At 65.7% G+C, this 53,894-nt stretch carries 57 protein-coding genes and 1 pseudogene (1 of these 58 running past the window's edge); 39 read left to right on the top strand and 19 right to left on the bottom strand.

The genetic code is table 11. From position 1 onward, the window contains the following. Both AC1DVR_RS19285 and AC1DVR_RS19280 read left to right on the top strand, forming a co-directional pair. Window positions 1–27, top strand: the 3' end of a protein-coding gene (locus tag AC1DVR_RS19285) for a ribonuclease HII (protein WP_478002236.1). It extends 606 nt beyond the left edge of the window; only the last 27 of its 633 coding nucleotides appear in the window; the start codon falls outside the window, past its left edge; it ends in the stop codon at window positions 25–27. Between the two features lie 86 nt (window positions 28–113). After that, entirely contained in the window at window positions 114–1,250 is a 1,137-nt protein-coding gene (locus AC1DVR_RS19280) for a DNA methyltransferase (RefSeq protein WP_478002235.1), read from the top strand. 192 nt (window positions 1,251–1,442) lie between these two features. Here AC1DVR_RS19280 and AC1DVR_RS19275 read toward each other — a convergent pair whose 3' ends face one another. Both AC1DVR_RS19275 and AC1DVR_RS19270 read right to left on the bottom strand, forming a co-directional pair. Then, window positions 1,443–2,591, bottom strand: coding sequence for an alkane 1-monooxygenase (locus AC1DVR_RS19275; RefSeq protein ID WP_478002234.1), 1,149 nt, complete (start codon window positions 2,589–2,591; stop codon window positions 1,443–1,445). Between the two features lie 43 nt (window positions 2,592–2,634). Further along, window positions 2,635–3,675, bottom strand: a complete 1,041-nt coding sequence (locus tag AC1DVR_RS19270) for an A/G-specific adenine glycosylase (protein ID WP_478002233.1) — start codon at window positions 3,673–3,675, stop codon at window positions 2,635–2,637. Window positions 3,676–3,785: 110 nt separating this feature from the next. On the opposite strand from AC1DVR_RS19270, the gene AC1DVR_RS19265 reads away from it, so the two are divergent. The 3 genes from AC1DVR_RS19265 to AC1DVR_RS19255 are packed head-to-tail and all read left to right on the top strand — an operon-like array spanning window position 3,786 to window position 6,145. Beyond that, complete coding sequence (locus AC1DVR_RS19265) at window positions 3,786–4,331, top strand: DUF721 domain-containing protein (protein ID WP_478002232.1); 546 nt, start codon at window positions 3,786–3,788, stop codon at window positions 4,329–4,331. Continuing rightward, a complete protein-coding gene (locus tag AC1DVR_RS19260; RefSeq protein ID WP_478002231.1) occupies window positions 4,328–5,035 on the top strand; it encodes a DsbA family protein in 708 nt (235 codons plus the stop codon). Before AC1DVR_RS19265 ends, AC1DVR_RS19260 begins: the two co-directional genes overlap by 4 nt. Next, entirely contained in the window at window positions 5,036–6,145 is a 1,110-nt protein-coding gene (locus AC1DVR_RS19255; protein WP_478002230.1) for a CaiB/BaiF CoA transferase family protein, read from the top strand. Window positions 6,146–6,239: 94 nt separating this feature from the next. On the opposite strand, the gene AC1DVR_RS19250 is transcribed toward AC1DVR_RS19255, so the two are convergent. The 3 genes from AC1DVR_RS19250 to ubiA all read right to left on the bottom strand — a co-directional run bounded on the left by AC1DVR_RS19250 (window position 6,240) and on the right by ubiA (window position 9,761). Next, a complete protein-coding gene (locus AC1DVR_RS19250; protein WP_478002229.1) occupies window positions 6,240–6,569 on the bottom strand; it encodes a hypothetical protein in 330 nt (109 codons plus the stop codon). Window positions 6,570–6,670: 101 nt separating this feature from the next. Then, window positions 6,671–8,743, bottom strand: coding sequence for an OmpA family protein (locus AC1DVR_RS19245; protein ID WP_478002228.1), 2,073 nt, complete (start codon window positions 8,741–8,743; stop codon window positions 6,671–6,673). A gap of 55 nt (window positions 8,744–8,798) precedes the next feature. Further along, on the bottom strand, window positions 8,799–9,761 hold the full coding sequence (gene ubiA / locus AC1DVR_RS19240) for a 4-hydroxybenzoate octaprenyltransferase (RefSeq protein ID WP_478002227.1): 963 nt from the start codon (window positions 9,759–9,761) through the stop codon (window positions 8,799–8,801). 12 nt (window positions 9,762–9,773) lie between these two features. On the opposite strand from ubiA, the gene AC1DVR_RS19235 reads away from it, so the two are divergent. From AC1DVR_RS19235 to AC1DVR_RS19220, 4 genes are all read left to right on the top strand, one after another. Beyond that, window positions 9,774–10,493, top strand: a complete 720-nt coding sequence (locus AC1DVR_RS19235; RefSeq protein WP_478002226.1) for a 16S rRNA (uracil(1498)-N(3))-methyltransferase — start codon at window positions 9,774–9,776, stop codon at window positions 10,491–10,493. Beyond that, window positions 10,490–11,329, top strand: coding sequence for a GNAT family N-acetyltransferase (locus tag AC1DVR_RS19230; protein WP_478002225.1), 840 nt, complete (start codon window positions 10,490–10,492; stop codon window positions 11,327–11,329). Before AC1DVR_RS19235 ends, AC1DVR_RS19230 begins: the two co-directional genes overlap by 4 nt. Next, a complete protein-coding gene (locus AC1DVR_RS19225) occupies window positions 11,322–11,882 on the top strand; it encodes a hypothetical protein (RefSeq protein ID WP_478002224.1) in 561 nt (186 codons plus the stop codon). Before AC1DVR_RS19230 ends, AC1DVR_RS19225 begins: the two co-directional genes overlap by 8 nt. 149 nt (window positions 11,883–12,031) lie before the next feature. Continuing rightward, entirely contained in the window at window positions 12,032–13,378 is a 1,347-nt protein-coding gene (locus tag AC1DVR_RS19220; RefSeq protein WP_478002223.1) for a glutamate--cysteine ligase, read from the top strand. 84 nt (window positions 13,379–13,462) lie between these two features. Here AC1DVR_RS19220 and plsY read toward each other — a convergent pair whose 3' ends face one another. From plsY to AC1DVR_RS19205, 3 genes are all read right to left on the bottom strand, one after another. Next, entirely contained in the window at window positions 13,463–14,071 is a 609-nt protein-coding gene (gene plsY / locus AC1DVR_RS19215; protein ID WP_478002222.1) for a glycerol-3-phosphate 1-O-acyltransferase PlsY, read from the bottom strand. Between the two features lie 2 nt (window positions 14,072–14,073). Continuing rightward, complete coding sequence (gene pyrC, locus AC1DVR_RS19210; RefSeq protein ID WP_478002221.1) at window positions 14,074–15,339, bottom strand: dihydroorotase; 1,266 nt, start codon at window positions 15,337–15,339, stop codon at window positions 14,074–14,076. Between the two features lie 612 nt (window positions 15,340–15,951). Next, on the bottom strand, window positions 15,952–16,914 hold the full coding sequence (locus AC1DVR_RS19205) for an aspartate carbamoyltransferase catalytic subunit (protein ID WP_478002220.1): 963 nt from the start codon (window positions 16,912–16,914) through the stop codon (window positions 15,952–15,954). 109 nt (window positions 16,915–17,023) lie between these two features. On the opposite strand from AC1DVR_RS19205, the gene AC1DVR_RS19200 reads away from it, so the two are divergent. The 3 genes from AC1DVR_RS19200 to moaB all read left to right on the top strand — a co-directional run bounded on the left by AC1DVR_RS19200 (window position 17,024) and on the right by moaB (window position 19,158). Then, the gene (locus AC1DVR_RS19200; protein WP_478002219.1) at window positions 17,024–17,818 is read left to right on the top strand and encodes a uracil-DNA glycosylase; all 795 of its coding nucleotides are present in this window, start codon (window positions 17,024–17,026) and stop codon (window positions 17,816–17,818) included. Continuing rightward, the gene (locus AC1DVR_RS19195) at window positions 17,815–18,402 is read left to right on the top strand and encodes a hypothetical protein (protein WP_478002218.1); all 588 of its coding nucleotides are present in this window, start codon (window positions 17,815–17,817) and stop codon (window positions 18,400–18,402) included. Before AC1DVR_RS19200 ends, AC1DVR_RS19195 begins: the two co-directional genes overlap by 4 nt. Window positions 18,403–18,615: 213 nt before the next feature. Continuing rightward, entirely contained in the window at window positions 18,616–19,158 is a 543-nt protein-coding gene (gene moaB, locus AC1DVR_RS19190) for a molybdenum cofactor biosynthesis protein B (RefSeq protein ID WP_478002217.1), read from the top strand. Between the two features lie 15 nt (window positions 19,159–19,173). Here moaB and AC1DVR_RS19185 read toward each other — a convergent pair whose 3' ends face one another. The 5 genes from AC1DVR_RS19185 to def (AC1DVR_RS19165) are packed head-to-tail and all read right to left on the bottom strand — an operon-like array spanning window position 19,174 to window position 22,114. After that, complete coding sequence (locus AC1DVR_RS19185) at window positions 19,174–19,608, bottom strand: EVE domain-containing protein (protein ID WP_478002216.1); 435 nt, start codon at window positions 19,606–19,608, stop codon at window positions 19,174–19,176. Window positions 19,609–19,663: 55 nt separating this feature from the next. Then, window positions 19,664–20,557, bottom strand: coding sequence for a methionyl-tRNA formyltransferase (gene fmt, locus AC1DVR_RS19180; RefSeq protein ID WP_478002215.1), 894 nt, complete (start codon window positions 20,555–20,557; stop codon window positions 19,664–19,666). Beyond that, window positions 20,554–21,054: a peptide deformylase gene (gene def / locus AC1DVR_RS19175; protein WP_478002214.1), complete on the bottom strand. Its 501-nt coding sequence runs from the start codon at window positions 21,052–21,054 to the stop codon at window positions 20,554–20,556. Before def (AC1DVR_RS19175) ends, fmt begins: the two co-directional genes overlap by 4 nt. After that, window positions 21,051–21,536 carry a peptide deformylase gene (gene def / locus AC1DVR_RS19170; RefSeq protein WP_478002213.1) on the bottom strand — a complete coding sequence of 162 codons (486 nt, stop codon included), beginning with the start codon at window positions 21,534–21,536 and terminating at the stop codon, window positions 21,051–21,053. The genes def (AC1DVR_RS19175) and def (AC1DVR_RS19170) overlap by 4 nt, the downstream gene beginning before the upstream one ends. Beyond that, window positions 21,533–22,114: a peptide deformylase gene (gene def / locus AC1DVR_RS19165; protein WP_478002212.1), complete on the bottom strand. Its 582-nt coding sequence runs from the start codon at window positions 22,112–22,114 to the stop codon at window positions 21,533–21,535. The genes def (AC1DVR_RS19170) and def (AC1DVR_RS19165) overlap by 4 nt, the downstream gene beginning before the upstream one ends. Before the next feature lie 173 nt (window positions 22,115–22,287). Here def (AC1DVR_RS19165) and AC1DVR_RS19160 point away from each other — a divergent pair, with 173 nt between their 5' ends. Next, window positions 22,288–23,469: a MalY/PatB family protein gene (locus AC1DVR_RS19160; RefSeq protein WP_478002211.1), complete on the top strand. Its 1,182-nt coding sequence runs from the start codon at window positions 22,288–22,290 to the stop codon at window positions 23,467–23,469. Between the two features lie 6 nt (window positions 23,470–23,475). Here AC1DVR_RS19160 and AC1DVR_RS19155 read toward each other — a convergent pair whose 3' ends face one another. Next, the gene (locus AC1DVR_RS19155) at window positions 23,476–23,826 is read right to left on the bottom strand and encodes a hypothetical protein (protein WP_478002210.1); all 351 of its coding nucleotides are present in this window, start codon (window positions 23,824–23,826) and stop codon (window positions 23,476–23,478) included. Between the two features lie 185 nt (window positions 23,827–24,011). Between AC1DVR_RS19155 and AC1DVR_RS19150 the strand changes: the two genes are divergently transcribed. Together AC1DVR_RS19150 and AC1DVR_RS19145 are read left to right on the top strand one after the other, a co-directional pair. Beyond that, window positions 24,012–25,184, top strand: coding sequence for a lytic murein transglycosylase (locus AC1DVR_RS19150; protein ID WP_478002209.1), 1,173 nt, complete (start codon window positions 24,012–24,014; stop codon window positions 25,182–25,184). Continuing rightward, window positions 25,184–25,747 (top strand): hypothetical protein, encoded by a 564-nt coding sequence (locus tag AC1DVR_RS19145; protein WP_478002208.1) that lies wholly within the window; start codon window positions 25,184–25,186, stop codon window positions 25,745–25,747. Before AC1DVR_RS19150 ends, AC1DVR_RS19145 begins: the two co-directional genes overlap by 1 nt. Here AC1DVR_RS19145 and AC1DVR_RS19140 read toward each other — a convergent pair. Together AC1DVR_RS19140 and AC1DVR_RS19135 are read right to left on the bottom strand one after the other, a co-directional pair. Beyond that, window positions 25,737–26,702: a M10 family metallopeptidase C-terminal domain-containing protein gene (locus AC1DVR_RS19140; RefSeq protein ID WP_478002207.1), complete on the bottom strand. Its 966-nt coding sequence runs from the start codon at window positions 26,700–26,702 to the stop codon at window positions 25,737–25,739. The genes AC1DVR_RS19145 and AC1DVR_RS19140 overlap by 11 nt on opposite strands. A 90-nt stretch (window positions 26,703–26,792) precedes the next feature. After that, the gene (locus AC1DVR_RS19135) at window positions 26,793–27,668 is read right to left on the bottom strand and encodes a 3-hydroxybutyryl-CoA dehydrogenase (RefSeq protein ID WP_478002206.1); all 876 of its coding nucleotides are present in this window, start codon (window positions 27,666–27,668) and stop codon (window positions 26,793–26,795) included. A gap of 170 nt (window positions 27,669–27,838) precedes the next feature. Here AC1DVR_RS19135 and AC1DVR_RS19130 point away from each other — a divergent pair, with 170 nt between their 5' ends. From AC1DVR_RS19130 to folD, 23 genes are all read left to right on the top strand, one after another. After that, on the top strand, window positions 27,839–28,675 hold the full coding sequence (locus AC1DVR_RS19130) for a DUF6473 family protein (protein WP_478002205.1): 837 nt from the start codon (window positions 27,839–27,841) through the stop codon (window positions 28,673–28,675). 213 nt (window positions 28,676–28,888) lie between these two features. Beyond that, window positions 28,889–29,815, top strand: coding sequence for an ornithine carbamoyltransferase (gene argF, locus AC1DVR_RS19125; RefSeq protein ID WP_478002204.1), 927 nt, complete (start codon window positions 28,889–28,891; stop codon window positions 29,813–29,815). A 15-nt stretch (window positions 29,816–29,830) separates the two neighbouring features. Continuing rightward, window positions 29,831–30,640, top strand: a complete 810-nt coding sequence (locus tag AC1DVR_RS19120) for a dienelactone hydrolase family protein (protein WP_478002203.1) — start codon at window positions 29,831–29,833, stop codon at window positions 30,638–30,640. A 106-nt stretch (window positions 30,641–30,746) separates the two neighbouring features. Next, entirely contained in the window at window positions 30,747–31,235 is a 489-nt protein-coding gene (locus tag AC1DVR_RS19115) for a DUF1993 domain-containing protein (protein ID WP_478002202.1), read from the top strand. Window positions 31,236–31,301: 66 nt separating this feature from the next. Continuing rightward, on the top strand, window positions 31,302–31,862 hold the full coding sequence (locus AC1DVR_RS19110; protein WP_478002201.1) for an isochorismatase family protein: 561 nt from the start codon (window positions 31,302–31,304) through the stop codon (window positions 31,860–31,862). A gap of 11 nt (window positions 31,863–31,873) precedes the next feature. Next, on the top strand, window positions 31,874–32,506 hold the full coding sequence (locus tag AC1DVR_RS19105; RefSeq protein ID WP_478002200.1) for a hypothetical protein: 633 nt from the start codon (window positions 31,874–31,876) through the stop codon (window positions 32,504–32,506). A 53-nt stretch (window positions 32,507–32,559) separates the two neighbouring features. Continuing rightward, the gene (locus AC1DVR_RS19100; RefSeq protein WP_478002199.1) at window positions 32,560–33,219 is read left to right on the top strand and encodes a PAS domain-containing protein; all 660 of its coding nucleotides are present in this window, start codon (window positions 32,560–32,562) and stop codon (window positions 33,217–33,219) included. Between the two features lie 18 nt (window positions 33,220–33,237). Continuing rightward, window positions 33,238–33,633 (top strand): tol-pal system-associated acyl-CoA thioesterase, encoded by a 396-nt coding sequence (gene ybgC / locus AC1DVR_RS19095; protein WP_478002198.1) that lies wholly within the window; start codon window positions 33,238–33,240, stop codon window positions 33,631–33,633. Window positions 33,634–33,804: 171 nt separating this feature from the next. After that, on the top strand, window positions 33,805–34,509 hold the full coding sequence (tolQ, locus tag AC1DVR_RS19090) for a protein TolQ (protein WP_478002197.1): 705 nt from the start codon (window positions 33,805–33,807) through the stop codon (window positions 34,507–34,509). 3 nt (window positions 34,510–34,512) lie between these two features. Beyond that, window positions 34,513–34,986, top strand: a complete 474-nt coding sequence (tolR, locus tag AC1DVR_RS19085; RefSeq protein WP_478002196.1) for a protein TolR — start codon at window positions 34,513–34,515, stop codon at window positions 34,984–34,986. A gap of 9 nt (window positions 34,987–34,995) precedes the next feature. After that, a complete protein-coding gene (gene tolA / locus AC1DVR_RS19080; protein WP_478002195.1) occupies window positions 34,996–36,474 on the top strand; it encodes a cell envelope integrity protein TolA in 1,479 nt (492 codons plus the stop codon). Window positions 36,475–36,532: 58 nt separating this feature from the next. Next, window positions 36,533–37,867: a Tol-Pal system beta propeller repeat protein TolB gene (gene tolB, locus AC1DVR_RS19075; RefSeq protein ID WP_478002194.1), complete on the top strand. Its 1,335-nt coding sequence runs from the start codon at window positions 36,533–36,535 to the stop codon at window positions 37,865–37,867. Between the two features lie 98 nt (window positions 37,868–37,965). After that, window positions 37,966–38,523, top strand: coding sequence for a peptidoglycan-associated lipoprotein Pal (gene pal / locus AC1DVR_RS19070; RefSeq protein ID WP_478002193.1), 558 nt, complete (start codon window positions 37,966–37,968; stop codon window positions 38,521–38,523). Window positions 38,524–38,527: 4 nt separating this feature from the next. Beyond that, a complete protein-coding gene (gene ybgF / locus AC1DVR_RS19065; RefSeq protein ID WP_478002192.1) occupies window positions 38,528–39,424 on the top strand; it encodes a tol-pal system protein YbgF in 897 nt (298 codons plus the stop codon). After that, window positions 39,421–40,653, top strand: coding sequence for a tRNA lysidine(34) synthetase TilS (gene tilS / locus AC1DVR_RS19060; protein WP_478002191.1), 1,233 nt, complete (start codon window positions 39,421–39,423; stop codon window positions 40,651–40,653). The genes ybgF and tilS overlap by 4 nt, the downstream gene beginning before the upstream one ends. A gap of 78 nt (window positions 40,654–40,731) precedes the next feature. Next, a complete protein-coding gene (ftsH, locus tag AC1DVR_RS19055) occupies window positions 40,732–42,633 on the top strand; it encodes an ATP-dependent zinc metalloprotease FtsH (protein WP_478002190.1) in 1,902 nt (633 codons plus the stop codon). Beyond that, entirely contained in the window at window positions 42,630–43,406 is a 777-nt protein-coding gene (locus AC1DVR_RS19050) for a methyltransferase domain-containing protein (RefSeq protein ID WP_478002189.1), read from the top strand. The genes ftsH and AC1DVR_RS19050 overlap by 4 nt, the downstream gene beginning before the upstream one ends. A gap of 3 nt (window positions 43,407–43,409) precedes the next feature. Next, entirely contained in the window at window positions 43,410–44,009 is a 600-nt protein-coding gene (locus AC1DVR_RS19045; protein ID WP_478002188.1) for an MOSC domain-containing protein, read from the top strand. A gap of 104 nt (window positions 44,010–44,113) precedes the next feature. Beyond that, on the top strand, window positions 44,114–45,913 hold the full coding sequence (locus AC1DVR_RS19040; RefSeq protein WP_478002187.1) for a chloride channel protein: 1,800 nt from the start codon (window positions 44,114–44,116) through the stop codon (window positions 45,911–45,913). Window positions 45,914–46,055: 142 nt separating this feature from the next. After that, window positions 46,056–47,732 carry a formate--tetrahydrofolate ligase gene (locus AC1DVR_RS19035; protein WP_478002186.1) on the top strand — a complete coding sequence of 559 codons (1,677 nt, stop codon included), beginning with the start codon at window positions 46,056–46,058 and terminating at the stop codon, window positions 47,730–47,732. A gap of 77 nt (window positions 47,733–47,809) precedes the next feature. Continuing rightward, window positions 47,810–48,142, top strand: a complete 333-nt coding sequence (locus AC1DVR_RS19030) for a chorismate mutase (RefSeq protein WP_478002185.1) — start codon at window positions 47,810–47,812, stop codon at window positions 48,140–48,142. A 1-nt stretch (window position 48,143) separates the two neighbouring features. Then, window positions 48,144–49,019, top strand: coding sequence for a bifunctional 5,10-methylenetetrahydrofolate dehydrogenase/5,10-methenyltetrahydrofolate cyclohydrolase (locus tag AC1DVR_RS19025; protein WP_478002184.1), 876 nt, complete (start codon window positions 48,144–48,146; stop codon window positions 49,017–49,019). Between the two features lie 10 nt (window positions 49,020–49,029). Further along, a complete protein-coding gene (folD, locus tag AC1DVR_RS19020; RefSeq protein ID WP_478002183.1) occupies window positions 49,030–49,920 on the top strand; it encodes a bifunctional methylenetetrahydrofolate dehydrogenase/methenyltetrahydrofolate cyclohydrolase FolD in 891 nt (296 codons plus the stop codon). Between the two features lie 51 nt (window positions 49,921–49,971). Here the strand turns inward: folD and pdeM are convergent, their stop codons facing one another. Both pdeM and AC1DVR_RS19010 read right to left on the bottom strand, forming a co-directional pair. After that, window positions 49,972–50,613: a ligase-associated DNA damage response endonuclease PdeM gene (gene pdeM, locus AC1DVR_RS19015; RefSeq protein ID WP_478002182.1), complete on the bottom strand. Its 642-nt coding sequence runs from the start codon at window positions 50,611–50,613 to the stop codon at window positions 49,972–49,974. Between the two features lie 71 nt (window positions 50,614–50,684). Beyond that, window positions 50,685–53,063 carry a ligase-associated DNA damage response DEXH box helicase gene (locus tag AC1DVR_RS19010; protein WP_478002181.1) on the bottom strand — a complete coding sequence of 793 codons (2,379 nt, stop codon included), beginning with the start codon at window positions 53,061–53,063 and terminating at the stop codon, window positions 50,685–50,687. Window positions 53,064–53,300: 237 nt separating this feature from the next. On the opposite strand from AC1DVR_RS19010, the gene AC1DVR_RS19005 reads away from it, so the two are divergent. Beyond that, window positions 53,301–53,645 carry an ADP-ribosylation/crystallin J1 gene (locus tag AC1DVR_RS19005; RefSeq protein ID WP_478002180.1) on the top strand — a complete coding sequence of 115 codons (345 nt, stop codon included), beginning with the start codon at window positions 53,301–53,303 and terminating at the stop codon, window positions 53,643–53,645. Window positions 53,646–53,655: 10 nt separating this feature from the next. Here the strand turns inward: AC1DVR_RS19005 and AC1DVR_RS19000 are convergent. Continuing rightward, window positions 53,656–53,894: pseudogene (locus tag AC1DVR_RS19000) on the bottom strand (hypothetical protein); the annotation flags it as partial.

Raw genomic sequence — 53,894 nt, 5'->3', positions numbered from 1 at the left:
TATCAAGATAAATCTCTAAGTGCTTGATTCAAAAAGGGTTTGACGGCGAATCGCCGATGACTCACACTGCCATCAACTAGCGGTGATCAACGCCGCAGGAATTGAGGGCAGACATGGCGACCAAGACGAAACCACCGGAAACGGCGGTGCTTCCGCGCAACCAGATTTTGGCGGGCGACTGCATCGAGCTGATGCGCGCACTTCCGGCCGGGTCGATTGACCTGATTTTTGCCGATCCGCCCTATAACCTGCAGTTGAAGGGCGATCTGCATCGCCCGGACAACTCGCTGGTCGATGCGGTGGACGACCACTGGGACCAGTTTTCCAGCTTTGCGAGCTATGACAGCTTCACCCGCGACTGGCTGGCCGCCGCGCGCCGGTTGCTCAAGCCGAATGGCGCGATCTGGGTGATCGGGTCCTATCACAACATCTTCCGCGTCGGCGCCGAGTTGCAGAACCAGGGCTTCTGGATGCTGAACGATGTGGTCTGGCGCAAGTCGAACCCGATGCCGAACTTCCGTGGCAAGCGCCTGACCAATGCGCATGAGACGCTGATCTGGGCCGGCCGCGACGAGGCCAGCAAATACACCTTCAACTACGAGGCGCTGAAGGCCTTGAATGACGGCGTGCAGATGCGCTCGGACTGGGTGCTGCCGATCTGCACCGGGCATGAGCGGCTGAAGGACGAAAACGGCGACAAGGCGCATCCGACGCAGAAGCCGGAAAGCCTGTTGCACCGGATCATCGTGGCGACCACCAATCCGGGCGATGTGATCCTTGACCCGTTCTTCGGCACCGGCACCACGGGTGCTGTGGCCAAGATGCTCGGCCGCGATTTCATCGGGCTGGAGCGGGAGGAAGCCTACCGCAAGGCCGCGCAAGACCGGATCGACCGCGTGCGCCGTCTGGACGCTTCCTCGCTTGAAACCACAGGATCGAAACGCGCCGAGCCGCGCGTGCCCTTCGGCCAGGTCGTCGAACGCGGCATGCTGCGCCCGGGGGAAGAGCTGTTCTCGGTAGGCTCGCGCCATATCGCCAAGGTGCGCCCGGATGGCACGCTGGTCGGCAATGACGTGAAAGGTTCGATCCACCAGGTCGGCGCCCATCTGGAAGGCGCGCCCTCCTGCAACGGCTGGACCTATTGGCACTTCAAGCGCGACGGCAAGATGATCCCGATCGACATCCTGCGCCAGCAGATCCGCGCCGAGATGGAAGCCGACGCCCAGCCCGAAGGTGCCCGCAAGCACTGACGCTTCCGGTTAGATGGGCAAATTGCCCATCCTACACTCCCCATCAGCATTCAAACGCCTGCTCTGCGGACCGCCCGCGGAGCCACTTCCCCGCCATGCCCTGCGCGTGGCGGGGCTTTTCCTTGGCCATTCATTCAGATCCAAATATCCCCGCCGGAGGCTTCGACCTTTCGGCCTGCGCGCCTTCTGGCCTCAGGGTGCGCCCTTCGGCATCGGGGTTGTGCCGGATGTATAGGGCGTCCAATCCTCGATATCGGGGTAGAACTGCTTGCGCCAGGCGCGGACGCGGCGGTTCATCACCCGGCGCCAGTATTTCGGGGCGAGGGCCAGCCCGGCCATGACCGGATAACCAAAGGGCAGCTGCGGCGCCTCGGCCTCGGCATGGGTTTGCAAGAGGGGGAAGCGGCGGTCGGGTTTATAGTGGTGGTCGGAATGGCGCTGCAGGTTGATCAGCAGCCAGTTCGAGGCCTTGTGGCTGGCGTTCCACGAATGGCGCGGCAGGACGTGTTCGTATTTCCCCTCGCCCAGATAGCGCCGGGTCAGGCCATAGTGTTCGACGTAATTGGTCAGCTCCAGCTGCCAGACCGCGATGAAGGCCTGAAAGAGGAACAGGATCAGCCCCTGCCAGCCGCCAAGGCCAAGGGCCAGCGCCAGCATCAGCGACTGCAGCAGGGCATAGCGCAGGAAGGGGTTGCTGGCGGAGAGCGGTGGCTTGCCGCGCCGTTTCAGCATCGCGGCCTCGGCCTTCCAGGCGGAGAGGGGGCATTCGCGCAGGACGCGGAAGAAATAGTGATGAAACCCCTCGCCATAGCGCGCCGTCACCGGGTCGCGCGGTGTGCCGACGTAGAGGTGGTGCACCTTCAGATGCTCGGACCGGAAATGGCTGTAGAGCACCGAGGCGAGGAGGAGGTCGGCCAGCCAGCGCTCCAGCCGGTCGGATTGGTGCATCAGTTCATGGGCATAGACGATGCCGATGGTGCCCGACATCACCCCTTGGCCGAAGAAGATCGCCAGCTTCTCGGCCCAGTTCAGGTTGCCCGCCTGCGGCACATACCAGAGGAGGAGCAGCAGCATCAGGAATTGCACCGGGAACCAGATGAGGGTGATCAGGCGATACCAGAAGAGATCCTCCTCCGGCGTTTCGGGGTCGGCGTTGGCTTCGTTGCGGCCGAGGATCGCGTCGAGCAGGGTGTAAAGGCCCCAAGTGTAAAGCGGCATCAGGAAGACCGTCCAGCCGCCATGGGCCACGGCGATCAGCGCCAGGGGCACGGTGCCCAGCGACAGGAAGAAGGGCAGGGCGCTTTCCAGTTTGCGGAACTTGTCGGCGGCGATCAGGGCCATGGCAACCTCGGTTTTCCTCAATCTAGCCTTCGGGGCGGCAGGCTCAACCGCCGTCTTTCCCCGGCAGGGCGGCGTCATGCGCCTTGCGCATCAGACTGGGCAGGTCTTGCGGCGAAAATGCGTTGGCACCAAGGAATTCGCCGCGTGAGGCTTCGGTTTCCTGCGGCAGATCGGCGCGCAGGACGGTGAGTTCCAGATGGAAATGGGTGAAAGTGTGCTGAACCACACCCGCCGGAAGCCAATCGCCGGGGGCGGGAGCGCCGGCTTCTGACCCATCCCAGCCGGTGCCGGGAAAGCCGAGCGTGCCGCCGAGCAGGCCACGCCCTTCGCGCCGCTCCAGGAGGATGGCGCCATCGGCGCGGCGGCCGACCCAGACGGTGCCCTGCCGCGTGGGCTTGGCGGCCTTGGGCATCTTGCGCGGCAGGTCGGCGGCGATGCCAAGGGCGCGCGCCTGACAGCCCGCCATCCAGGGGCAGATGCCGCAGGCGGGCGAGCGCGGGGTGCAGATCGTCGCGCCAAGGTCCATCACGGCCTGGGCATAGTCCCCGGCACGCAGGGCGGGGGTCATCTTCGCCGCGGCCGCGACCAGAAGGGGCTTGGCGGCGGGGAGCGGCGTTTCAATCGCAAAGACCCGGGCCATGACGCGTTCGACATTGCCGTCCACCACCACCTCGGGCTGGCCATGGGCAATCGCCGCCACCGCCGCCGCCGTATAGGGCCCGACCCCGGGCAAGGCGCGCAAGGCGGCGAGGTCGGAGGGGAAGACCCCGCCGTGCCGTTCGACCACGGCCCGCGCACAGGCGAGCAGGTTGCGGGCGCGGGCGTAGTAGCCAAGCCCGGCCCATTCGGCCATGACCGCGCCATCCTCGGCGGCGGCGAGGGCCTTCACATCGGGCCAGAGCGTGGTGAAGCGGGCGTAATAGGCTTTGACGGCCGCAACGGTGGTTTGCTGCAACATGACTTCCGACAGCCAGACCCGGTAGGGATCGGCCACCACCCCCGCCGCCTGCGCCGCGGGCCGCACCCGCCAGGGCAGATCGCGGCCATGGGCATCGTACCAGGCCAGCAGATCCGCCGCGCTCACCTTTCCGCTCACCTCCTCGTCACGCAATCTTTATCCCCGCGTTTAACGCAATATGCTGGCAGCCACCCCGCCCCAAGGCTTAGATGGATGCAAGAGCAAAGCAGGACCAGATGGCCCGAAAGACGACCCAGACGCCGGATGCGACCCCGACCCGCCGGATGCGCGGGTTCGAGCCGGCTGCGCAGCTCTTGACGCAGCGCATCCGGGCGGCGGGCGAATCGCGGGGTTTTGCCGTCGCCCGTCTGCTGACCCATTGGGACGAGATCGCCGGGCCCGAGATGGCCAGGGCGACCCGCCCGGTCAAGGTGCAATATGGCCGCGAGGGGATCGGGGCGACGCTGACGCTCCTCGTCTCCTCCGCCCAGGCGCCGATGGTGCAGATGAGCCTGCCGCGCCTGATCGAGCGGGTGAATGCGGCTTATGGCTATGCCGCCATCTCGCGCATCACGCTGACCCAGACCGCCGCCACCGGCTTTGCCGAAGGGCAGACGCCGTTCAGCGCCGCCCCCGCCGTCAAGGCCGCCGATCCGGCCCTGACCGAAAAGGCCGCCACCCTGGCCAAACCGATTCACGACGAAACCCTGCGCAGCGCGCTTGAAACGCTGGGGCAGAATATTTTAACTCGCCGCACATCCACGGAAGGCCAAAAACGATGATCCTGACCCGCCGCAGCCTGCTGACCCTGACCTCCTGCGTGGCGGCCCTTGCCGCGACCGGCGCCTGGGCCGATACGACCGCGCCCGCCACGACCACGCCCGCCACGCCCGAACCGGCCACTCCTGCGCCGGCAACCCCGGCACCGGCCGCCGATGCCGCAGCGCCCGCCATTCAGGACTATGGCATTGGCGATGTGAACGCCAAGGTGAAGATCGCGGAATACCTCTCCTTCACCTGCCCGCATTGCGAGCATTTCCATGCCGAGGTCTATCCCAAGCTGAAGGCCGACTATATCGACACCGGCAAGGTCCGGCTCGACTATCACGAGGTCTATTTCGACCAGTATGGCCTGCTGGGCGCCATGGTCGCGCGCTGCGGCGGCGAGATGCGCTATATCGGCATCGTCGACATGCTGTATGACAAGCAGCGCGACTGGGCTGCGACCTCGGACGTGACCGAGGCGGTGACGGCGCTGAAGACGATCGCCCGCACCGCCGGGATGGATGACGCGACGGTCGATGCCTGCCTGCATGACCAGAAGATGGCCGAGGCTTTGGTGGCGCATTACCAGTCCAGCGTGGCGACAGCTTTCCCGAACGACAGCTTCCAGGGCACGCCGTCTTTCATCATCAACGGCACGACCCATGCCAACATGTCCTACGAGGATCTCAAGAAGATCATCGACGCCGAGCTTGCGAAGTAAATGACTCCGCTTGATGGTGTGAAGGTCGTCGAACTGGCGCGGATTCTGGCTGGCCCCTGGGCGGGCCAGACCCTGGCCGATCTGGGGGCCGAGGTGATCAAGGTCGAGGCGCCGGAGGGGGATGACACCCGCCGCTGGGGCCCGCCCTTCATCACGCAGGGCGAGGATGTCTCGGCGGCCTATTTCTACGCCACCAACCGGGGCAAATCCTCGGTCACCTGCGATTTTCGCACGGCGGAAGGCCAAGCCATGGTTCGCGCGATGGTGGCAGATGCCGATGTGCTGATCGAGAATTTCAAGGTGGGCGGGCTCGCGAAATACGGGCTCGACTATGAAAGCCTGCGAAAGGTCAACCCGAAGCTGATCTATTGCTCGATCACCGGCTTCGGCCAGACCGGGCCCTATGCCCATCGCGCCGGCTATGATTTCATCATCCAGGGCATGGCGGGGCTGATGTCGGTGACCGGCGAGCCGGAGGGCCAGCCGCAAAAGGTCGGCGTCGCGGTGACCGATGTCTTCACCGGGGTCTATGCCGCCACGGCGATCCTCGCGGCGCTGGTGCAGCGCGGCCGCACGGGTGAGGGCCAGCATATCGACATGGCGCTGATGGATGTGGCGACCTCGATCATGGCCAATCAGGCGATGAACTACCTGGCCACCGGCACGGCGCCGCAGAAGATGGGCAATGCCCACCCCAACCTCGCGCCCTATGCGGTTTTCGACTGCGCCGATGGCTGGATCATCCTCGCCACCGGCAACGACGGCCAGTACCGCAGGCTCTGCACCCTCCTCGGCCTGCCGGAGATGGCCGAAGCGCCGGAGTTCGCCACCAACGCCATGCGCATCGCCAACCGGGAGGAGATGACCCGCCGCCTGACCGAAGCCACGCTGCGTTTCAGGAAGACCGACCTCTTGGCGGCCTGTGAGGCCGAGGGCGTGCCCGCCGGCCCGATCAACAGCCTGGACGAGGTTTTTGCCGACCCGCAGGTCGTGGCCCGCGGCATGCAGATCAGACCAGATGGAATCCCCGGCGTGCGCAGCCCGATGACCTTTTCGGGCGCCAGCCTTGCTTTGGACCATACCGCGCCGAAACTGGGGCAGCACGACTAGGCGGGGCCCCCCTTTCATTGGTCCATAAATATCCCGGGGGTGCGGGGGCTGGCCCCCGCTTCCGCCTTTGGGCTGACAAGCCGGGAGGCGCGGTTCAGCCCTTGGCCTGAATCCGCTCGATGTAATTGCGCATCTCGTCGGTTTCCGACCGCGCTTCGCGCAGGCCTTCCATCGTGGCCTTCAGCTCGGCCTCGGTCTGGGCGATCTGGCCCATCAATTCGGCCTCGCGCTGTTCCAGATACATGATGGCCTGATCGCGGGCCTCCTCGGCCTCGTGCAGGGCCTGGGCCAGGCGGTCCATTTCGGCCACGTCACCGCCGGCGACGCGGGTGAAGCGGTGCAACAGCCAATAGGCGAACCAGCCGAAGGCGAAGGCCAGAAGCAGGATCACGGCGGTGGCGATGGTCAGTTGCATGCGGTTCATGACTTGGGCCTGTTCAAGGGGAATACCCGTCTGGGCGGGGCAACCTGTCCGGGAAGTTCACCCTGTCTGGGCGGTGCGGGCCGCCGCGTCAAGCGCCCGGCTCACTTCGACGGCCGGGGCTTGGGGTGAACGATTGGCTGGTCGGGGGCAAGGGGCGTGCCATCGGATGCGGTCTCTGCGGTTTCTGCGGCGCCCTGGGCCGGACTGGCGGGGAATTGCACCACGGGGCCGGCGGGCGGGGTCGATTTCGGGAAGAGCGCGGCCAGGCCCTTGGGCGCCTCTGCCCCTTGGTCGCCGCCTTGCCCCGGCACGCCGCCGATCGGCTGGTCGATCAGGGTGAATTCGATCCGCCGGTTCGCCTCGCGCCCGGCATCGGTGCCGTTGTCGGCAATCGGCACGCCCTCGCCATAGCCCACGGCGCGCATCGCCGAGACATCGACCTGCCGGCCTTGCAGGGCCACCATGACCGCCTCGGCCCGGGCCTGGCTGAGCGCGAGGTTGCCCTGCGCCGAACCCTGGGCATCGGTATGGCCACCAATCTCCATCCGGATCGCGCCGCAGTTCTTGAAGGCCAGCGCCAGCCCGTCCATCACCGCGCCCGAGGTGCTGTCCAGTTCGGCCGAGCCGGGGTCGAAGGCGATCTTCTGCCTGACCTGCACGGCCTGCACCCGCTCCAGACATTCCTGCGGCGTGGGCAGGCCCGCCATCGGGTCCAGCACCTTGTCGTAGCTGACATCGACCTTGTAGGTCTTGCCCTGACCCAGCTTGTCGGCCAGGAGCTGCGAGATGGTGTCGGTCGCGTTCTTTTGCCCCGAGACGCCGGAAACCTCGACCGTATCGGTGCGCACCACGACCTTGCCGCTGTCGAGGTTGGACAAGGCCTGCACCCCGGCCAGCACCCTTTCGGTCCAGCCATCGGGCAGGGCGGGGTCGAGAACGGTGGCGACATAGACCTTGTCGACGCCAAAGCGCGCCTTGGCAAAGCTGGCCACGGCGGCCTGCATCCGGTCATCGCCCAGACGGCCGCGCAGTTCGGCGCGGTGGCTCTTGCCATCCAGCGCCGCCGTGAACTCGACCGGGCCGGCAGCGATTTGCGCCTTCTCCGGCATCTTGGCGTCGAGCGAGAAGACATCCGGCAGCGCCGCGCGCAGTTCGCCCACGGCGCGGTCGAAGGCGGCCTGCGTCACCTCGTCGCCCGCCAGAAGGGTTATATCGGCATCCGAGAAGGTCACCGTGCCCGACCCCATCGCCGCCACCGCCGCGATCCCTGCCGTGGTCGCATCCGCCCAGGACGGGCTCGGCACGCCCATGCCGATGGTGCAGGACAGCGTGCCCTTGGCCCCGGCCGCCGCCGCCGCCGCAAGGATCTTGGCCTGCGCCGCCTCGGTATCGGCGGAGCAGGCGTCAAACCGTGCCCCGCGCGCATCCATCACGAAGCGGAAGGTGAAGGGCGTCAGCACCGGGCGCGGCGCGGAAATCGTGGTCGTGACCTTCAGGCCCCTCGGCGCGGCCCGCAAAAGCGCCGCCTCGAACCGGCGTTTTTCGGTGTCGGAGGCCGCGATGGCGACGATGGTCACCCCTTCGGCAGAGACCGAGATTTTCGAGCGCGGCAAAAGCTCCAGCGCGGTGACGCCGAAGGCCAGGGCATCCTCCCAGCCATCGGGGGCGGGGTAGCTGGCGGTTTCCAGCATGTCCATCGGCGCATTGGCGGATTTGAGCGCCTCTGCCGCGTCGGTCAGGGTGCCGCGGTCGCCGCCATCGGGCAGAAGCCCGATCAGCTGGACGCCATCGTCATTGCGCAGGATCTCGACCGAAAAGCGCGGCGGGGCCACGACCTTGGCGGGCTCGACGGCAAAGCCATCCTGCAGGCGGCCCGAATCGACCACGCTGCCGGCGACATTCATCGCGGCAAAGCGCAAAGCCTCGGTGGGTGCCGTGCCGGAGAGGGCGACGATCAGGCCATCGGTGTCGACCTGGGCCCAGTCATAGCCCGCCGTCAGCATCTTGGTGCGGATCACCTCGGCGGTGCGGGTTTCGACCAGTTGCGCCAGACCCCAGCCCGAGGCAAGCGCCAGCGCCGTGGCCCCGGCAAAGGCCAGCGCAGCCACAAGCCCAGCCGAAATCGGGGGCTTGGCGGCGGCAGGCTTCAGGTCAGGGGCGGGCAGATCGGCCAAGCGGTTCCTCCAAACTCGGTCCGCGATGCTTAGACGCTTGGCCCCCGTGGTTCAATCAAACAGCCGCCGCCACGGCAAGAAACAGCGCAACCAGAAGCCCGGCGTCGCGGTTGGAGCGGAAGGTTTTGAGGCACGAGGCCGGATCGTCGATGTCGAGCCGGCGCATCTGCAGCGTCATGTGCCAGCCAAAGGCCCAGATGCCCAGAAGCGCCAGCCCGAGGCTTGCGACATCGCCGCGCTGCCGCAGGGCGAGGATCACCGCCAGCGTCATCAGCCCCACGGTGGCCACGACAAAGCCCCAGAGCCAGGCGCGGCTGTTCTCGCCAAACAGCCGCGCGGTGGATTTGACCCCGATCAGGGCATCATCCTCGCGGTCCTGATGGGCGTAGATCGTGTCGTAATACAGCGTCCAGACGATGCCCGCCGCGTAAAGCGCCAGCGAGGCCGCATCGACGCGTCCGGCATGGGCGGCAAAGACCAAGATGGCGCCCCAGTTGAAGGCAAGGCCCAGAAAGACCTGCGGCCACCAGGTGAAGCGCTTGGCGAAAGGATAGATCCCGACCAGGGCCAGCGATGCCACGCCGAGGCCGATGGCCAGCCCGTTGAAAGTCAGAAGAATCAGCGCCGCGACGCCCGCCTGCACCGCCATCCAGACCAAGGCCCCCTTCACCGTCACAGCACCCGAGGGCAGCGGCCGGCTGCGGGTGCGCGCCACCGCGCCGTCGATGTCGCGGTCGGTGATGTCGTTCCAGGTGCAGCCCGCCCCGCGCATCAGGAACGCCCCCACCGCGCAAGAGATCACGAGCCAAACGTCCCAGGCCTGAAACCCGGTCTCCAGCGCCGCGAGGGCGATCGCCCAATAACAGGGGATCAGCAAAAGCCAGGTGCCGATCGGCCGGTCGGCGCGGCTCAGCCGCAGATAGGGCCGGGTCCAGAGGGGTGCATAAAGATCGACCCAATTGTCCTTCGGCGCATCGGAAACCCTCTGGCCCTCTGGCATTTGCGGCGTCTGGGACATAGGTTCGCTTTCATGGAAGAGGCAAAGATCAGGCTCTATGTAGATCAGGCGCTGGCGGCAGGGCAACCCGTGGCCTTGGGCGAGGGCCAGGCCAATTACCTGTTCAACGTGATGCGTTTGGTGGTCGGCGCGCGGGTTCGCCTGTTCAACGGGCGCGACGGCGAATGGCTGGCCGCGGTGGAACATGCGGCCAAGCGCAACGGCATCCTGCGCTGCACGGCGCCATCCGCTCCGCTTGTGGCGCCGCCCGACCTCTGGCTGCTCTTCGCCCCGATCAAGAAGGCCCGCACCGATTTCATCGTGGAAAAAGCGGTGGAGATGGGGGCGGCACGGATCATTCCGGTGCAGACCCGCTATACCAACGAACGGGTGCGCGAGGATAAACTCCGCGCCCATGCGATTGAGGCGGCTGAACAATGCGAGGCGACCTATGTGCCGCCGGTCGAGGATCTGATCCCGCTCGACAAGCTCTTGTCCGGCTGGGACGCCACCCGCCGCATCCTCTGGGCGGATGAGGGGCTATCGGGCCGCGCCGCCCTGCTCCAAGCCGCTCCCGGGCCTTGGGCCATCCTGATCGGCCCCGAGGGCGGCTTTTCCCCCGAAGAGCGCGCGAAACTCGCCGCCTTGCCCTTCGTCACGCCGATCAGCCTTGGCCCCCGCATCCTGCGCGCCGATACGGCGGCGGTGGCGGCGCTGACGGTCTGGCAAACCACGCTGGGGGATTGGCTGTGACCCCCGCCACCCTCGCCGACCGGGCCGAGATCGAGGCATTCCTCGCCCCTCAGGCCGCGGTGGCGATGTTCCCGCTCAGCAACCTGCGCCACTATGGCATGGCGGGTGGCCATCCGCTGGCGGTCCATTTCTGGCTGGCCCGCAGCGAAGGCCGGATCACCGACCTTCTGGGGCAAAGCGAGGCCGGGATGGTGATGCCCGTCCTGCCCTCGCAGGATTTTGCCGGCGCCGCCCGGGCGCTTGCGGGCCGCAAGGTGATTGGCCTTGTCGGCCCGCGGGCCTGGGTGCGCGGGCTGTCGCAGGCCTCGGGCCTGACCGCAGCGCCCAAGACGCTGGACCGCGACGAGCCGCATTTCCGGCTCGAGACCGAGGCCCTGCTTCTGCCCGAGGGGTCGGGCCGGATCGTGCCCCTGGCCGAGGCGCCGCCGGATGTCATCCGGGACTGGATCCGCGCCTATATGATCGAGGCACTGTCCACCCCGCCCGTCCGCGCCGATGCCGAGGTCGAAGAGCGCTATCAGCGCTATCTGCAGGCCCAGAGCCATGTCTGTCTGATCGAGGGCGATGCCCCGCTGGCGATGACCGGTTTCAACGCCCGCCTGCCCGATATGGTGCAGGTCGGCGGCGTCTATACCCCGCCGGCCCTGCGGGGACAGGGCCATGCGCGCCGCGCGCTGGGCCTGCATCTGCAGCAGGCGCGCGCCGCGGGCGTGCGCAGCGCCATCCTGTTTTCCGCCAGCCTGGCCGCCAGCCGCGCCTATATGGCGCTGGGGTTTCGCCAGATCGGCGACTGGACACTTTTGCTTCTGGAGGGTCCGCAGGTGATCCATGTCTGAACCGCGCTGGCTGATCCGCCCCGAGGTCACCGACCTTCTCCGCCGCTACCGCGAGGCGCTTGCGGCGGCCTGTGTCGTGGCGCTGGGGCTTTGGGTGGCGGCCTTGGGCGGCTATGTCCTCGTGCCGCTGGGCCTGATCATCGCCGGCCTCGGCGCGGTGCTGACCCTGAGCGGGTTGCGCAAGGCGCGCTTCACGCAGAAGGTCGGCGCCCCCGGTCTGGTCGAACTGGACGAGGCGCAGGTCGGCTATCTGGGCCCGGAACTGGGCGGCTATCTCAGCCTCGACGAACTGGTCGAGATCCGGCTCTTGGCCCTGCGCGGCAAGAGGATGTGGCGGCTGAAGCAGGCCGATGGCCAGGCCCTGCTGATCCCGGTCGATGCGGCGGGCGCCGACCGGCTGTTCGACGCCTTCGCCGGCTTGCCCGGCATGGACACCGCCGCCCTGGTCGAGGCGCTGCAGCCCACCGGCCTGCATGAAACCGCCATGGCGCTGGCGGCGGAAACCCGTGTCATCTGGCGGAAACAATCCGGGTCCAGACTGGCGCGCTCCTGAGTCCCGGGGGGTGCTGCGCTGTCGCGTTGAAATTTGTCCATGAAGTTTCATGATGGATGGCCCATGCCGCTCTGCCCTCCCTTGACTTGCCGCGCGGACCGCGACAGGTCTTGGCGCTCTGAACATGCCGATGCGAAAGGTGCTGCCTGATGTCGATACCCCAATCCGGTGGCGGGACCATCGAAAGCTTCGACCAACTGGCCGAACTCCTCGCGTCGGGCAACAAGCCCAAGGCCGAATGGCGCATCGGCACCGAGCATGAGAAATTCGGCTTCCTGAAGGATACCCACGCGCCCTTGCCCTATGCGGGCGAACGCTCGATCTCGGCCCTGTTTGCCGGGCTGGAGCAGCGCTTTGGCTGGACCCCCGTGCGCGAGGCCGACAACATCATCGGCATGACGCGCAACGGCGCCAATATCTCGCTGGAGCCGGGCGGGCAGTTCGAACTGTCGGGCGCGGCCGTCTCCAACCTGAACGAGACGGCGGACGAGTTGCAGAACCACCTCGACGAGGTGCGCGCGCTGGCCGATCCGATGGGCGTGGGCTTCATGGGCATCGGCGCCGCCCCGGAGTGGAGCGCCAACGACATGCCGGTGATGCCGAAAGGCCGCTACCGGCTGATGACCGATTACATGGGCCGCGTCGGCACCCATGGCACCCAGATGATGTACCGGACCTGCACCGTGCAGGTGAACCTCGACTATGCGTCCGAGGCCGACATGGTGAAGAAACTGCGCGTGGCGCTGGCCTTGCAGCCGGTGGCGACGGCGCTTTTCGCCTCCTCACCCTTCTTTGACGGCAAGCTGAACGGGCATAAATCCTGGCGCTCGCGCATCTGGCGCGGGTTGGATAATTCGCGCACCGGCATGCTGCCCTTCGCCTTCGAGGGCGATTTCGGCTTTCAGGCCTATGTCGACTGGGTTCTGGATGTGCCGATGTATTTCGTCTACCGCGACGGCAAATACATCAACGCCTTGGGTCAAAGCTTCCGCGATTTCCTGAAGGGCCAGCTGCCCGCGCTACCCGGCGAAAAGCCCACCCTGTCCGACTGGGCCGACCATATGACGACGGTCTTCCCCGAGGCCCGCGTCAAAAAATACATCGAGATGCGCGGCGCCGATTGCGGCGATCAGGCCCATATCAACGCGCTGCCCGCCTTCTGGATCGGCCTCATGTATGATGACGCGGCGCTCGATGCCGCCTGGGATCTGGTCAAGGGCTTCGATGCTGAAACGCGTGAGGGGCTGCGGGTCGCGGCCTCGGTCTCGGCCCTGCAGGGCGAGGCGAATGGCGTCAAGATCCTCGACCTCGCCCGCGCCGCGGTGGGCCTCAGCCATGCCGGCCTCGCCGCGCGGGCGCTGGGCGAAGAACGCTTCCTCGCCCCGGTCTACCAGTCGGTCACCACCGAAAAGACCCAGGCCGACCGCTGGCTTGATCTCTTTAATGGCGACTGGAAGGGCTCGCTCGCCCCGATCTACGCGGCCTCCAGCCTCTAGACTTCGTTCCTTTGCCCTCTGCCGCAATACTCTCGGGGGGCTCGGGGGGCAGACAGCCCCCCGCCCCGGCCCAGGGCGACCGGGTTATTTCTTCTGGCCGATCTTGGGCTCGGTCCCGGCCTTGATCCGCTCCAGATTGGCCCAGTGCTTCCAGTAGATCAGAATGGTCAGCGCCATGGTCAGGAACAGCATCTGCCCTTCTTGAAAGACCATCAGCCACAGGGTCGACAGCGCCGCCGCCACCAAAGCCGAGAGCGAGGAGATGCGCGAAAGCGCCGCCGTCACCGCCCAGGTGGCGCAACAGGCGAGACCCACGCGCCAATCCAGCACGATCATCGTGCCAAGGAAAGTCGCCACCCCCTTGCCACCCTTGAAGCCGAGCCAGACCGGGAAAAGATGGCCGAGAAAGCTGCACAAAGCCGCGACCTGGGCCGCATCCTCGCCCGCCACCAGCCGGGCCAGCGCCACCGCGATGCCGCCCTTGCCCGCATCCAGCAGCAGGGTCGCCAGCGCCGCGCCCTTGTTGCCGGTGCGCAAGACATTGGTGGCCCCGATATTGCCCGAACCGATCTTGCGCAGATCGCCCAGGCCCAGCGCCCTTGTGATCACGATGCCGAAGGGCACCGAGCCCAAGAGATAGGCCCCCAGAGCCACCAGAACCAGCACCAGCGGCGGTGTCACGAACAACGGCATCTTCAGCCCCCAAAAACCTGAACGCCCGCCACCCAGGTGGCCAGCACTTTACCTTCCATCCGCATCAGGTCAAAGGGCGTGTTCTTTGACTTGGACAGCAGTTTCGACCGGTCGAGCACGAAGGGCGCATCGGGGTCGAACAGCACCAGATCCGCCGGCGCCCCCTCGGCCAGCCGGCCCTGCGCCAGGCCAAGCCGTTTGGCCGGGTTCAAGGACAGGGCGCGCCACAGGGTCGGCAGGTCCATGTCGCCCGAATGCACCAGCCGCATCGCGGCGGGCAGCAAGGTCTGCAGGCCCACGGCGCCCGAGGCCGCCTCCTCGAAAGGCAGGCGCTTCGATTCCTCGTCGGCGGGCGTGTGGAACGAGGCGATCACGTCGATCGCCCCCTCGGCCACCGCCTGCACCAGGGCGAGCCGGTCGTCTTCGCTCCGCAGGGGCGGGGTCAGCTTGAAGAAGGTCCGATAATCGCCCACGTCATAATCGTTCAGCGTCAGGTGGTGGATCGACACCCCCGCCGTCACATCCAGCCCATTGGCCTTGGCCCGGGCAAGCGAGGGCAGGGCCCGCGCCGTGGTGATCTGGTCGGCGTGATACCGGACCCCGGTCATCTCGACGAGGCCAAGGTCACGGTCCAGGCCGATCCGCTCGGCCATCGGATGCACGCCGGGCAGGCCGCGCAAGGACGCAAACTTGGAATTGGTCGCCGCCGCCCCCGCCGAAAGCCCCGGCTCCTGCGGGTGGCCCACGACCAAAGCCCCAAGCGAGCGCGCATAGGTCAGCGCCCGGCCCAGGGCCTTGGTGTTGGTGGAGACATGGAAGACATCGGTAAAGGCCACCGCCCCGGCATCGAGCAGAAAGCCGATCTCGGTCATCTCATCGCCCAAGCGCCCCTTGGTCAGGGCCGCCATATGCCGGATCCGCACGACACTTTCCGCCGCGCGCCGCGTCACAAACTCCAGCGTTTCGGGCGTATCGATCGCGGGCGCGGTATCGGGCCGGGCGATGATCGTGGTCACTCCACCCGCCGCCGCCGCCATCCCTGCCGAGCGAAAGCTCTCCTTGTGCCGCTCCCCCGGTTCACCAATCTTGACGCCCCAGTCGACGATGCCGGGGGCAAGGCAGAGGCCGCCACAATCAAACACCTCCGCCCCCGCCGGCTGCGCCGCATCCCGCGCCACGATGAGCCCGTCCTGCAGGGTCAGGGAGCCAATTGTGTCCGTCCCCGCCTCGGGGTCGATCAGGCGGGCATTGGTGAGGTGGAGGGTCATGGGGGTGAACTTCTCGTCATGAATGTGGGGATAGTAAGGTTCGCTTGGCCCAGCCGATTGATGTCGTAAGCGAAACTGTTTGCGTCTGTCATCCCCAGATAAGCTAGGCGAAGGGTGCCGTTTTGGGGAGACTGCACCGTCAGGCCAAACCTATTGAACCACTTTGTTCTGCAGCCAGCGACGGGCATTTCGTGCAGGGTCGGCTTGGCCCATCGCGGGCCGGAAAGAGCGATAACTCTCTGGTTTGTCAGGTAGTATCGTGAGGTCCATATCAGCCTGAGGAGCAGGAATATCACGAGCGGAATCGCAAAATAGCGTGAGAAAAAGAACGGCTCTCGCGCGGCCGTCTGAAGAGGCGACATTACGAGATCCATCCCGAACCCAATCAAGAGCATGCCAAGGACGGGTCCCAAATACCATCTGGATTCAAGGGCAGAGGCGGCTTGTCGAAGCAAGACTTCTCCTGGTTGAAGTTGAATTTCGGGCGGAAGATTGACTCCTGCCGCCACGCTCAACTCCCCCACCAGACCACCAGCCCGGTGATCACGAAGATCACCAGCAGGGCCGCCGTGGCCACCATGCCGCCGATCCTTGCGTCGGACATCGGTTTTTTCACACCATCACCCCGACCGCCGCCCGCCCCCGTTCCGCCCGCAGATTGCGCGCCAGAAGGTCCATGCAGGCCATGCGGACGGCGACGCCCATCTCGACCTGTTCCTGGATGACCGAGCGGTTGATGTCGTCGGCGATCTCGCCGTCGATCTCGACCCCGCGGTTCATCGGGCCGGGGTGCATCACGATGGCATCGGGCTTGGCGTGCTTGAGCTTTTCGGCATCAAGACCGTAGCGGTGGTAATATTCGCGCTCGGAGGGGATGAAGCCGCCGTCCATCCGCTCCTTCTGCAGGCGCAGCATCATCACGACGTCGGCGCCTTCGAGGCCCTTCTTCATGTTGTCGTAAAGCTCGCAGCCGAACTCCTGCACACCGGGGGGCATCAGGGTCGGCGGCGCGATCAGGCGCAGGCGGTTTTCCATCTTGCCGAGCAGGATCAGGTTGCTGCGCGCCACGCGGGAATGCGCGATGTCGCCGCAGATCGCCACGGTGAGCCGCTGGATGCGGCCCTTGGCGCGGCGAATCGTCAGGGCGTCGAGCAGGGCCTGGGTCGGATGCTCATGCCGCCCGTCGCCCGCGTTCAAGACGGCGCAATTCACCTTTGACGCCAGCAGGTTGACCGCGCCCGACGACGGGTGCCGCACCACCAGAAGATCGGGCCGCATCGCGTTCAGGGTCAGGGCGGTGTCGATCAGCGTCTCGCCCTTCTTGACCGAGCTTTGCGCCACCGACATGTTCATCACATCCGCGCCGAGGCGTTTGCCGGCCAGTTCGAAACTCGCCTGGGTCCGGGTGGAGTTTTCAAAGAACATGTTGATCTGCGTCAGGCCCGCCAGCACGTCCGAGGATTTGACGGTGCGCCGGTTCAGATCGACATAGCGGTCGGCCAGATCCAGCACTTCCATGATCTCGGAGGGGTCAAGCTGCTCGATGCCAAGCAGATGGCGGGCGCGGAAGGTCATGGGGCTCTCCTTCGGTTTTCCGGCTTATGCCAAACATGGGGGCAGGGGGCAAGCGAACCTGTCGCATGCCGGGTTGTTCTGGCCGGGGCCGCGGCCTACCCTGCGGCGCATGGGAATCAATCACGACATCATGGCGCCGGAGCATTGGCAGGCGGCGCTGGCGGCGCTGGACTGGCAGGCCGAGATGGGGGTGGGCGACTGGGTGCAGGAAGACCCGGTCAACCGCTATGACCTGCCCGAACGGCTGGAGCGTCCGGCCGTGGCGCTGCCGGCCAAGGCGGCGCCGGTGGTGGAGGCGCCCAAGCTGGACCCGGTCGCGGTGGCGCAGGCTGCGGCTGCGGCTGCGCAGACGCTGGAGGATTTGCGGGCGGCTTTGACCGCCTTTGAGCATTGCGAGCTGAAGAAGGGCGCCCGCAACACCGTCTTTGCCGATGGCAACCCGGAAGCGCGGGTGCTGATCCTCGGTGAAGCGCCGGGGCGCGAGGAGGATCAGGAGGGGCTGCCCTTCGTTGGCCGTGCGGGTCAGCTTCTGGACCGGATGTTCGAGGCGATCGGCCTGTCGCGGCAATCGCCTGATCCTGCCTCGGCGCTCTATATCACCAATGTCATGCCCTGGCGCCCGCCGCAGAACCGCGACCCCGAGCCAGAGGAAATCGCGATGATGCGGCCCTTTGTCGAGCGTCACATCGCGCTGATCGACCCCGATGTGATCGTGACCATGGGCAACACGCCCTGCCTGTGCCTCTTGAACCAGAAGGGCATCCTGCGTCTGCGCGGCACCTGGTCCCAGGCTCTGGGCAAGCCCGTGCTGCCGATGACCCACCCGGCCTATCTGCTGCGCAATCCGGCCGCCAAGCGCGAGGCCTGGGCGGATTTGCTGAGCCTGAAGGCAAGGTTGAAATGAGAGCATGGCTTCTCGTCTTTACAGTTCTGGCACAATCGGCCTCGGCGGACGTCCAGCCCCTGGTGGACTATGCCTTGCTCCTCGAGACGCACCATGCTGAGACCAATTTGATCGCTCGCAATGGTTCGGTCGATCGATGGATCGATCTGGGTGATGGTGTCACAACAAAATGTCGTGGAAGCCAAGGAGAGGATTGCATCAGTGTGAATCTTGCCTCCAAGGGCCAGGACATGGGGTGCCGCCTGTTGGAAATTGCTGCGACGCTGCGACGTTTCTCCAGATGCGCCCCAGAAGGTGACATGGCGCAAGAGGCTGAAATCTCTTCAATGTTCTATTTACTGGTCGATCATTTTGCCAAGAATGCCGTCCCGCCCAGACGCCCCGAGGACCTTGCTGGCGCGCTCCTCACGCCGAATGCGATGGAACCCTCCTGTAGTCGATTGTTCAGCTTGTTCGGGCCAAATGTTAGCAAGTTTCAATCGAACCGGGCCGAAATCACGCGCTATGTTTCCCAGGCTCACTTACCTGTCACCGTTTGCGGGGCCGAGTTCCCCGATCTGGATGACCAGCAAGGATCCCGTTAGCCTTCTCTGTTGTCCTTCTTCCCTGCGGCCCTGACGCCGGTCAAGGACCTGTTGAGCTTGAAGGCGTGCAGTGCCTTGGCCCAGACCGGTTGCAGGTCATGAATTCGTGTTTGTAGCGTGCGGGCGGGCAGGTCGCTCTGGCTCTCGCTTGCATCTGCTGCCATCTTTGCCGGGCTGGCGCTGAGGCTGGCCTTGCTGCAACGGGGATGAGACATGAGCCGGATTGACGAGACGAAAGATTTCATCCCGGTCCGCATTGCGTTGCTGACTGTGTCGGATACCCGCACCGCGGCGGAGGATCGCTCGGGTGATACGCTGGTCGAACGGCTGACCGGGGCGGGGCATCTTCTGGCGGCGCGGGGGATTGTGCCGGATGACCGCGCCACCATTTCCGCGCAGCTCAGGGCCTGGATCGCGGATCCGGGGGTCGATGTGATCCTGTCGACCGGCGGCACCGGGCTGACGGGGCGCGATGTGACGGTCGAGGCGCACCGCGACGTTTACGAGAAGGAGATCGAGGCTTTTGGTACGGTCTTCACCATCGTCTCGATGCAGAAGATCGGCACTTCGGCGGTGCAGTCGCGGGCGACGGGCGGGGTGGCGGGGGGCAAGTATCTGTTTGCGCTGCCCGGCTCGCCGGGGGCCTGCCGCGATGCCTGGGACGAGATATTGCAAGCCCAGCTCGACTACCGCCACCGGCCCTGCAACTTTGTCGAGATCATGCCGCGGCTGGAAGAACACAAGCGCCGCAAGTAGCGCGTTCTGGCGCGATCACGCTATGGGGTCTCCGCCCGTCATGGCGCGCGCAATCCGGGCAAAATCAGCGTCGGAGAGTTTGGCCACCCCATAGCGGAAGGCCATGCCCCAGGAGGCGAGGCCGCGCGTGATCTCCAACTCCTGCAAAAGCGGGCGGATCAGGGCGAGGTTCGCCTCTTGCCACAAAACGGGGCGGCGCCACATCAGATGGCCCGCCACATCATGCGGGAAGGGGGCCGCCTCGGCGATCCGGCCGATCAGGGTGAAGGCCTGCAAAGGCGGGCCGTCGGGAAAGGTCGTGCGGGGCGAATAGACCACCACCCCATCGCCCGGCCTCATCCGCCGAAGGGCCGCGTCCTTGCCGTGGTTGGCCTGCACGATCCCTTCCGCCATGCCGCGTGCGGCATGGTCGGCGGATGCGGTGACGACCCAATGGTTCTTGTCTGACATTGAAACACCTCCGCCCACCGGACTAGCAGGGGAGTGCTGTCAGATCCTGTCAGGATCAGTTCAGATGATCGGGCAGGGCGAAGCCGCGCAGCAGGTCGGCGGCGGCGCTGGGTTTCTTGCCCTCGCGCTGGGCCTCCCGCACTTCGACAGCACCGCTGCCGCAGGCGATTGTCAGGCCGTGCAGGACCTGGCCGGGGGAGCCTGTGCCGTCCGCGAGGCGGGAGCGCAGGAGTTTCAGGCGCTCGCCCGCCACGTCGCACCAGGCGCCGGGGAAGGGGGAGAGGCCGCGGATCTGGCGGTCGACCTCGACCGCGGGGCGGGTCCAGTCGATGCGGGCCTCGGCCTTGTCGATCTTGGCGGCGTAGGTGACGCCCTCGGTGGGCTGAGTTTCTGCGGACAGGGGCAGGGTGGCGAGGGTCTGAACGATCAGGCGCGCGCCCATGGCGGAGAGGCGGTCGTGCAGGTCGGCGGTGGTATCCTCGGGGCCGATCGGTGTGGATTCGCGCAAGAGGACGGGGCCGGTATCGAGGCCGGCTTCCATCTGCATGATGCAAACGCCGGTCTCGGCATCGCCGGCCATGATGGCGCGGTGAATGGGGGCGGCGCCGCGCCAGCGGGGCAGCAGGGAGGCGTGGATATTGAGGCAGCCGCGACTAGGTGCAGCGAGAATGGCGGGGGGCAGGATCAGCCCATAGGCCACGACAACGGCGATTTCGCTGCGCAGCGAAGCGAAGTCATGCTGCGCCTCTTCGCTGCGCAGCGAAGCGGGGTAACATACCGGAATGCGTAGACTTTCGGCGCAATGCTGGACGGGGCTTTTCCGGTCGGCCTTGCCGCGTCCGGCGGGGCGGGGCGGCTGGGTGTAGACCGCAGCAATTTCATGCTGCGCAGCGAGGGCCTTCAGCGCGGGCACCGAAAAATCGGGCGTGCCCATGAAGGTGATCCTCATGTCCGCCTCCGCAATTTCTCGGACTTGGTGATCAGCATTGACCGTTTCAGGCCCGAGAGGTGGTCGAAATACATCTTGCCGGCCAGATGGTCGATCTGGTGCTGGACCGAGGTCGCCCAGAGGTGGACGAAGTCGCGCTCCTCCATCTCGCCCTCGGCATTGAGGTAGCGGACGGTCACGGCGCGGGGGCGGCTGATCACCGCAGAGACGCCGGGCAGGTTGGGGCTGGCCTCCTCATGGGTGCGCATCTGGCCGGAGGCGTGCAGGACCACCGGGTTGGCCATCAGCACGGCCTTGCCGCGTTCCTCGGAACTGTCGACCACGGCGAGGCGCAGGGGGACGCCGATCTGCACGGCGGCGAGGCCATAGCCCGGCATCGCCTCCATCGTGTCGACCATGTCGGCCCAGATGGCGCGGACTTCGGGGGTGATTTCGGTCACGTCGGCGGCGACAGTCCGCAGGACCTGCGCCGGCCAGGGCACACAAGGACGGATCATTGCAGCACCGCCTCGGCCCGGGCGCGGGCCTCGGGCGACAGGTGGTCGAGGGTGACGATCCCGTCGAGGTGGTCGATCTCGTGCTGAGCGCAGATGGCGCGGAAGCCGGTCAGCTTTTGCGCGGCGATGGCGCCGTCTTCGGTCATCCAGCGCAGGATGATCTCCTTGGCGCGGCTTACCTCGGTCAGGATGCCGGGGATCGAGAGGCAACCCTCGGTGCTGGGCACCTGTTCGTCCGAGCGCCAGATGATTTCGGGGTTGATGAAGGTCTCGGGCGCGGCGTCGCCGGATTTCCAGCTGGCGTCCATCACGAAGACCCGCGACAGCACGCCGACCTGGGGGGCGGCGAGGCCGCGGCCTTCGGCGTCATACATCGTCTCCAGCATGTCGCGTGCGAGGGTCAGGGTCGCGTCATCGACCGAGGCCATGGCGGCCACGGTCGACAGGCGCGCGTCCGGCCAGCGCAGGATGGCACGCTTCATCGCGGGCCACGCGCGGGGCCGCCATGGTCGCCGCGAGGGTCGCCCTTGTGGTCGCCTCGCCCTTCGCCGCGCGCTATCTCGCGTTTCAGCTTTTCCATCTTGCGGGTGATCATCTGGCGCTTCATCAGGCCGAGGTAGTCGATGAAGAGCTTGCCGTTCAGATGGTCGATCTCGTGCTGCACGCAGGTGGCCCAGAGGCCGGAGAAGGTCTCCTCCCGCGCGGCGCCGGTCTCGTCCATCCAGGTGACGGTCACCATGTTCGGGCGTTCGACATCGGCATATTGGTCGGGGATCGACAGGCAGCCTTCCTCGTAGGTCGAAAGCTCGGAGGAGGACCAGGTCACCGCCGGATTGAACAGGATCAGCGGGCGCGGCGTTTCCGGCAGCTTCATGCAATCCATCACGATCAGGCGCTTGTTGACGCCGACCTGCGGCGCCGCAAGCCCGATTCCGGGCGCGTCATACATGGTATCGAGCATGTCGCGGGCCAGTTTCGCCAAATCCTCGGTGACTTGCGCCACGGGGTCGCAAAGCTTCTTGAGGCGCGGATCGGGGTGGATCAGGATGGGGCGGATCATGCAGCAGGATTTACGGTTTGGCCGGGTTTGGCGCAAGAGGTTCGACAGGCAGGAATGAAATTCTGCCAAATTCGGTAATTTGGAAACAGATTCCAATATGTTGTAAAATATCGGGAAGACTTCCCGTTTGTGATGATGTACTTGGAATAAAATACTCCATAAAGGACCATGAAATGAAAGCCGCGCCCAACTTTGACACGATCATCAACCGCCTTGGCACCCATTCTGTCAAATGGGACAGCATGGAGCAACTCTATGGTGTGCCCTCTGGGGATGGTCTGGCCATGTGGGTGGCCGATATGGACTTCCGCCCGCCGGCCTCGGTGCAGCGGGCGCTGGAGGCGGTGGTGGCCCATGGCGTCTATGGCTATTTCGGCGATGACGCGGCCTATCTGGAAGCGATCCGCTGGTGGATGGAGACGCGGCACGGCTGGAGCCTCGACAAGAGCCACATCTTCACGACGCATGGTCTGGTGAACGGCACCGCGCTGTGCATCGACGCCTTCACCAAGCCGGGCGATGGCGTCGTGCTGATGACGCCGGTTTATCACGCTTTCGCTCGGGTGATCAAAGCCGCCGACCGCAAGGTGGTGGAATGCAAGCTGAAGCTGGAAGACGGGCTGCAGGTGCCGGACTTCGCGGCCTGGGATGCGCAGATGACCGGGGCGGAGAAGATGATGATCCTGTGCTCGCCGCACAACCCGGGGGGCCGCGTCTGGACGCTGGAGGAGCTGAAGGGCATCGCCGATTTCTGCAAGCGGCACGACCTGATCCTCGTCTCGGACGAGATCCACCATGACATCGTGATGCCGGGCCACAAGCATCACGTCATGGCCAATATTCCCGGCATTGCCGACCGTCTGGTGATGATGACGGCGACGACCAAGACCTTCAACATCGCCGGCGCCCATATCGGCAATGTGATCATTGCGGACGAGGGTCTGCGGGCGCGCTTTGCCAATGTGATGATGAAGATGGGGATCTCGCCCAACGCCTTCGGGATGCACATGGTGCCCGCCGCCTATTCGCCCGAGGGCGCGGCCTGGGTCGATGCGCTGAATGTGTATCTTGACCAGAACCGCCGGACCTTCGATGCGGGAATTGCGGCGATTCCGGGTTTGAAATCTTCGCCCCTGCAGGCGACTTACCTCGCCTGGGTCGATTTCTCGGGCACCGGCATGACGACGGAGGAATATTGCGCCCGGGTTGCCAAGGGCGCGCGAATCGCCACCAACGCGGGGGCGCCCTTCGGTGCGGGCGGCGAGAGCCATCTGCGCTTCAATCTGGCGATGCCGCATGCCCAGGTGGTCGAGGCGGTTGCCCGCCTGACCGAGGCTTTCAAAGACCTGCAATAAAGCAGGTCAGTTCTTCGGCAAAAGACCGACAGGCAGCGTGGGATCGAGCCAGAAATCCAGCGGCGCCTTGTCGGTCACCGGGGTCAAGCGTTTGAATTCGCAGGTGATTTCATCGCCTTCGGTATTCGTTGCCATGATCAGGCATTGAAAGGCGTGGCGGTCGCCGTCATAGACATCGACCAGCCCGCGCAGGTGCGGGGCCAGGGCGCCATCCAGCACGAAGCCGTCGTGCCAGAAGCGCAACACCGGAAACACCGCCTCACCGACCTGAATCCGCAGGCGCGACTTGCGACGCTCCTTGGATTTGCGTGCCATTTCCAGACCGTCGCTCAGTTCTTTCGGCAGATATTCCAGCATGATCTTCTCCCTCACCAACAGTCTGGCGCGTCAGGTGTTAAAAACAAGGTGTCAGAAGGGCGTATCATTTTTGCGAAGGTAGCGTGGCGGGCGGGCCACAGCCCAGGATCGCAGTGCGGGGCGCCTTGCCGGTTTCCTCCGCCCGGGCAATCCGCTAGCCTCGCCGCGTAACCGGAGGATTTTTCATGCGTCTGCCCCTCTTCGCCTTTTTGACCTGCACCGCACTTGGCCTTTCGCCAGCCCAAGCCGCGCCTTGTGGCGGCAATTTTCAGGATTTTCTGGCCAGCATGGGCGCCGAGGCCAAGGCCCAGGGCCTGCCCGACCGCGCCATCCACGCCTTTCTGGACGGGGCGCAGCTTGACCCCGCCGTGATCAAGTCGGACCGCGGGCAAAGCTTTTTCCGCAAGACGTTTCTGGAGTTCAGCCAGGCCCTGATCAGCAAGAGCCGGATCTCGAACGCGGCGATCTATTCGAAGAAATACGATGCCGCCTTCCGCGCGGCGGAGAAGAAGTTCGGCGTCTCGCGCGGGGTGATCCTGGCCTTCTGGGCCTTCGAGACCGACTTCGGCCAGGTGCAGGGCAATTTCGACACCCGTAACGCGCTGGTGACCCTGGCGCATGACTGCCGCCGCCCGGATATCTTCCAGCCGCAGGTTCTGGCCGCCATCGCCCTGACCGCGAAGGGTGATTTTTCGCCCGGAGTGACCAAGGGCGCCTGGGCGGGCGAGATCGGCATGGTGCAGATGCTGCCGCGTGACATTCTGGAGCGCGGCGAGGATGGCGACGGCGACGGCAAGATCACGCTGAAGACCTCGGCGGCCGACTCGATCCTGTCGGCGGCGCATATGCTGCAGTTTTACGGGTGGCAGGCCGGGCAACCCTGGCTGCAGGAGGTCAAGGTACCGGCCGATCTCGACTGGGCGCAGTCGGGTCTGGATACCACGCTGCCCACCAGCCAGTGGGCGGCGATGGGGGTGCAGGCCAAGGAGGGGAGGCTTGCCAATCTGCAAGCCTCGCTTCTGCTGCCGCAGGGGCGCAAGGGGCCGGCCTTTCTGATCTATCCAAACTACAAGGTCCTGTTCAACTGGAACAAGAGCTTCGTCTATGTGACGACCGCCGCCTATTTCGCGACGCGGATCGAGGGCGCCTCGGGCTATAGCGCGGGGACGCCGGACCCGGCGCTGTCGCCCGATCAGATGACCACCTTGCAGAAGAAACTCTCCAAGCGCGGCCATGATGTCGGCAAGATCGACGGGGTTCTGGGCGCCGCCACCCGCGCCGCCGTGCAGAAAGAGCAGGAGCGTCTGGGCATGCCCGCCGATGGCTGGCCGACCGCCGCCCTCTTGGGGGCGCTTTGATGCAGGTGACGATGGCGGAACTGATGGCCGCGCTGCCGCATATCGCGGCGGCACCCAAGACGGATGCGCCGATCCATTCGCTCTGCCTGCGCCCCGGCTATGGCGAGCGGCACTTTCCGGAGCGGATCACCATGACCCGCGCCCAAGGCATCCCGGGCGAACGCTGGATGACGGCGCCCTGGCTCAAGCTTGAAGACGGCTCGCCCGACCCGCGCATCCAGGTCTCGATCCTGCCTCAGCGGGTGATGGATCTGGTCTGGCGCGACCGCGAGGGGACGCCGCATCCCGGCGACCCGATCGTGGCCGATCTGGACTGTTCGCTGGAGAACCTGCCCGTCGGTACGCTGATCCGGGCTGGAACGGCCGTCCTGCGCGTCTCTGACCGTTTCAACGAGGCCTGCGTGAAGTGGAAGGTCCGCTACGGCACCGACGCCCGCGCCTTCATCGACGCGCCCGGCCACCCAGAGCTGCGCCTGCGCGGCGTGCTTTGTTCGGTGGAAGAGGACGGCGCGGTGGCCCGCACCGACCGGCTTCAGGTGATCCGCCGCGGCGTCACAGGGTAAAGGCCGAAGCGTCGAGCGTCAGCACGGTATCCAGCACGATCCGCATCTCTGCCGCGGTGTCGCCGGAGAGGTTGATGTCGATCCAGGTCTCGGTGCCATGGATCGTGGCGCGGATCTGGCCGGTGCCGGTGAAGGCGTGATTGCCGATGAAGCTGAGCGGATCATGCCCGCCGCCGGGCACCGCATCGAAGGCGGTCAGGACGATGCGATCCCCCTCGCCGGGGTTGAAATCGGTGATGTGGTCACGCGATGCCGCAGCGGGGCGCGACTCGGCGCCGGACAGGAAGATGAAGGCGTCAGCGCCGGTGCCGCCGGTCAGAACATCTGCGCCATTCCCGCCGGTCAGGCTGTCTTTCCCGGCGCCGCCATCCAGATTGTCGGCGCCATTGCCGCCCAGCAGGCGGTCCCAGCCGCCGTTGCCCTGGATGATGTCATTGCCCGCCAGGCCCTTGATCACGTTGCCGATCGCGCCGCCCCAGATGAAATCATGTCCCGTGGTGCCATTCAGCGCCTTGACCGAAGTTGCAACCTCGATCGCGGCGGAAATCACCGGGCCGTAACCAGCGCCGATCGGGTCGTTGACGTGGTCCGCCCAGCCGATCGAGCCGTTGTCGTCCCAGTAGATCGCATAGGAATCATTGATGAAATTATCGGGCTGGCCCGCGTGCCAGGCGGTGTAGGAATAGGTCTCGCCGGTATCCCACCCCCAGCCACCGCCGGGTTCGCTGCTGCCCGCAGCCTGGGTCAGGCCGATCCAGGGGCCGTTGCGCGCGTTGTCACGCGGCTCGCCGCCCCACAGCAGGTCGTCCTGCGCCAGAAAGCTGAGGAAGAGGCTGTTCTCCTCGGCCGAGGTGACAGCGGCCAAAGTGCCGCCATGCGCCGAGGCCAGTGCAACCGCCTGCGCATGGGTCAGGCCGCCATCGACGCGCGAAATGATATATTGACCAATAGGCATGATTAACCTCCCGTCAGAACGCCTGGGTGTCGAAGAATTTCGCTAAATACGGAACAAAATTAATCTATCGCCCGGTTTCTGGCAAGTCGGCTATCGGGTCGGCACCGGCACGTCGCCGCGGTAGTCGTAGAAGCCGCGCTGGGTCTTGCGGCCGAGCCAGCCCGCCTCGACATATTTCGTCAGCAGGGGGCAGGGGCGGTATTTTGTGTCGGCCAATCCGTCGTGCAGCACGTTCATGATGGCAAGGCAGGTGTCGAGCCCGATGAAATCGGCCAGCTCCAAGGGGCCCATCGGGTGGTTGGCGCCAAGCTTCATCGACTCGTCGATCGACTTCACGTTGCCCACGCCTTCATAGAGCGTGTAGACCGCCTCGTTGATCATCGGCATCAGGATGCGGTTGACGATGAAGGCGGGGAAATCCTCGGCGCTGGCGGCGGTCTTGCCAAGCTTGGCCACCACCTCGTGCAAGGCGTCCCAGGTCGGCTGGTCGGTCGCGATGCCGCGGATCAGCTCGACCAGCTGCATCACCGGCACCGGGTTCATGAAGTGGAAGCCCATGAACTTTTCTGGCCGGTCGGTCCGGCTGGCCAGCCTTGTGATCGAGATCGACGAGGTGTTCGAGGTCAGGATGGTCTGCGGCGCGAGGTGTGGCGCCAGGCTGTCGAAGATCGCCTGCTTGACGCTTTCCTTTTCGGTCGCGGCCTCGATGATCAGATCGCAGGGGCCGATCTCGGCAATGTCCAGCGTGGTCCTGATCCGCGCCATGGCCGCGGCCTTGGCTTCGGCCGTGACCTTGCCGCGGGCGACCTGGCGTTCGATGTTGCGGTCGATGGTGGCGATGGCCTTGGTCAGGCCCTCGGCGCTGATGTCGTTCATCACGACGTCATAGCCCGCCAGCGCGAAGACATGGGCGATCCCGTTGCCCATCTGTCCCGCGCCCACAATTCCCACAAGCTGAATGGCCATGTCGTCCCCCGTAAAGCTGGCCATCACCTTACGTCCGCCCCGCCGCATCGGCAAGCCCGCTGCACTGCAGCGTAAACATGGACAATTTGCGCCAAACCCGGCCATTAGCCGTTTGGAAAGAGGAATCGGGCAATCTCGGCGATGGGTGTGTAAAAAATCGGGTGGGTACAATGGCCTATGCTTTGGCAAGCGAGGGCGCTTTAGACTATTTTCCGTGCCATTACGGCACGTCCGGCCTGACGTTTCGCGGGCCGCGCCGGTCGCTGGACCGGCCTTATGTCGCCTTTCTGGGCGGCAATGAAACCTATGGCAAGTTCATCCCCGATCCTTTCCCCGACCTGGTCGAGGAAGAGGTGGGCTATGGCGCGGTCAACCTCGGCTGGTCGAACGCCGGGCTGGACCTTTACCTGTCCGAGCCGGGCCTGACCGAGATTGCCGCCGGAGCGGAGGCTGTGGTGCTGCAGGTGCTGGGCGCGGGCAACCTCACGAACCGCTATTACAAGGTGCATCCGCGCCGCAACGACCGCTTTCTCGGGCCGACGCCGATGCTGAGAACCCTGTTCCGCGATGTCGATTTCACCGAGTTTACCTTCACCCGGCATCTGCTGTTCACGCTGCAGGAACGCTCGCCCGACCGGTTCGAGGTGCTGGCGGATGAGCTGCGCAGCACCTGGCTTGCGCGGATGGCGCAGCTGATGGCGCGGCTGCCCAAGCGGACGCTTCTGCTCTGGGTGGCCGATCAGCCGCCGCCGCAGGTCGGGCGGCGCGCCCGGATGGACCGGGACCCTTTGCTGATCGACGCCGAGATGCTGGCCGCCGTGCGCCCCTTGGCCCGGCTCTATGTCGAGGCGGTGGTGCGCGAGGGCGAAACCGCGCCGGGCCGGGATCTGGGCGGCATGGTCTTTGCCCCCGAAGATCGCCGCGCCGCGCATCGTTTGCCGGGTCCGAGGCTGCACCGCGAAGTCGCCAAAATGCTGGCCGAGGCGCTGGACAAGGCGATTCCCTGACCCGCGCCGCGGCGGCCCTGCCGGGGCAGGGGGCGAAAAAACCGCCGCAACAGCGCGAACTTCGCTGTAAAACCTGAGGATTGCGAGTGGCGCTGGCCGCAAGACAGCGCTAGCCTTGCGCTTTACCGGCCGGATCTCCGGCCCAAGGCCTTCGCACATATCCCAAGAGGCCCGGGGGGCGGACCCTTCCGGCGGCCTGCAAGAAAGACTGAGATGAAAAACTTCCTCGACCTGCACAAGACCGACGCGGCAGACCTGCGGCACATGATCGACGCGGCCCATGCGATGAAGACCGCGCGCCGCGACCGCCCGAAAGGCGCCCCGGATGACGACCAACCGCTGGCCGGGCGCATGGTGGCGCTGATCTTCGAAAAGCCCTCGACCCGGACCCGCGTCTCTTTCGACGTCGGCGTGCGCCAGATGGGTGGGCAGACCATGGTCCTGTCGGGCAAGGAGATGCAGCTGGGTCACGGCGAGACCATCGCCGACACGGCGCGCGTCCTGTCGCGCTACGTCGACCTCATCATGATCCGCACCTTCGAGGAAGCCACCCTTCTGGAGATGGCCGAACATGCGACGGTGCCGGTGATCAACGGCCTGACCAACCGCACGCATCCCTGTCAGATCATGGCCGACATCATGACCTATGAAGAACACCGCGGCCCGATCGCCGGGCGCAAGGTGGTCTGGGCGGGCGACGGCAACAACGTCTGCGCCAGCTTCATCCATGCCGCTGGCCAGTTCGGCTTTGATCTGACCTTCACCGGGCCGGAAACCCTCGACCCCGAGGCGAAGTTCGTCGATTTCGCCCGCGCCCGCGGCTCGGATATCCAGATCGAACGGGACCCGGCCCGCGCCGTCCTGGGCGCCGATCTGGTGGTGACCGACACCTGGGTGTCGATGCACGACCCGGAATCCGCCAAGGAGCGCCGCCACAACCAGCTGCGCGGCTATCAGGTCAACGAGGCCCTGATGGCCCATGCCAAGCCCGATGCCCTGTTCATGCATTGCCTGCCCGCGCATCGCAATGACGAGGTGACCTCCTCGGTCATGGACGGCCCGCATTCCGTGGTGTTTGACGAGGCGGAAAACCGGCTGCACGCGCAAAAGGCCATCATGCGCTGGTGCCTTGGCGCGTAACGCCGCGGGGCCGCGATGATCCGCGGGCTGGCGCTTGCCCTTGTCGCGGTCCTCGGCTTCTTGCTGGTGACGGGGGACTCCGGTCTTGCCGCACGGCTTCAGGCTTTGGTCTGGCCTGTGGCGCCCGGCCCGATGGTCGAAGTGACGCGCCCCGATCTTGCCAGTCCGGCAGAACACGAGGGCGCCGTTTACACGCCCCCGGCGCACCGCTTTGCGCCTCACACTTTCGCCTTCGCGGGGGCGGAGCGGCGGTACTACCTGCTGCCTGCACAGGGCACGGGCAGCGGCTTGCCGCCGCTGGTCCTGCTGCTGCACGGCTCGGGGCGCGACGGGCGGGCGATGCTGGACATGTGGCAGGGCGTGGCGGGGCAGGGGGCCATGCTTCTCGCGCCCGATGCGCGGGATCTGCGAGGCTGGAACCCGGCCGAGGATGGGCCGGCGTTTCTGACCGCCCTTCTGGCGCAGGCCGCGCAAGCTGCGCCTTTTGATCCGGCGTTTGTCTATGTCTACGGCCATTCCTCGGGGGCCAATATGGCGCTTTATCTGGGCCAGTGTACGGATTTTGCCGCGCGGGCCGTGGCCGTTCATGCCGGGGCGCTGGAGGATTGCGGCGCTCCGCACCACGCGCCCGCACGGCCCTATCTGATCCAGATTGGCGACCGGGACGCGACCTTTCCCCTCGCGGCGGTGCGCGCTTCGGCGCAGGGGATCGCAGCCAGGGGCAGCCCGGTGACTCTGGAAGTGATCCCCGGCCACGGCCACTGGTACTATGACGCGGGCCCGGCGCTGGCCGCCGATGCCTGGGACTTCTTCCAGCGCCAGTGACCACGCGGGCGCATGGCGCGGATGTGAGGGCCGCCCCCTTCCACACGCCCGCAATTGGTGCCATCAGTCGGCGCACCGTTCCGCAAGACCTTCCCAGGAGGAAAACATGCAATCCCCGGTTCCCGCCTTTGTCCATTCGCTGACCGCGCTGTCCAAGATCCTCGACAAGGCCGAGGCCTTTGCCGAAGCCAGGAAGATCAAGCCCGAGGTGATCCCCCAGCTGCGGCTGATCGCGGACATGCTGCCGCTCTGGCGCCAGATCACCATCGCCACCGACCACGCCAAGGGTGCCAGCGCCCGTCTGGCCGGGATGGAGGTGCCGTCCTTCGCCGATACCGAAACCACGCTCGCCGAGCTGAAAGAGCGGATCGCCAAGACCATCGCCTTCATCACCTCGATCCCCGACAGCGCCTATGAGGGTGCCGAGGCACGGATGATCACGATCAAGGCCGGCCCGCGCGAGATCACGTTCCCGGCGCCGCAATACTACGCCACCTATGCCCTGCCGAATTTCTTCTTCCACATGACGACGGGCTATAACATCCTGCGCAGCAATGGGGTCGAGATCGGCAAGGGCGATTTCCTCGGCGCCTGATACGAGCGGGCGCTGTCGGGGCAAGGGGCTTTGACAGCGCCGCCAAACGGGGAGGAGGACGGAGCAATGCAAGACACAATCCTTCTGGTGATCGACCTGCAGGAGGCGATGCGCGCCGAGCGGGATGCCGGCTGGCCCTGGGCCAACCCCGATGCGCCGCAGGTGGCGGGCGCGCTTCTGGCCGCCTTCCGCGCGGCGGGTCTGGGCGTGGTGCATGTCCACCACCATGGCGACGATCCGGACGATGGCTTTCATCCCGCCAACCCCCTGTCGCGCGCGATGGCGGAGGTTCAGCCGCGCGCGGGCGAGGCGGTGGTGATCAAGCACGGCTCCTCGGGCTTCATCGGCACCGGGCTGGAGGATCTCTTGCGCAAGGAAGGGGTCACATCGCTGGTCGTGGTCGGCGGCGAGGCCAACATGTGCGTCGAAAGCACGACGCGGATGGCGGGCAACCTCGGGTTTCGCACCACGGTGGTGGCCGATGCGCTGGTGAACTTTCCGCGCCGTCTGCGCGATGGCAGCACCGTCCCGGCAGAGATGGTGCTGGAGATGTCGCTGGCCAACCTGACCTCTTTCGCCCGCATCACCGACAGCGCCAGCGTCCTGGCCGAGATCCCCACTTCCTGACGAGTTAGCCCATGACGCCAGAACAGATCGCCGCCCTTTTCACCCGGTCCGACGGGTCATACCTCTTTGCCCGCTGGGGCCGGCCCATCGTTCCGGTGGTCTTCGGTGTCGAGGACAAGACGCTGGAGGTGGTGAAGGGCGCGATCGAGGCGGTCGTCACCCTCGCCGGGCACAAGATGGCCGAGACGGACGCCGAACTGGGCGCCAACCTGATGGTCTTCTTCCTGCGCGACTGGGCCGAACTGCCGCAGGTGCCGGGGCTGGACGGCATCGTGCCGGAACTTGGGCCGCTTTGCGACAGGCTGGCTGCGGCCAATGCCAACCAGTACCGCCTGTTCCGCTTCGATGCGCAGGGCGCGATCAAGGCGTGCTTCGTCTTCCTGCGCATGGATGCCGCCCTGGCGGATCTGCCCGCCGAGGATCTGGCCCTGGCGCAGATGGCGCAGGTCATCGTCCTGTGGTCGGAACGCGCCTTTGCGGGCACCTCGCCCCTCGCGCGCCTTGGCGGCGCGGTTGCCCTGCGCCCCGAGATCGCCGGCCTGATCCGCGCCGGCTATGATCCGGTGCTGCCGGCCTGCGCCACGGACCCTTCGCATGCCTTGCGGCTGTATGGCCGGCTGATTGCGCAGAATCTTCAGCTCTGATTAACCGCGCATCGCTAGGGTCTGCCGGAAAGAAACGCAGCGGGGCCCGTGTCATGCTGGATGACCAGAACAGCGAAACCTTGATCATCCGCAGCATCATCGACCGGATGAACGGCTTTCTCTACCGCTGTCGCAACGACAAGGCCTATTCCATGCTGTTCATGGCGGGCGATGTCGCGGCGCTGACCGGATGCGAGGCGCGGGCCTTCACCGGGCCGGAACAACGCTCCTACGCCGCGATGACCCATCCCGATGATCTGGACCCGGTCTATGCCGCGGTGGATCAGGCGCTGGCGACGCGGACCAACTGGGCTGTGGATTACCGCATCCTGCGTGCCGATGGCCGCGCGCTCTGGGTGCGCGAGGTGGGGGGCGGGGTCTTCGACGGCGACGAGCTTTTGTACCTGGAGGGGGCGGTGATGGACAGTGACGCCACCCGCCGGGCCGAGATGCGCAACATCGAGATGCTGGAAGCGATCTCTGACAAGGCACGGCTGTTGCTGGGCAACACCGTGCCGATTGTCGAGGTGCTGCGCACCCTGCGCATCCTTGCGATTAACGCGCGGCTTGAGGCGGGGCGCGCCGGGCCTTCGGGTGCCAGCTTCGGCTTCGTGGCGCATGAGGTCTCGCGCCTGGCCGAGGAGACCTCGATCCTGGCCGAACGCATCGCCACCGTGACCGGCCAGTTGCAGGACTTGCTGAAGGCGGGGTGAGGGCCTAACCTTGGCGCCATGCAGCCCCACAGCTTTACCTTGCGCGTCTATTACGAGGATACCGACCTTGCCGGCATCGTCTATTACGCCAATTACCTGAAGTTCATCGAACGCGCCCGCAGCGAATGGGTGCGCGGGTTGGGGCTGGACCAGACCCGGTTGCGCGCCGAACGCGGCCTTGTCTTCGCCGTCCGAAGGGTCGAGGCCGATTACCTCAGCCCCGCCCTGTTCGACGACGTGCTGGAGGTGCAGACAGCACGCCACAGCCAGACCGGCGCGCGGCTGGTGCTGGATCAGACGGTGCTGCGCGGTGAGACTCGCCTGTTTTTCGCCCGGGTGACGCTGGTCTGCCTGAACGCGGCCGGGGCTGCTTCGCGCATGCCAGCCGAATTGATCGCGGCCCTGCGGGTTTAGGGCCCGTTCTGCAGGCAAAACCCCCGAAATCTTAAAGAAAGCTGCGCAAATTTTGTTACTGCGGCGGCAACAATGCGCCGCTTGTCGCTGAACTATTGGCATTCCCCCTTAAATCCATATAGAATCACCGCTAACACGGGGCAAAAGACCCCAGGATAACGAGCAGGCGTAATGGACCAGACAGCACTTGCGGCAGCGGCGGCAGCGCCGGCGATTGATTTTTCTTTGCTTGCCCTTTTCATCCGCGCAACCCTGACGGTGAAGATCGTCATGACGGGGTTGATGCTCATGTCCTTCTGGTCATGGGCCGTCATCATCCAGAAGCACATCCTGTTCCGCGCCGCACGCAAGGAAGCGGCGGTGTTCGACCGCGCCTTCTGGTCGGGCGAGCCGCTGGACGAGCTGTTTGAAAAGATCGGCAGCCAGCCCGAGGGATCGTCAGAGAAGATCTTCTCGGCCGGCATGCTGGAATGGCGGCGCAGCCACCGTCAGGACGGCGGCTTGATCGCGGGGGCACAGGCCCGGATCGACCGGGCGATGGATGTCGCCATCAGCCGCGAATCCGAACGCCTGAACAAGGGTTTGAGCTTTCTCGCCACGACCGGTTCAACGGCACCTTTCATCGGCCTCTTCGGCACGATCTGGGGTATCAAGCACGCCTTTGAAGAGATTGCCATCAGCCAGAACACCAACCTCGCCGTCGTGGCCCCCGGCATCGCCGAGGCGCTTCTGGCCACTGGCATCGGCCTGATCGCCGCTATCCCGGCGGTGGTGTTCTACAACAAGCTGAACTCGGACAGCGAGCATATCCTTGGCGGCTACGAGGCTTTTGCCGACGAATTCGCCACCATCCTCTCGCGCCAGCTGGACGCCTGAGCCATGGGTGCAGGGGTCATGAAATCCGCAGGCGGGGGTGGGGGCAGACGCCGCCGCCACCGTGGCCGCGCCGCCGCGATGAGCGAGATCAACGTCACGCCCTTTGTCGACGTGATGCTGGTCCTGATGATCATCTTCATGGTGGCCGCCCCGCTGTTGACGGTGGGGGTGCCGGTCAAGCTGCCGGAAACCGCCGCCAATGCGATGCCGACCGAACAGGAAGAACCTTTGACCATCACGCTGACGTCGGATGGTCTGATCATGCTGCAGACCACCGAGATCGCGGATGCGGAACTGATCCCCAAGCTGAAAGCCATCGCGGCCGAGCGCAAGTCCGACAAGGTCTTCGTGCGGGCCGATGGTGCGGTCACCTATATGCGGGTGGCGCAGGTGATGGGGGCGCTGAATGCCGGCGGGTTCAACAACATCGGGCTTGTGACCGATCCCGGTGGCCCCAAGTTCGACGGCAGCAACTAGGACCTGTTGATGAAGAAGGGTCTCATCATCTCGGGCATCGGGCATCTGGGCCTGATCCTCTGGGCTTTGCTCGGGGGCTTCCTGCATTGGTCCTCCGAGACGCCGGAGATTCAGGTCACGCAGGTTTCCTTGCTGACCACGTCCGAGTTTGACGCGCTGAATGCCGCCGCCCCCAAGGCGAGCGAGGCGGCGGACAAGCCCGCAGCGCAGCCGAAGGCCTCGGCGCCTGCAAAGTCTGATGCGGCCAAGGCCGATGCCGCCAAGGCGGATGCCTCCAAGCCGGATGCGCCGCAACCTGATGCGCCCAAGCCCGATGCCGTGCCGCCGGCGCCCACGCCGAAGCCTGCCGCGCCGAAACCGGCGCCCAAGCCCAAACCCGCGCCGCAGCCCGACCCGACGCCGACTCCTGCGGTCGAGACGCCGCCTGATCCGGTGACGCCGCCTTCCGACACGCCGCAACCGCTGCCGGTGGCCCCTTCGGACATCAAGCCCGCGCCGCGCCCGGCCGACCGGGTCGCCTCGACCCCGGTGGAGGCGCCTGACCAGCCCAAGGTCGCCGACGCGCCGGTGCCGGAAAAGAGCGATACGCCCACGCCCGATGCCACCCCGGTGCCTGACAAACCCGCCGCAGCGCCGCCCGAGACGGTGACGGCGGTGGTGCCGGACGCCAAACCCACGACCGAGCCCGCCCCGCAGCTGGCGCCCACTTCCAGCCCGCGCCCGCCGTCCCGCCCCGCACCCGACGCGCCCGACCCCACCGCGACCGATACGGCTGCGGCAGATCCGACCGAGCCGGATACGACAGAGGCGGACGCCCAGGCCGCAGCCGATGCCAAGGCCGCCGATGACAAGGCCAAGGCGGATGCCAAGGCCGCGGCGGATGCGAAAGCAAAAGCGGACGCCAAGGCTGCGGCGGACGCCAAGGCCAAGGCGGATGCCAAGGCGAAAGCTGACGCCAAGGCGAAAGCCGACGCCAAAGCCAAGTCGGACGCCAAGGCCGCAGCGGCCAAGGCGGCTGCCGATGCCAAGGCCAAGGCGGATGCCGCCGGCAGCGCCGCCGATCAGGCGGCGATCGATGCGGCGCTGGCAGATGCGACGTCACCCACCTCGGCCGATGCGGCGGCGCCGTCGACATCCGGCAGCGGCGGCTCGGGCGATCAGGCCCTGGGTGCCGCGCTCAATTCCGGCGAGGTTGACAACCTCCGCCATGTGATCGGCCCGCTGTGGAACATCGGTTCGCTTTCGACCGAGGCCAGCCAGATCACCGTGACCATGCGCGTCAAACTGAGCCCGGAGCAAAAGGTTCTGTCGGTCGAGATGGTGGATTTCTCTGGCGGTAGCCAGTCCGCAGCCAAACAGGCCTTCGAGGCCGCCAAACGCGCCGTCTATCGCGGGGCGACCCTGGGGCTTGGCCTGCCCGCCGACAAATACGACACTTGGAAATCCATGCTGTTCACCTTTGACGCGAGCCAAGGAAAGTTGCGCTGATGCTGACCTTTGCCCAATTCGCCCGTTTTCCCGCCCGCCCTTATGCCACGAGGACCGAATGACACAACGCCATTCCCTATCCCGCTTTTTTGGGCCGATTGCGCTTTGCCTCGGCCTGATGACGGCTGCTGCCGCGCAGGCAGAAGAGCCGCACATCACCTTCACCGATCCGGTAATCGAGCCGATGCCCTATGCGGTACCTGACTTTCAGGCATTGAACGGCGAGGCTACCCAGGCAGCGCACGATCTGGCGCGCGTGGTCGCGGATGACCTGAGTGGTACCGGGCTCTTCCGGGAAATTCCTGCTTCGGCCTATATCAGCGGGATCTCCGGCTTTGACGCTCCGATTGCCTATAACGACTGGCAGGCGATCAGTGCGCAGGTGCTGATCACAGGCGCTGTGCAATCCACGGGCGGCAAGCTGGTGGTGAAATTCCGCATGTACGACGTGGCCTCGGGCCAGCCCCTGGGTGATGGGCTGCAGTTTGCCGGCTCTGCCAAAAGCTGGCGGCGCATGGCGCATAAAGTGGCAGACGCCGCTTACAGCCGCATCACCGGTGAGGGTCCGTATTTCGACAGTCGGGTGATCTTCGTCTCGGAATCCGGGCCCAAGGACGCGCGGCAAAAGCGGCTGGCGGTGATGGACTACGACGGCGCCAATGTGCAGTACCTGACCGACAGCAAGTCGATCGTGCTGGCGCCGCGCTTTTCGCCGAGCGGTGACCGCATCCTTTACACCTCCTATGCCTCGGGCTTTCCGCGCATCTATGTGATGAACACCGGCAACCTCGCGACCAAGGTGCTGGATGAACAGCCCGGCTCGATGACCTTCGCGCCGCGCTTTGCGCCGGATGGTCATACGGTGGTCTTCAGTCTGGAAAAGGACGGCAACTCGGACCTTTACACACTCAACATCGACAGTGGCGCGCTGAAGCAGTTGACCAATGCCCCCTCGATCGAAACCGCACCTTCGTTCAGCCCGGATGGCAGCCAGATCGTCTTTGAAAGCGACCGCTCGGGCCAGCAGCAGATCTACATCATGCCGGCGGGTGGCGGCGAGGCGACGCGGCTTTCTTCGGGCAAGGGGCGCTATGGCACCCCGGTCTGGAGCCCGCGCGGCGACCTGATAGCCTTCACCAAGATCGCGGATGGCCGCTTCTACATCGGCGTGATCCGCACCGATGGCACGGACGAACGCCTGCTGACCGCCTCTTTTCTGGATGAGGGTCCGACCTGGGCGCCGAACGGTCGGGTGATCATGTTCACCCGCGAAAGCCCCGGTGCGACGGGCTCCGCGACGCTCTATTCGATCGATGTCTCGGGGCGCAACCTGCATCAGGTGCCAACGCCCGGTTCCGCTTCCGACCCCTCGTGGTCGCCTCTCCTGCCCTGATAAGCTGCCGCAGTCTGCTCACAGCCAACCTGTTAACAGACTGCGGCAAAGCTGTTATATTCCCGGCCATCGAGCCGCCAAGAACAAGGAAAACCCCCATGTCGTTTCGCTTTGCTATTCCCGTCAAGGTGTTGCTGATCGTCTCAGCCCTCGCCTTGTCGGCCTGCCGTAACCCCGACCGCTTTGGCGGTGCTGGCGGGGATCTGGGTGCCAACGGGGCCAATGGCGCCAATGGCGTGGGCGGCAACGGGGTGACGACCTCGGGCCTCGGCGATCCGTCCAACCCGACCTCGGTGGCCTATTTCAACCAGACCGTCGGCGACCGCGTGCTGTTCCTCGTCGACCAGTCCACCCTGTCTGACACCGCGCGCTCCACGCTGAACGGTCAGGCCAAATGGCTGCAGACCAACCCGGAATATGCGATCATCGTGGAAGGCCATGCCGACGAACAGGGCACCCGCGAATACAACATCGCGCTTGGCGCCCGTCGCGCCGACGCGGTCAAGAACTATCTGATCTCGCAAGGGATCTCCGGCAAGCGGATGCAGACCGTGTCTTACGGCAAGGAACGCCCGATCGCGATCTGCTCGGAGGAAAGCTGCTACGCGCAGAACCGTCGCGCCGTGACCGTCCTCTCGATGGGTTCGGGGTCGTAAGGTCATGATGCGCTGGCTTCTGGCTGCTACATTGCTTCTGCCGCTTCCTGCCGCCGCGCAGGATGCCAAGTCGCTTGCCGATGTGAAGGCCGAGCTGGCGCAGCTGGCCGCACAATTCCTGTCGCTGAAGAAAGAGCTGGTGACCACTGGCGCCGCCACCAATGGCAGCGCCGGGGGTGACGCCCTGCAACGGATGGATTCCATCGAGGCCGAGCTGACCAAGCTGACCGCCAAGACCGAAGAGGTCGAGCAGAAGGTCAACGCGGTGATCGCCGATGGCACCAACCGGATCGGGGATATCGAGTTCCGCCTTTGCGAACAGACCGAGGGCTGTGATCCCGCCAGCCTGCCCGCGACGCCCGATCTGGGTGGCATGGCCAAGGGCGTTGCCAGCAGCAGTGCCGGCACCGCGACCAAGCCGAAGCCCAAGCCTGCGGCGGACGGCACGACCACGGCGCCCGCCCCGGGCACCGACACCACCCCGGCCCCCGCACCCGCCGATACCGGGGTCGAGATGACCGTCAATGAAAAAGCAGATTTCGACCGGGCCAAGGGGGTGCTCGATTCCGGTGACTTTCCTGGCGCCGCGGATCTCTTTAAGACCTATGCCCAGGCCTACCCCGGGGGCCCCCTAGTCCCGCAAGCCGACCTGCTGCGCGGGGATGCCCTTAGCCAGACCGGCGACACCGCCAATGCGGCGCGGGCCTATCTCGACAGCTTCTCGGCCAGCCAGACCGGGCCTTTGGCCGGTCAGGCGCTGACCAAGCTCGGCCAGTCGCTGGGCAAGCTGGGGCAGGGGCCCGAGGCTTGCGTGACGCTCGCCGAAGTTGGCAAACGCTTCCCCGGCTCGGCGGATGAGGCCAATGCCAGGAACGCCATGGCGGCGCAGGGCTGCCCTTGACGGATCTGCCCGCTCGCCTTCTGGCGGGATTTGAGCGGGCCGGGCTGACGCAGACCGGCTCTTTGGCCCTCGCCGTCTCAGGCGGCGGGGATTCCACCGCGATGCTGCATCTGGCGGTGGAGGCTGGGCTCAAGCCTGCCGTGGTGACGGTGGATCACGGGTTGCGGGATGGTTCCGCCGCCGAGGCCGCGATGGTCGCTCGCGTGGCGCAATCGCTGGGCCTGACACATCAGACGCTTCTCTGGCAGGGCTGGGACCGGACCGGCAACCTGCAGGATCAGGCGCGCAAGGCCCGGCGCCGGCTGATGGCCGAATGGGCGCGGACGGAGGGGATCGACGCGATTGCCCTGGCCCATACCAGCGATGATGTGGCCGAAACTTTCCTGATGCGGCTGGCGCGCGGCGCGGGGGTCGATGGCCTGGCCGCGATGTCGGCGCTTTGGGCCGAGAGTGGGGTGACCTGGGTGCGCCCGATGCTGGGCTTGGCGCGGGCCGATCTGCGCCATTGGCTCAGCGCGCGGGGCCTGACCTGGGCCGAAGACCCCTCCAACCAGAACCTGCGCTTTGAACGGATCAAGGCGCGTCAGGTCCTGCCATTGCTGGAACCGATGGGCCTGACGCCCGCCCGCCTGGCCGAGGTCGCATCCCATCTGGCCGAAGCGCGGCAGGCGCTGGATGCTCTGGCCGATGACTGGGCCGCGCGCTGCCTGATCCCCGAGGCCGGCACTGTCCTGATCCTGCCCGCGCTCTGGCAGGCCCCGTCAGAGACCCAGCGCCGGCTACTGACCCGCATCCTCTTGTGGATCGCCCCCGCCGCCTATGCCCCGCGCGGGGCGCAGATTGGCTTTCTGGCACAGCGGCTGGCGTCGGGGCAGGCGGCGACATTGGCCGGGTGCCGCTTCATCGTCACCCCCAAGGGCCTGCGCGCCCTGCGCGAGGCCAGGGCTGCAGCGCCGCGCACCCAAGCCGCCGTCTGGGATGGGCGTTGGCGGATCATCGGACCCAGACCACAGGGGGCCGAGATTGGCGCCCTGACGGCAGAGGGCCTCCTCCAATGCCCCGACTGGCGCGCCACCGGCCTGCCGCGCGCCGCCCTGCTGGCCTCCCCCGCGCTCTGGCTTGAAGACAGGCTGATCGCCGCCCCCCTTGCCGGGCTTGGATCAGCGGCCTATAGCGCGATACCGCTACAAACATGGCTTGGGCGCAACTCTGCCATCTTATCGCATTGAACCGGCCAAACGAATGTCTATCTTGTAAGCCAAAGCGGTGTGTCTGCGTCAGGCATGCTGCGTCAGAAGGAGTTCCAGGTGGGAAACGCACGCAATATTGCATTCTGGGTGGTACTGTTGGTGCTGGTGCTGGCACTGTTCAACCTCTTCAACAGCTCCAATAACTTCACGGCCCAGACGGTTTCCTATTCGGAGTTCATCGGACGGGTGAACTCGGGTGACGTGAAGTCGGTGACGCTGGACGGTGAACAGATCCGCGTCACGGCCAAGGATGGCAGCCATTACATCGCGATCCGCCCGACCGGCGAACAGGTGACGGACAAGCTGCTCGACAAGGGCGTGGAAGTCCGCGCCGACCCGCAAGAGCAATCGAGCCTGATGACGGTGATCACGGCCTGGCTGCCCTTCGTGCTGCTGATCGGGGTCTGGATCTATTTCATGAACCGCATGCAGGGCGGCGGGCGCGGCGGTGCGATGGGCTTTGGCAAGTCGCGCGCCAAGCTTTTGACCGAAAAGCAGGGTCGCGTGACCTTTGACGACGTGGCCGGCATCGACGAGGCCAAGGAAGAGCTGGAAGAGATCGTAGAATTCCTGCGCAACCCGCAGAAATTCTCGCGTCTTGGCGGCAAGATCCCGAAGGGCGCCCTTCTGGTTGGCCCGCCCGGTACCGGTAAGACGCTTCTGGCCCGCGCCATCGCGGGTGAGGCGGGGGTGCCTTTCTTCACCATCTCGGGTTCCGACTTCGTGGAAATGTTCGTTGGTGTGGGCGCCTCCCGTGTCCGCGACATGTTCGAACAGGCCAAGAAGAACGCGCCCTGCATCGTCTTCATCGACGAAATCGACGCCGTCGGCCGTGCGCGTGGCGTGGGCATCGGCGGTGGTAATGACGAACGCGAACAGACCCTCAACCAGCTTCTGGTCGAGATGGACGGGTTCGAGGCCAACGAGGGCGTGATCATCGTCGCCGCCACCAACCGCAAGGACGTGCTGGACCCCGCGCTGCTGCGTCCGGGCCGGTTTGACCGCCAGATCCATGTGCCCAACCCCGATATCAAGGGCCGCGAAAAGATCCTCACCGTTCACGCCCGCAAGGTGCCGGTTGGCCCCGATGTCGATCTGCGCATCATCGCGCGCGGCTGCCCTGGCTTTTCGGGTGCTGACCTTGCTAACCTGGTGAACGAAGCCGCCCTGATGGCCGCGCGCTTTGGCCGCCGGTTCGTGACGATGGAAGATTTCGAGCAGGCCAAGGACAAGGTCATGATGGGCGCCGAGCGCCGGTCGATGGTCTTGAGCGATTCCGACAAGGAAATGACCGCCTATCACGAGGCTGGGCACGCCATCGTCGGCATCTCGCTGCCGAAATGTGACCCGGTCTACAAGGCCACGATCATCCCGCGCGGCGGTGCCCTTGGCATGGTGATGAGCCTGCCGGAGATGGACCGCAATTCCTGGCACAAGGACCAGATGAAGAGCCGCATGGCGATGGGCATGGCCGGCAAGGCCGCCGAGATCTTCAAATGGGGCGCGGATTCGGTCTCCTCGGGGGCCAGCGGCGACATCCAGAACGTCTCGGCCGTGGCGCGCGCCATGGTGATGCGCTGGGGGATGTCGGATCTGGTCGGCAACATCGACTATTCGGAAGCGCATGAAGGCTACAACGGCGCCACCGGCGGCTTCTCGGTCTCGCCCGAGACCAAGACGCTGATCGAGGCCGAGGTGAAGCGCCTGATCGACGAGGCCTACGAGCTGGCCTACAAGATCATCTCGGAGAAATCCGAGGGCTTTGAACGGCTGGCGCAGGGTCTCTTGGAATACGAGACCCTGACCGGCGACGAGATCCGCAAGGTTCTGGCGGGCGAGCCGCTGGACAGCGACGATGACAAGACCTCCTCGGGCGGTGGCTCGACCTCGGTCCTGTCGATCCCGAAGACGAGGGTCACGGTCGCCAAGCCGGGGATCGAACCGGAGCCCTCGGCGTGAGCCTGAGTGCCAAAACCGACTGGAACCCCGAAACCTACGCAAGGTTTCGGGGTTTGCGTTTGCGCCCCCTTGTGGACCTTTTGCTGCAGGTCGGCGATCTGCCCGAAGGGGCGGTGATCGACCTTGGCTGCGGCGATGGTGCGGCGGTGGGACCGGTGCGGCAACGCTATCCGGCGCATCCGCTGATCGGGGTGGACAATTCGCCCACCATGCTGGCCCGGGCCGAGGGCTATGACCGGCTGATCGAGGCGGACGCCGCCACCTGGCAGGCCGATGCGCCGCCCGCGTTGATCTTCTCCAACGCTGCCCTGCACTGGCTCCCTGACCATGACAGCCTGATGCCGCGCCTGGCGGGAATGCTGGCTCCCGGCGGCACGCTGGCGGTGCAGATGCCGCGCCAGTATCTCGCCCCTTCGCACCGTTTCCTGCGTGACATCGCGGCAGCACTTTACCCCGACCGCTTCGACTCCTGCCATTTCGAGGCGCCGGTGCAGACCGCACAGGGCTATTGGCAGCTCCTGTCGCCCCTCGGCGCGGTGCAGGCCTGGGAGACGGAATACCTGCAACGGCTTGACCCGACCGAGGGCATCCACCCGGTCCATGCCTTCACCCAATCCACCGCCATGCGCCCCTATGTCGAAAAGTTGACCGAGGCCGAGGCCCGCGCCTTTGCCACCGCCTATGATCAGGCGGTGCATTCCGCCTATCCGCTGCTGCCGGACGGGTCCTGCCTGATGCCGTTCCGCCGGGTGTTCTTCACGCTGAAAGTCTGACCCATGCCGATCCTGAAACCGACGCAATTCACCGGACGCATCACCTTTCTGGGGCGGATGATCGGCACTTATGGCCTTCTGGACACCGAACCCGCCACGACCCTGACCGCGACCTTTGCCGGCATCGCGGGCGAGGCGCATGAGGGCGTCGTCGTGCCCTCCTGCAGCCGGATGACCGCGCAGTACCCCGAGGGCACGCCGGTCGCCAACACGCGGCAGGTCTCGGTCCTGTCGGCCGAGGAACTGGCCGAGACGGCAGAGCGCATGGGCTTGCCCAGCCTGGACCCCCGCCTTCTGGGGGCCACGATGGTGATCGAAGGCATCCCCGATTTCAGCCATATCCCGCCGGGGTCGCGGCTGCAGGGCTCCTCCGGGGCGACGCTGGTGGTCAACCTGAACAACCGGCCCTGCACCATCCCCTCCCGCGCGATCGAGGCGGCGCATCCGGGCTTTGGCAAGGCGTTCAAGCCTGCGGCCGCGGGGCGACGCGGCGTGGTGGCCTGGGTCGAACGCGAGGGCAGCTTTGCCCTCGGCGACACGCTACGCCTGCATATCCCCGACCAGCGCGGCTGGAAGTTCAGCGCCGCGGCCCTGGCCGGTTAAGCGCACAGGGAACTGCGGACCTTCAACAAGTTGAAGCCCTTGCCCGTTGCCAGAACGCGGCCTGCGGCTTAAGGCCGGGACAGCCCCCCTGTTCAGGCCTTCCAATGTTCCGCGTGCCATTCGAGACCCTGCACCACCGCTACCGCGCCCTGCGCCTGCGTCTGGCAGAGTTCCAGCGCGCCGCGCGCAACCATGAGACCTGGCTGATCGGCTGCGCCATCCTGCTCGGCGCCGGGGTCGGGCTGATCACCTATGGTCTGCGCGAGTTGGTGACCTTTCTGCATGCGCTCGATTTCGGACTGGCACCGGGCGAGTTCCTCAGCGCGCAACTGACGCTGCATCCCCTGCGGCTGGCGCTGGTGCCCGCACTCGGCGGGCTGGTGCTGGGTCTGGTCACGCTGGCATGGCAACGCTGGCGCCCGGTCGAGATTGTCGACCCGGTCGAGGCCAACGCGCTCTATGGCGGCCAGATGTCGTTGCGCGATTCCCTGCGGCTGACCGGGCTGACCCTGATCTCCAACGCCAGCGGCGCTTCGGTGGGGATGGAGGCGGGGTACAGCCAGCTCGGCTCCGGCCTCTTTTCGGTGGTGGGGGCCAAGTACCAGCTGCGGCGCGAGGATCAGCGGCTGATGGTCACGGCAGGCGCGGCCGCGGCGATTGCGGCAGCGTTCAACGCGCCGCTTGCCGGGGCGTTCTACGGGTTCGAGCTGGTCCACGGCAGCTACAGCACGCGCGGGCTGGCCCCGGTGACCGGCGCCGCCCTCGCCGGCGCCATGGTGATCCGCCTTCTGGGCAGTGACGCCCCGCTGTTCAGCGTCGCCGAGTTCTTCGTCATTCCGAACGGCTTCTACCTGCTCTTCGCGGCCCTCGGCCTTTTGGCGGCGGGGCTTGGCATCCTGACCATGCAATCGGCCACCTGGGTCGAACGCGCCCTGCGCGCGGTGCACATCCCGCAATGGCTGCGGCCGGCGGTGGGGGGCGGGCTTCTGTCGCTGATCGCCCTCTGGTCGCCGCAGGTGCTGGGCGCGGGGCATGGCGCGATCGAGTGGCACCTGAACCAGCCCTTGCCCCTGGTCATGATCCTGGCGCTTCTGGTGGCCAAGCTGGCGGCCTCGGCCGTCTCGCTCGGCGCGGGGTTTCGTGGCGGGTTATTTTCCTCCTCGCTGTTTCTGGGCGCGCTTCTGGGGGCGGCTTTTGTCGACGCGACGGCGCATGTCCTGCCGGTGATCTTCGCGCAGCGCCATGTCTTCATGCTGGTGGGCATGGGGGCAGTGGGGGCGGCGATCATCGGGGCGCCTTTCACGATGATCTTCCTGGTGCTGGAGGCGACCGGCGACTTTCCGGTGACGATGGGGGTCGCCATCGGGGTCATCGTCGCCTCCACCGTGGTGCGGCTGACCTTCGGCTACAGCTTTTCAACGTGGCGCTTCCATCTGCGCGGGCTCAGGCTGCGCGGCGGGCAGGACATCGGCTGGATCGCGACCTTGCGGGCGGGGCGCCTGATGCGGGCCGACGCCAAGGTGGTCGATCAGCGCCTGTCGCTGGCGGCCCTGCGCCGCCGGGCGCCGATTGGTGCCGCGAAATACCTTTTCGTCACGGATGAGACCGGGGCCTATACCGGCCTGATCGACGTGGTGGCGCTGCACGATCCCGACCTCGGCGATCTGGCCGACCTTGCCGTGGCCGCCGACCTCGCCCATGCGCCGCAAGCCTATCTGCTGCCCGAGGCCGACATCGCCGAGATCCTCAAGACCTTCTCGGACCGCCAGTCCGAGGTGCTGCCCGTGCTGGACGCCCCCGCCAGCCGCAAGGTCGTGGGCTATCTGACCGAGGCCTATTGCCTGAAACGCTATGCCCAGGAGCTGGAGCGCCGGCGCAGCGACGAGTTGGGGATGCCTGGCTAGGGATTTCCCGGATCGGGCCCTTCTTTCCGATCGGAAACCGGCGCTGGCGAATTTGACGCGGGCTTGGTCGGAAAAGCGACTCTGACGAGTCGTTTTCTTCGCTATCACGGGCGGGCTGCCATTTGCCGACCGGGAGAGAGACATGGCCTTCAAAACCGACATTGAGATTGCACGCGAAGCGAAGAAAAAGCCGATCATGGACATCGGCGCCAAGCTTGGCATCCCTGCAGAACATCTGCTGCCCTATGGCCACGACAAGGCCAAGGTCGGGCAGGACTTCATCAAGTCGCTGGAAAGCAGGCCGATGGGCAAGCTCATTCTGGTGACCGCGATCAACCCGACCCCTGCGGGCGAGGGCAAGACCACCACCACCGTGGGTTTGGGCGATGGCCTGAACCGGATCGGCAAGAAGGCGATCGTCTGCATCCGCGAGGCCTCGCTCGGCCCGAACTTCGGCATGAAGGGGGGCGCTGCGGGAGGCGGCTATTCCCAGGTCGTGCCGATGGAAGAGATGAACCTGCACTTCACCGGCGATTTCCACGCCATCACCTCGGCCCACAACCTGCTGTCGGCGATGATCGACAACCACATCTACTGGGGCAACAGCCTCGACATCGACCAGCGCCGGATCATGTGGCGCCGGGTGATGGACATGAACGACCGCGCGCTGCGCGATATCGTGGTGTCTTTGGGCGGCGTGTCGAACGGCTTCCCGCGCCAGACCGGGTTTGACATCACGGTGGCGTCGGAGGTCATGGCGATCCTCTGCCTGTCGAACGATCTGGAAGACCTGCAAAAGCGCCTCGGCGATATCGTCGTGGCCTATACCCGCGAGAAGAAGCCGGTCTATTGCCGCGACATCAAGGCCGATGGCGCGATGACAGTTCTCTTGAAAGACGCGATGCAGCCGAACCTGGTGCAGACGCTGGAAAACAACCCGGCCTTCGTCCACGGCGGCCCCTTCGCCAACATCGCCCACGGCTGCAACTCTGTCATCGCGACCAAGACTGCGCTGCGTTTGGGCGAATATGTCGTCACCGAAGCGGGCTTTGGCGCCGACCTGGGTGCGGAGAAGTTCTTTGACATCAAGTGCCGTAAGGCTGGCCTCAAACCCTCTGCTGCGGTCATCGTGGCCACCGTGCGCGCGATGAAGATGAACGGTGGCGTCGCCAAGGCCGACCTCGGTGCCGAGAATGTCGAAGCCGTCAAGAAGGGCTGCCCGAACCTTGGCCGCCATATCGGCAACGTCAAAGGCTTTGGCGTTCCGGTGGTGGTGGCGATCAACCACTTCTACTCCGACACCCATGCCGAGATTCAGGCGGTGAAGGATTATGTGGCCGCCCAAGGCGCAGAAGCGATCCTGTGCCAGCACTGGGCCAAAGGCTCCGCCGGGATCGAGGATCTGGCGCATAAGGTGGTCTCGCTTGCCGAAAGCGGCGCTGCCAATTTCTCGCCGATCTATCCCGACGAGATGCCGCTGTTCCAAAAGATCGAGACCATCGCCAAGCGGATCTATCACGCCGATGCGGTGCTCGCCGACAAGTCGATCCGCGACCAGCTGAAGGCCTGGGAAGCGGCGGGCTATGGCCATCTGCCGATCTGCATGGCCAAGACGCAATACTCCTTCTCGACCGACCCGAACCTGCGTGGCGCGCCCACCGGCCACTCGGTGCCGGTCCGCGAAGTGCGGCTTTCGGCCGGGGCGGGGTTTGTCGTGGTGATCTGTGGTGAGATCATGACGATGCCCGGCCTGCCCAAGGTCCCCTCGGCCGAGGTGATCCGGCTGAACGATCAGGGCTTCGTGGAAGGTCTGTTCTAGGGGGCCTGTTCTAAGGTGAAGTTGTTCCTTGCGCCGCCTTTCGCTAGAAGGGCGGCGCAAGGATCGAGGTGACTGCGATGAAAGCTGCCGACTGTACGACGATGACCGATATCCGGGCCGAGATTGACCGGGTGGACCGCGAACTGGTGGCGTTGTTTGCCGAGCGGACGACCTATATCGACCGCGCGGCCGAGATCAAGACCGGCATCGGCTGGCCCGCCCGGATCGGCGCGCGCGTCGAAGAGGTGGTGGCGAATGTCAGGGCCGAGGCCGTGCTGCATGGCCTGCCGCCAGACAAGCTGGAGAAGTTGTGGCGCAAGCTGATCGACTGGTCGATTGCCCGCGAAGAGGAAGTGTTGAGCAAGGAGGCCGGGCCGGAACCCCCGCCGTCCGACCTTACGAAAGGATGACATGAGCGCGACCCTGATCGACGGCAAGGCGATTGCCGCCCGCATGATGGCGGAGACTCGTGCGGAAGCGGCCGAGTTGGCCGAGGCGGGCTGGCAGCCGCGCCTGATCTCGATCTCGGTCGGGGATGTGGCGGCGGCGGAGCTTTACGTCCGCAACCAGCAGCGCCAGGCCGAGGCCGCCGGGGTCGCCTTCGAGGCGCGCAACTATCCGGCCGAGATCAGTCTGGAGCAGTTGACCGGGGTGCTGGCCGGATTGAACGCCGATCCGCGGGTCAATGGCATCATCATCCAGCGCCCCCTGCCGGCGCATATCCCGGTGAAAACCCTGCAAAAGGCCGTGCATCCCCTGAAGGACGTCGAAGGGATGCATCCCGCCTCGATCGGCAATATCGTCTACAACGATCTGGCCCTTGGCCCCTGCACGGCGGTGGCGGCGGTGGAGATCCTGAAGACCCTGCCCCTGAAGGTCGAGGGTCTGGATGTCTGCGTGATTGGCCATTCTGAGATTGTCGGCAAGCCGATTGCCTTTCTGATGATGGGTCTGGGGGCGACAGTGACGGTCTGCCACCACATGACGCGGCAGGTTGCCGTCCATTCGCGCGCCGCCGATGCGGTTTTTGTGGCGGTGGGCAAGCCGGGACTGGTGACGGGGGCCATGCTGAAACCGGGGGCGGCTCTGATCGACATCGGCATCAACCGGGTTGAGGGCAAGACCGTGGGCGACGCCGATTTCGCCAGCTGCGCCGAGGTGGCCGGCTGGATCACTCCGGTTCCGGGCGGCGTCGGTCCGGTGACGGTCGCCATCCTGATGAAGAACGCGGTCCTTGCGACCCGCATGCAAATGGACCATTACCGCGCCGCCTTTGCGGTCGCTTGAGGAGAAGAAGATGACGGCAAAGGTGATCGACGGCAAGGCTTTCGCGGCTGGCGTGCGCGCCCAGGTGGCCGAGGCGGTGGCGCGGCTGAAAGAGCAGAACGGCATCACGCCGGGTCTCGCCGTGGTGTTGGTGGGGGAAGACCCGGCCTCGAAGGTCTATGTGAAGAACAAGCATGCCTCGACCATCGAAGTCGGGATGAATTCCTTCGAACACCGGCTGGACGCCTCCACCTCGGAGGCCGATCTTCTGGCGCTGATCGCATCGCTCAACGCGGATCCTGCGGTGCATGGCATTCTGGTGCAGTTGCCGCTGCCGGGGCATCTGAATTCCGACCTCGTGATCAACGCGATTGACCCGGCCAAGGATGTCGACGGGTTCCACATCTCCAACGTCGGGCTTCTGGGCACCGGGCAGAAGAGCATGGTGCCCTGCACGCCGCTGGGTTGCCTGATGATGTTGCGCGATCACCATGGCTCTTTGTCGGGGCTGAATGCGGTGGTGGTCGGGCGGTCGAACATCGTGGGCAAGCCGATGGCGCAGCTTTTGCTGGGCGACAGCTGCACGGTGACGATTGCGCATTCGCGGACCAAGGACCTGGCGGCGGTCTGCCGCGGCGCGGATATCCTCGTCGCGGCGGTGGGCCGGCCCGAGATGATCACCGGCGATTTCGTCAAGCCGGGTGCGACGGTAATCGACGTCGGCATCAACCGGATCGAGCGCGACGGCAAAGGCAAGCTGGTGGGCGACGTGCATTATGCCAGCGCTGTCGAGGTGGCCGGTGCGATCACCCCGGTGCCGGGCGGCGTCGGGCCRATGACGATTGCCTGCCTTCTGGCCAATACCCTGACCGCCTGCTGCCGCGCCAATGGTTTGGCCGAGCCGAAGGGTCTGACGGCCTGAGCCGGCCCTGGAAGATGGGCAAATTGCCCATCCTACCAACCCCTGTTGCGCCTATCGCATCGGCCGGGGCAGGCATCTTGCCCCGGTCAGCACCGCCAGCGCGCGGGGCTGCATGAGCGCCTGCAGATCCGGGTGATCGCTGAAAAGCCCGCCGGTATAGGCGCCATAGGCGGGCAGGATCACCCGCGCTGTGTCAATGAGGAAACAGGGTGCGGTGCGGCCGGGCAGCCGGGCCTTCGGGTGATAATGACCTGATATTTCTAAACTTTCTGGCGTGGCGATGTGGCGGAAGGTCAGGCCTGCCACGCGCAGTTCCGCCCGGTGTGTGCCGCCAAGGTTGACGGGGCCTGCGTCATGGTTGCCCTCGATCCAGGTCCAGTCGCGCCCGGCCATCAGACGGGTCAGCCAGAGCCGGTCGCTCTCCTCCATCTCCGCGGCTGCCATCAGGTCATCGAAACTGTCGCCGAGGCAGATGACAGATTTCGCCTGCGTGGCCTCAAGATCCGCATCGAGGCGGGTCAGGGTGGCGCGGGTCTCGTAGGGCGGCAGAAGGCTGCCGCCGCGCCGGGCCAGGCGTTCGGATTTGCCGAAATGCAGGTCGGAGACCGTCAGCAGGCTTTGATCCGGCCAGAACAGCGCGCCGGAGGGCAGAGCGTGCAGGGTGGCAGGGCCGAGGGGGAAGGCATAGGGCATGGCGCCTCCGGCGGGAGTATTTGGGCAGAGAGCAATACAGGGGAAAGGTTAACAGAGGGAAGAGCCTGCGTTCACTCCAGCCCGGCATCGCGGAGGAGTTGGCGGGCGGCGTCGGCGGCGAGACGCTCGCGGCCCGCCCCATGGATCGGGACCACGCCGGGTTCCAGCATCAGGGGGGCGGCGAGCGGGGTGATCTGGGGGAGGCGGATCAGGTCGATGCGGGGGCCGACGCGGGTGAGAAGCGCCTCGATCCGGCCGAAGTCGACGAGGCCGCGCAGGGCCTCTTCCCGGGTGATGTCGAGGAGGAGGTGGTGCGGGTCAAAGCGGCGCAGCGTGTCGTAGAGGATGTCGGAGGAAAAGGTGGCCTGCCGGCCGGACTTGCGGCGGCCCTGGTTGGAGCGTTCGATCAGGCCGGCGATGATAGCGGTGTTGCGGAAGGTGCGTTTCATGACGGCGTTGCCGGCGAGCCAGGTTTCAAGGCCGTCGCGGAGGCGGGTCTTGTCGAAAAGGTCCGTGTTTTGAAGGGGTTCGAGGCCCCAGATCAGGGTGGCGTAGTCGGTGGCGACGAAGCCCAGGGGGGCGAGGCCGGCCGCCTCCATCTCTTTGGTGACGAGGAGGCCCAGGGTTTGCTGGGCGTTGCGGCCGGCGAAACCGTAGATGCAGAGGTGTTCGCGCCCGTCGTGGGGGAAGGATTCGATGAGCAGGCGGTTGGGCTCGGGCAAGCGGGAGACCTCGCGCTGGTGGGCGAGCCATTGGGCGGTGTGGGCGGGCAAGTCGGGCCAGCTGTCTTGCTGGAAGATCTGCAGGATGCGGTCGGAAAGCTGGGTGGAGGTGGCGAATTTGGTGCCGGAGAAGACGGCGACCTTGGGCGGGCGGCCGGGGTCGCGGGTGACTTCGACGGTGAGCTCGCGGAGGTTGGAGAAGCGGACGACCTCGCCGCCGATCAGGAAGGTGTCGCCGGGGGAGAGGGAGGCGGCGAAGTATTCCTCGATCTCGCCCAGGGGGGCGCCACGGCCTTTGAGGGCGACTTTCAGCGTCTCGATGTCGATGATCGTGCCAAGGTTCTGGCGGATCAGGGCTGCGACGCGGGGGTCGCGGAGGGTCCATTTATCGCCCCGGATCATCAGGCGTTGCCAGCGGTCATAGGCCTTCAGCGCATATCCCCCGGTAGCGACGAAATCGAGGCAGGCGTCGAATTCCGCTTTGGTCAGAAGGGCATAGGGGCCGGCGGTGATGACTTCTCGGTAGAGGGCGTCACCGTCGAAGGGGCCGGCGCAGGCACTGGCGAGGATGTGCTGGCAGAGCACATCACGGGGGCCGGGGCCGCGTGGCTCGCCGTCGAGGGTATGGGCTTTGACGGCCTCCAGCGCGGCCTGGCATTCGACCAACTCGAAGCGGTTGGCGGGGACGAGGAGGGCCTTGGAAGGGGCGTTGTAGCGGTGGTTGGCGCGGCCGATGCGCTGGACGAGGCGCTTGACGTTCTTGGGGGCGCCGACCTGGATCACGAGGTCCACGTCGCCCCAGTCGATGCCGAGGTCGAGCGAGCCGGTGCAGACCACGGCGCGAAGCTGGCCTGCGACCATCGCGGCCTCGACCCTTTCGCGCTGTTCGCGGGAGAGCGAGCCGTGGTGGATGCCGATGGGGAGCGCATCCTCGTTGGCCAACCACAGGTTATGAAAGAAGATTTCCGCCTGGGCGCGGGTGTTGTGGAAGATCAGGGTGATGTTGTGCTGACGCACCTGTTCGAGGATGGCGGGGATGGCGTATTTGCCGCCGCCGCCGCTCCATGGCGGGCTCGTGTCGGTGGTCAGCATCCGGATGTCGGGGTCGGGGCCGGGGTCAGCCACTAGGATTTGTGTTTGCGGACCCAGGAAGCGGGCGAGGGCGGGCGGGTCTTCGACGGTGGCGGAAAGGCCGACGCGGCGCAGGCCGGGGGCGAGGGTTTCGAGGCGGGCGAGTTGCAGCATCAACTGGTCGCCACGCTTGGATTCGGCCAGGGCGTGGATCTCGTCCACGATCACCCGCTGCAGGTTTTCGAAAATTCTTGGGGAATCTTCGTAGGTTAGCAGGAGGGCGAGGGATTCTGGCGTGGTCAGCAGGATGTGGGGCGGGTCGGCGCGTTGGCGGCGACGCTGGGTGTAGGTGGTGTCGCCGGTGCGATCCTCGATCCGGATGGGGAGGTTCGCACCCTCCACCGGGCGGCGCAGGTTGCGGCGGATGTCGGCGGTCAGGGCCTTGAGGGGGGAGATGTAGAGCGTGTGGAGGCCTTTGTATCCATTGGATAATTCGGCGAGCGTCGGCAGGAAGCCCGCAAGGGTCTTGCCGCCGCCGGTCGGCGCGATGAGCAGGGTGGAGGCGTCTTCGGACCGGTCCAGCATGGCGAGCTGGTGGGGGTGCAGGGTCCAGCCTTGGGTTTCGAACCATGCGGAGAGGGTCGGGGGGAGTTGCATGGGGGGAAGATAGGCGGTTTTGCCGGCAGGTGCGAGCGGTGTGTTAAGGCGCGGAATTTATGGAGAAAAGGGCCAAGTTGCCGAAAGGTTAACGGTCTTGCCCGCGTCTTCCTTTTGTCTTCCTTCCGTCTCTACACCGGGAAAGATGTCTTGGGGTCCGAATTGACTGGAAAATGGTTAACGCAAGGGCCGAATCGGGCATTTGCTTCGCTGAATTGATCTGAATAGATTGGCACGATGATCGCGACCCGCACCCTTTGGCGCCCCGTTGGGCCGGAAGAACTGGCCTTGATCCGGTTGAGCGGGATGAAGGCCTTTCCGCCGCGTCTGCCGGAGCAGCCGATCTTCTATCCGGTCACCACCGAGGACTATGCGGTCAAGATCGCCCGAGACTGGAATGTGAAGGCCAGTGGCGGGGGATTCGTTACCCGGTTTGAAGTTCTGACCAGCTACCTCGGCGGCTTTTCGGTGCAGGATGCCGGCGGACGGGCGCATCGGGAATATTGGATACCTGCGGAGGATCTGGGCGCGTTCAATGCCGCGATTGTCGGGTTGATCGAAGTGATCCACGAATTCCGGTAGCAACTGTCTTTCAGGCTTTGGTTTGGTTGTAGTCTTTGCCTGTTTTGACCATTGCGTTGAGAATTGTCAGGAGTTTTCTTGCGCAGGCGATGATGGCGACTTTTGTCGGTTTTCCGGCGGCGGCGAGTCGTGCTCTGAAGGCTTTGATGTTCGGATCGTGGCGTGAGGCGATGAGGCCGGCCAGGTAGAGGCTGCGTCTGATGGCGGGTCGCCCGCCCCAGATGCGGCGTTTGCCGCGCAGCCGCGCAG

The organism is Rhodobacter sp. P2_H5 (genome assembly GCF_056403335.1).
The sequence above is the reverse complement of the archived record's forward strand: the minus strand, read 5'-3'. Positions and strand labels throughout refer to the sequence as shown.

What these genes read in the sequence shown, in the direction of transcription:
- AC1DVR_RS19280 (WP_478002235.1), top strand. Translation starts at nt 114, where the DNA reads ATGGCGACCAAGACGAAACCACCGGAAACGGCGGTGCTTCCGCGCAAC.
- AC1DVR_RS19275 (WP_478002234.1), bottom strand. Translation starts at nt 2,591, where the DNA reads ATGGCCCTGATCGCCGCCGACAAGTTCCGCAAACTGGAAAGCGCCCTG.
- AC1DVR_RS19265 (WP_478002232.1), top strand. Translation starts at nt 3,786, where the DNA reads ATGGCCCGAAAGACGACCCAGACGCCGGATGCGACCCCGACCCGCCGG.
- AC1DVR_RS19260 (WP_478002231.1), top strand. Translation starts at nt 4,328, where the DNA reads ATGATCCTGACCCGCCGCAGCCTGCTGACCCTGACCTCCTGCGTGGCG.
- AC1DVR_RS19255 (WP_478002230.1), top strand. Translation starts at nt 5,036, where the DNA reads ATGACTCCGCTTGATGGTGTGAAGGTCGTCGAACTGGCGCGGATTCTG.
- AC1DVR_RS19250 (WP_478002229.1), bottom strand. Translation starts at nt 6,569, where the DNA reads ATGAACCGCATGCAACTGACCATCGCCACCGCCGTGATCCTGCTTCTG.
- ubiA (WP_478002227.1), bottom strand. Translation starts at nt 9,761, where the DNA reads ATGTCCCAGACGCCGCAAATGCCAGAGGGCCAGAGGGTTTCCGATGCG.
- AC1DVR_RS19235 (WP_478002226.1), top strand. Translation starts at nt 9,774, where the DNA reads ATGGAAGAGGCAAAGATCAGGCTCTATGTAGATCAGGCGCTGGCGGCA.
- AC1DVR_RS19225 (WP_478002224.1), top strand. Translation starts at nt 11,322, where the DNA reads ATGTCTGAACCGCGCTGGCTGATCCGCCCCGAGGTCACCGACCTTCTC.
- AC1DVR_RS19220 (WP_478002223.1), top strand. Translation starts at nt 12,032, where the DNA reads ATGTCGATACCCCAATCCGGTGGCGGGACCATCGAAAGCTTCGACCAA.
- plsY (WP_478002222.1), bottom strand. Translation starts at nt 14,071, where the DNA reads ATGCCGTTGTTCGTGACACCGCCGCTGGTGCTGGTTCTGGTGGCTCTG.
- pyrC (WP_478002221.1), bottom strand. Translation starts at nt 15,339, where the DNA reads ATGACCCTCCACCTCACCAATGCCCGCCTGATCGACCCCGAGGCGGGG.
- AC1DVR_RS19205 (WP_478002220.1), bottom strand. Translation starts at nt 16,914, where the DNA reads ATGACCTTCCGCGCCCGCCATCTGCTTGGCATCGAGCAGCTTGACCCC.
- AC1DVR_RS19200 (WP_478002219.1), top strand. Translation starts at nt 17,024, where the DNA reads ATGGGAATCAATCACGACATCATGGCGCCGGAGCATTGGCAGGCGGCG.
- AC1DVR_RS19195 (WP_478002218.1), top strand. Translation starts at nt 17,815, where the DNA reads ATGAGAGCATGGCTTCTCGTCTTTACAGTTCTGGCACAATCGGCCTCG.
- moaB (WP_478002217.1), top strand. Translation starts at nt 18,616, where the DNA reads ATGAGCCGGATTGACGAGACGAAAGATTTCATCCCGGTCCGCATTGCG.
- AC1DVR_RS19185 (WP_478002216.1), bottom strand. Translation starts at nt 19,608, where the DNA reads ATGTCAGACAAGAACCATTGGGTCGTCACCGCATCCGCCGACCATGCC.
- fmt (WP_478002215.1), bottom strand. Translation starts at nt 20,557, where the DNA reads ATGAGGATCACCTTCATGGGCACGCCCGATTTTTCGGTGCCCGCGCTG.
- def (WP_478002214.1), bottom strand. Translation starts at nt 21,054, where the DNA reads ATGATCCGTCCTTGTGTGCCCTGGCCGGCGCAGGTCCTGCGGACTGTC.
- def (WP_478002213.1), bottom strand. Translation starts at nt 21,536, where the DNA reads ATGAAGCGTGCCATCCTGCGCTGGCCGGACGCGCGCCTGTCGACCGTG.
- def (WP_478002212.1), bottom strand. Translation starts at nt 22,114, where the DNA reads ATGATCCGCCCCATCCTGATCCACCCCGATCCGCGCCTCAAGAAGCTT.
- AC1DVR_RS19160 (WP_478002211.1), top strand. Translation starts at nt 22,288, where the DNA reads ATGAAAGCCGCGCCCAACTTTGACACGATCATCAACCGCCTTGGCACC.
- AC1DVR_RS19155 (WP_478002210.1), bottom strand. Translation starts at nt 23,826, where the DNA reads ATGCTGGAATATCTGCCGAAAGAACTGAGCGACGGTCTGGAAATGGCA.
- AC1DVR_RS19150 (WP_478002209.1), top strand. Translation starts at nt 24,012, where the DNA reads ATGCGTCTGCCCCTCTTCGCCTTTTTGACCTGCACCGCACTTGGCCTT.
- AC1DVR_RS19145 (WP_478002208.1), top strand. Translation starts at nt 25,184, where the DNA reads ATGCAGGTGACGATGGCGGAACTGATGGCCGCGCTGCCGCATATCGCG.
- AC1DVR_RS19140 (WP_478002207.1), bottom strand. Translation starts at nt 26,702, where the DNA reads ATGCCTATTGGTCAATATATCATTTCGCGCGTCGATGGCGGCCTGACC.
- AC1DVR_RS19135 (WP_478002206.1), bottom strand. Translation starts at nt 27,668, where the DNA reads ATGGCCATTCAGCTTGTGGGAATTGTGGGCGCGGGACAGATGGGCAAC.
- AC1DVR_RS19130 (WP_478002205.1), top strand. Translation starts at nt 27,839, where the DNA reads ATGGCCTATGCTTTGGCAAGCGAGGGCGCTTTAGACTATTTTCCGTGC.
- argF (WP_478002204.1), top strand. Translation starts at nt 28,889, where the DNA reads ATGAAAAACTTCCTCGACCTGCACAAGACCGACGCGGCAGACCTGCGG.
- AC1DVR_RS19120 (WP_478002203.1), top strand. Translation starts at nt 29,831, where the DNA reads ATGATCCGCGGGCTGGCGCTTGCCCTTGTCGCGGTCCTCGGCTTCTTG.
- AC1DVR_RS19115 (WP_478002202.1), top strand. Translation starts at nt 30,747, where the DNA reads ATGCAATCCCCGGTTCCCGCCTTTGTCCATTCGCTGACCGCGCTGTCC.
- AC1DVR_RS19110 (WP_478002201.1), top strand. Translation starts at nt 31,302, where the DNA reads ATGCAAGACACAATCCTTCTGGTGATCGACCTGCAGGAGGCGATGCGC.
- AC1DVR_RS19105 (WP_478002200.1), top strand. Translation starts at nt 31,874, where the DNA reads ATGACGCCAGAACAGATCGCCGCCCTTTTCACCCGGTCCGACGGGTCA.
- AC1DVR_RS19100 (WP_478002199.1), top strand. Translation starts at nt 32,560, where the DNA reads ATGCTGGATGACCAGAACAGCGAAACCTTGATCATCCGCAGCATCATC.
- ybgC (WP_478002198.1), top strand. Translation starts at nt 33,238, where the DNA reads ATGCAGCCCCACAGCTTTACCTTGCGCGTCTATTACGAGGATACCGAC.
- tolQ (WP_478002197.1), top strand. Translation starts at nt 33,805, where the DNA reads ATGGACCAGACAGCACTTGCGGCAGCGGCGGCAGCGCCGGCGATTGAT.
- tolR (WP_478002196.1), top strand. Translation starts at nt 34,513, where the DNA reads ATGGGTGCAGGGGTCATGAAATCCGCAGGCGGGGGTGGGGGCAGACGC.
- tolA (WP_478002195.1), top strand. Translation starts at nt 34,996, where the DNA reads ATGAAGAAGGGTCTCATCATCTCGGGCATCGGGCATCTGGGCCTGATC.
- tolB (WP_478002194.1), top strand. Translation starts at nt 36,533, where the DNA reads ATGACACAACGCCATTCCCTATCCCGCTTTTTTGGGCCGATTGCGCTT.
- pal (WP_478002193.1), top strand. Translation starts at nt 37,966, where the DNA reads ATGTCGTTTCGCTTTGCTATTCCCGTCAAGGTGTTGCTGATCGTCTCA.
- ybgF (WP_478002192.1), top strand. Translation starts at nt 38,528, where the DNA reads ATGATGCGCTGGCTTCTGGCTGCTACATTGCTTCTGCCGCTTCCTGCC.
- AC1DVR_RS19045 (WP_478002188.1), top strand. Translation starts at nt 43,410, where the DNA reads ATGCCGATCCTGAAACCGACGCAATTCACCGGACGCATCACCTTTCTG.
- AC1DVR_RS19040 (WP_478002187.1), top strand. Translation starts at nt 44,114, where the DNA reads ATGTTCCGCGTGCCATTCGAGACCCTGCACCACCGCTACCGCGCCCTG.
- AC1DVR_RS19035 (WP_478002186.1), top strand. Translation starts at nt 46,056, where the DNA reads ATGGCCTTCAAAACCGACATTGAGATTGCACGCGAAGCGAAGAAAAAG.
- AC1DVR_RS19030 (WP_478002185.1), top strand. Translation starts at nt 47,810, where the DNA reads ATGAAAGCTGCCGACTGTACGACGATGACCGATATCCGGGCCGAGATT.
- AC1DVR_RS19025 (WP_478002184.1), top strand. Translation starts at nt 48,144, where the DNA reads ATGAGCGCGACCCTGATCGACGGCAAGGCGATTGCCGCCCGCATGATG.
- pdeM (WP_478002182.1), bottom strand. Translation starts at nt 50,613, where the DNA reads ATGCCCTATGCCTTCCCCCTCGGCCCTGCCACCCTGCACGCTCTGCCC.
- AC1DVR_RS19010 (WP_478002181.1), bottom strand. Translation starts at nt 53,063, where the DNA reads ATGCAACTCCCCCCGACCCTCTCCGCATGGTTCGAAACCCAAGGCTGG.
- AC1DVR_RS19005 (WP_478002180.1), top strand. Translation starts at nt 53,301, where the DNA reads ATGATCGCGACCCGCACCCTTTGGCGCCCCGTTGGGCCGGAAGAACTG.